General features: G+C 34.1%; 53 protein-coding genes and 2 tRNA genes (2 of these 55 running past the window's edge). 24 read left to right on the top strand and 31 right to left on the bottom strand.

Annotated features, from left to right (window positions below; translation table 11 throughout):
• Positions 1-933, bottom strand: the beginning of a protein-coding gene (locus IEV10_RS02890; RefSeq protein ID WP_188373189.1) for a DUF4175 family protein. 2,619 nt of this gene lie to the left of the window's left edge; only the first 933 of its 3,552 coding nucleotides appear in the window; the start codon lies at positions 931-933; the stop codon falls past the left edge of the window.
• A gap of 151 nt (positions 934-1,084) precedes the next feature.
• Here IEV10_RS02890 and IEV10_RS02885 point away from each other — a divergent pair, with 151 nt between their 5' ends.
• The 3 genes from IEV10_RS02885 to gltX all read left to right on the top strand — a co-directional run bounded on the left by IEV10_RS02885 (position 1,085) and on the right by gltX (position 6,443).
• A complete protein-coding gene (locus IEV10_RS02885; protein WP_188373188.1) occupies positions 1,085-2,131 on the top strand; it encodes an alkane 1-monooxygenase in 1,047 nt (348 codons plus the stop codon).
• Positions 2,132-2,242: 111 nt separating this feature from the next.
• On the top strand, positions 2,243-4,831 hold the full coding sequence (locus tag IEV10_RS02880; protein WP_188373187.1) for a carboxypeptidase-like regulatory domain-containing protein: 2,589 nt from the start codon (positions 2,243-2,245) through the stop codon (positions 4,829-4,831).
• 97 nt (positions 4,832-4,928) lie between these two features.
• Positions 4,929-6,443: a glutamate--tRNA ligase gene (gltX, locus tag IEV10_RS02875; RefSeq protein ID WP_188373186.1), complete on the top strand. Its 1,515-nt coding sequence runs from the start codon at positions 4,929-4,931 to the stop codon at positions 6,441-6,443.
• Here gltX and IEV10_RS02870 read toward each other — a convergent pair.
• Complete coding sequence (locus tag IEV10_RS02870) at positions 6,440-7,099, bottom strand: outer membrane beta-barrel protein (RefSeq protein ID WP_188373185.1); 660 nt, start codon at positions 7,097-7,099, stop codon at positions 6,440-6,442. The two genes, gltX and IEV10_RS02870, sit on opposite strands and share 4 nt — an antisense overlap.
• A gap of 146 nt (positions 7,100-7,245) precedes the next feature.
• On the opposite strand from IEV10_RS02870, the gene IEV10_RS02865 reads away from it, so the two are divergent.
• Positions 7,246-8,175 carry an SPFH domain-containing protein gene (locus tag IEV10_RS02865; protein ID WP_188373184.1) on the top strand — a complete coding sequence of 310 codons (930 nt, stop codon included), beginning with the start codon at positions 7,246-7,248 and terminating at the stop codon, positions 8,173-8,175.
• Positions 8,176-8,245: 70 nt separating this feature from the next.
• Here IEV10_RS02865 and IEV10_RS02860 read toward each other — a convergent pair whose 3' ends face one another.
• The gene (locus IEV10_RS02860; protein ID WP_188373183.1) at positions 8,246-8,734 is read right to left on the bottom strand and encodes a DUF1761 domain-containing protein; all 489 of its coding nucleotides are present in this window, start codon (positions 8,732-8,734) and stop codon (positions 8,246-8,248) included.
• Positions 8,735-8,827: 93 nt separating this feature from the next.
• Positions 8,828-10,828, bottom strand: a complete 2,001-nt coding sequence (locus tag IEV10_RS02855) for a glutamine--tRNA ligase/YqeY domain fusion protein (RefSeq protein WP_188373182.1) — start codon at positions 10,826-10,828, stop codon at positions 8,828-8,830.
• An 89-nt stretch (positions 10,829-10,917) separates the two neighbouring features.
• Between IEV10_RS02855 and IEV10_RS02850 the strand changes: the two genes are divergently transcribed.
• The 3 genes from IEV10_RS02850 to IEV10_RS02840 all read left to right on the top strand — a co-directional run bounded on the left by IEV10_RS02850 (position 10,918) and on the right by IEV10_RS02840 (position 11,646).
• Positions 10,918-11,118 (top strand): zinc ribbon domain-containing protein, encoded by a 201-nt coding sequence (locus IEV10_RS02850; protein WP_188373181.1) that lies wholly within the window; start codon positions 10,918-10,920, stop codon positions 11,116-11,118.
• 44 nt (positions 11,119-11,162) lie between these two features.
• Positions 11,163-11,534 carry a dihydroneopterin aldolase gene (folB, locus tag IEV10_RS02845; RefSeq protein WP_188373180.1) on the top strand — a complete coding sequence of 124 codons (372 nt, stop codon included), beginning with the start codon at positions 11,163-11,165 and terminating at the stop codon, positions 11,532-11,534.
• A 41-nt stretch (positions 11,535-11,575) separates the two neighbouring features.
• Positions 11,576-11,646 (top strand) — tRNA-Cys (locus tag IEV10_RS02840).
• A 317-nt stretch (positions 11,647-11,963) separates the two neighbouring features.
• Here the strand turns inward: IEV10_RS02840 and IEV10_RS02835 are convergent.
• From IEV10_RS02835 to IEV10_RS02800, 8 genes are all read right to left on the bottom strand, one after another.
• Positions 11,964-12,422, bottom strand: coding sequence for a VOC family protein (locus IEV10_RS02835; protein ID WP_188373179.1), 459 nt, complete (start codon positions 12,420-12,422; stop codon positions 11,964-11,966).
• A 7-nt stretch (positions 12,423-12,429) separates the two neighbouring features.
• Positions 12,430-14,037 carry a class I SAM-dependent methyltransferase gene (locus IEV10_RS02830; RefSeq protein WP_188373178.1) on the bottom strand — a complete coding sequence of 536 codons (1,608 nt, stop codon included), beginning with the start codon at positions 14,035-14,037 and terminating at the stop codon, positions 12,430-12,432.
• A gap of 118 nt (positions 14,038-14,155) precedes the next feature.
• Positions 14,156-14,839, bottom strand: a complete 684-nt coding sequence (locus IEV10_RS02825; protein WP_188373177.1) for a LysE family translocator — start codon at positions 14,837-14,839, stop codon at positions 14,156-14,158.
• 57 nt (positions 14,840-14,896) lie between these two features.
• Positions 14,897-15,568: a head GIN domain-containing protein gene (locus tag IEV10_RS02820; protein WP_188373176.1), complete on the bottom strand. Its 672-nt coding sequence runs from the start codon at positions 15,566-15,568 to the stop codon at positions 14,897-14,899.
• Between the two features lie 58 nt (positions 15,569-15,626).
• The gene (locus tag IEV10_RS02815; protein WP_188373175.1) at positions 15,627-15,863 is read right to left on the bottom strand and encodes a hypothetical protein; all 237 of its coding nucleotides are present in this window, start codon (positions 15,861-15,863) and stop codon (positions 15,627-15,629) included.
• A 2-nt stretch (positions 15,864-15,865) separates the two neighbouring features.
• Positions 15,866-16,165 (bottom strand): heavy metal-binding domain-containing protein, encoded by a 300-nt coding sequence (locus tag IEV10_RS02810; protein WP_188373174.1) that lies wholly within the window; start codon positions 16,163-16,165, stop codon positions 15,866-15,868.
• A 5-nt stretch (positions 16,166-16,170) separates the two neighbouring features.
• On the bottom strand, positions 16,171-16,422 hold the full coding sequence (locus tag IEV10_RS02805) for a hypothetical protein (protein WP_188373173.1): 252 nt from the start codon (positions 16,420-16,422) through the stop codon (positions 16,171-16,173).
• 64 nt (positions 16,423-16,486) lie between these two features.
• Positions 16,487-18,721, bottom strand: coding sequence for a ribonuclease R family protein (locus IEV10_RS02800; protein WP_188373172.1), 2,235 nt, complete (start codon positions 18,719-18,721; stop codon positions 16,487-16,489).
• A gap of 617 nt (positions 18,722-19,338) precedes the next feature.
• Here IEV10_RS02800 and rpiB point away from each other — a divergent pair.
• Together rpiB and IEV10_RS02790 are read left to right on the top strand one after the other, a co-directional pair.
• Entirely contained in the window at positions 19,339-19,773 is a 435-nt protein-coding gene (gene rpiB / locus IEV10_RS02795; RefSeq protein WP_188373171.1) for a ribose 5-phosphate isomerase B, read from the top strand.
• Between the two features lie 298 nt (positions 19,774-20,071).
• Positions 20,072-20,515 carry a GNAT family N-acetyltransferase gene (locus IEV10_RS02790; protein ID WP_188373170.1) on the top strand — a complete coding sequence of 148 codons (444 nt, stop codon included), beginning with the start codon at positions 20,072-20,074 and terminating at the stop codon, positions 20,513-20,515.
• 1 nt (position 20,516) lies between these two features.
• On the opposite strand, the gene IEV10_RS02785 is transcribed toward IEV10_RS02790, so the two are convergent.
• The 6 genes from IEV10_RS02785 to IEV10_RS02760 all read right to left on the bottom strand — a co-directional run bounded on the left by IEV10_RS02785 (position 20,517) and on the right by IEV10_RS02760 (position 27,836).
• Positions 20,517-21,341, bottom strand: a complete 825-nt coding sequence (locus IEV10_RS02785) for an OmpA family protein (RefSeq protein ID WP_188373169.1) — start codon at positions 21,339-21,341, stop codon at positions 20,517-20,519.
• Between the two features lie 84 nt (positions 21,342-21,425).
• The gene (locus IEV10_RS02780) at positions 21,426-23,060 is read right to left on the bottom strand and encodes a S41 family peptidase (protein WP_188373168.1); all 1,635 of its coding nucleotides are present in this window, start codon (positions 23,058-23,060) and stop codon (positions 21,426-21,428) included.
• Positions 23,041-23,433, bottom strand: a complete 393-nt coding sequence (gene rnpA, locus IEV10_RS02775; protein WP_188373167.1) for a ribonuclease P protein component — start codon at positions 23,431-23,433, stop codon at positions 23,041-23,043. The genes IEV10_RS02780 and rnpA overlap by 20 nt, the downstream gene beginning before the upstream one ends.
• 112 nt (positions 23,434-23,545) lie before the next feature.
• Positions 23,546-25,354, bottom strand: coding sequence for a M1 family metallopeptidase (locus tag IEV10_RS02770; protein ID WP_188373166.1), 1,809 nt, complete (start codon positions 25,352-25,354; stop codon positions 23,546-23,548).
• 7 nt (positions 25,355-25,361) lie between these two features.
• Positions 25,362-26,966 carry a S8 family peptidase gene (locus IEV10_RS02765; protein ID WP_188373165.1) on the bottom strand — a complete coding sequence of 535 codons (1,605 nt, stop codon included), beginning with the start codon at positions 26,964-26,966 and terminating at the stop codon, positions 25,362-25,364.
• 12 nt (positions 26,967-26,978) lie between these two features.
• Complete coding sequence (locus IEV10_RS02760; protein ID WP_188373164.1) at positions 26,979-27,836, bottom strand: MBL fold metallo-hydrolase; 858 nt, start codon at positions 27,834-27,836, stop codon at positions 26,979-26,981.
• Between the two features lie 143 nt (positions 27,837-27,979).
• Here IEV10_RS02760 and IEV10_RS02755 point away from each other — a divergent pair, with 143 nt between their 5' ends.
• Positions 27,980-29,821, top strand: coding sequence for a cation:proton antiporter (locus tag IEV10_RS02755; protein WP_188373163.1), 1,842 nt, complete (start codon positions 27,980-27,982; stop codon positions 29,819-29,821).
• A 26-nt stretch (positions 29,822-29,847) separates the two neighbouring features.
• On the opposite strand, the gene accC is transcribed toward IEV10_RS02755, so the two are convergent.
• The 6 genes from accC to pdxA all read right to left on the bottom strand — a co-directional run bounded on the left by accC (position 29,848) and on the right by pdxA (position 34,844).
• Positions 29,848-31,197 carry an acetyl-CoA carboxylase biotin carboxylase subunit gene (gene accC / locus IEV10_RS02750; RefSeq protein ID WP_188373162.1) on the bottom strand — a complete coding sequence of 450 codons (1,350 nt, stop codon included), beginning with the start codon at positions 31,195-31,197 and terminating at the stop codon, positions 29,848-29,850.
• Positions 31,198-31,279: 82 nt separating this feature from the next.
• Complete coding sequence (gene accB, locus IEV10_RS02745) at positions 31,280-31,765, bottom strand: acetyl-CoA carboxylase biotin carboxyl carrier protein (protein WP_188373161.1); 486 nt, start codon at positions 31,763-31,765, stop codon at positions 31,280-31,282.
• A 30-nt stretch (positions 31,766-31,795) separates the two neighbouring features.
• Positions 31,796-32,791 (bottom strand): beta-ketoacyl-ACP synthase III, encoded by a 996-nt coding sequence (locus IEV10_RS02740; RefSeq protein ID WP_188373160.1) that lies wholly within the window; start codon positions 32,789-32,791, stop codon positions 31,796-31,798.
• A gap of 178 nt (positions 32,792-32,969) precedes the next feature.
• Positions 32,970-33,173 (bottom strand): 50S ribosomal protein L32, encoded by a 204-nt coding sequence (rpmF, locus tag IEV10_RS02735; RefSeq protein WP_132704896.1) that lies wholly within the window; start codon positions 33,171-33,173, stop codon positions 32,970-32,972.
• Between the two features lie 8 nt (positions 33,174-33,181).
• The gene (locus IEV10_RS02730) at positions 33,182-33,724 is read right to left on the bottom strand and encodes a YceD family protein (protein WP_188373159.1); all 543 of its coding nucleotides are present in this window, start codon (positions 33,722-33,724) and stop codon (positions 33,182-33,184) included.
• A 79-nt stretch (positions 33,725-33,803) separates the two neighbouring features.
• Positions 33,804-34,844, bottom strand: coding sequence for a 4-hydroxythreonine-4-phosphate dehydrogenase PdxA (gene pdxA, locus IEV10_RS02725; RefSeq protein WP_188373158.1), 1,041 nt, complete (start codon positions 34,842-34,844; stop codon positions 33,804-33,806).
• A 91-nt stretch (positions 34,845-34,935) separates the two neighbouring features.
• On the opposite strand from pdxA, the gene IEV10_RS02720 reads away from it, so the two are divergent.
• A complete protein-coding gene (locus tag IEV10_RS02720) occupies positions 34,936-35,526 on the top strand; it encodes a riboflavin synthase (RefSeq protein WP_188373157.1) in 591 nt (196 codons plus the stop codon).
• Here the strand turns inward: IEV10_RS02720 and IEV10_RS14475 are convergent.
• The 3 genes from IEV10_RS14475 to mce all read right to left on the bottom strand — a co-directional run bounded on the left by IEV10_RS14475 (position 35,515) and on the right by mce (position 36,634).
• Entirely contained in the window at positions 35,515-35,751 is a 237-nt protein-coding gene (locus IEV10_RS14475; protein ID WP_503827305.1) for an Fjoh_0651 family PID-CTERM protein, read from the bottom strand. The two genes, IEV10_RS02720 and IEV10_RS14475, sit on opposite strands and share 12 nt — an antisense overlap.
• A gap of 319 nt (positions 35,752-36,070) precedes the next feature.
• A tRNA-Ile gene (locus IEV10_RS02715) sits at positions 36,071-36,144 on the bottom strand.
• 85 nt (positions 36,145-36,229) lie between these two features.
• The gene (mce, locus tag IEV10_RS02710; protein ID WP_188373156.1) at positions 36,230-36,634 is read right to left on the bottom strand and encodes a methylmalonyl-CoA epimerase; all 405 of its coding nucleotides are present in this window, start codon (positions 36,632-36,634) and stop codon (positions 36,230-36,232) included.
• Positions 36,635-36,696: 62 nt separating this feature from the next.
• On the opposite strand from mce, the gene rbfA reads away from it, so the two are divergent.
• Positions 36,697-37,089: a 30S ribosome-binding factor RbfA gene (gene rbfA, locus IEV10_RS02705; RefSeq protein ID WP_188373155.1), complete on the top strand. Its 393-nt coding sequence runs from the start codon at positions 36,697-36,699 to the stop codon at positions 37,087-37,089.
• A gap of 64 nt (positions 37,090-37,153) precedes the next feature.
• The gene (locus IEV10_RS02700; RefSeq protein ID WP_188373154.1) at positions 37,154-38,362 is read left to right on the top strand and encodes an ABC transporter permease; all 1,209 of its coding nucleotides are present in this window, start codon (positions 37,154-37,156) and stop codon (positions 38,360-38,362) included.
• Here IEV10_RS02700 and dusB read toward each other — a convergent pair.
• Genes dusB through IEV10_RS02685 form a run of 3 tightly spaced genes read right to left on the bottom strand, consistent with a single transcriptional unit; the run spans position 38,359 to position 41,018 of the window.
• The gene (gene dusB, locus IEV10_RS02695; RefSeq protein WP_188373153.1) at positions 38,359-39,351 is read right to left on the bottom strand and encodes a tRNA dihydrouridine synthase DusB; all 993 of its coding nucleotides are present in this window, start codon (positions 39,349-39,351) and stop codon (positions 38,359-38,361) included. The genes IEV10_RS02700 and dusB overlap by 4 nt on opposite strands.
• Before the next feature lie 22 nt (positions 39,352-39,373).
• Positions 39,374-39,766 (bottom strand): DUF4345 domain-containing protein, encoded by a 393-nt coding sequence (locus IEV10_RS02690; protein WP_188373152.1) that lies wholly within the window; start codon positions 39,764-39,766, stop codon positions 39,374-39,376.
• 7 nt (positions 39,767-39,773) lie between these two features.
• Positions 39,774-41,018, bottom strand: a complete 1,245-nt coding sequence (locus IEV10_RS02685; RefSeq protein WP_188373151.1) for a M28 family peptidase — start codon at positions 41,016-41,018, stop codon at positions 39,774-39,776.
• 47 nt (positions 41,019-41,065) lie between these two features.
• Between IEV10_RS02685 and IEV10_RS02680 the strand changes: the two genes are divergently transcribed.
• Positions 41,066-42,172, top strand: a complete 1,107-nt coding sequence (locus IEV10_RS02680; protein ID WP_188373150.1) for a TolB family protein — start codon at positions 41,066-41,068, stop codon at positions 42,170-42,172.
• A gap of 2 nt (positions 42,173-42,174) precedes the next feature.
• On the opposite strand, the gene IEV10_RS02675 is transcribed toward IEV10_RS02680, so the two are convergent.
• Positions 42,175-44,589 (bottom strand): TonB-dependent receptor domain-containing protein, encoded by a 2,415-nt coding sequence (locus IEV10_RS02675; RefSeq protein WP_229719575.1) that lies wholly within the window; start codon positions 44,587-44,589, stop codon positions 42,175-42,177.
• 165 nt (positions 44,590-44,754) lie between these two features.
• Between IEV10_RS02675 and lepA the strand changes: the two genes are divergently transcribed.
• From lepA to IEV10_RS02625, 10 genes are all read left to right on the top strand, one after another.
• Positions 44,755-46,551, top strand: a complete 1,797-nt coding sequence (gene lepA / locus IEV10_RS02670; RefSeq protein WP_188373148.1) for a translation elongation factor 4 — start codon at positions 44,755-44,757, stop codon at positions 46,549-46,551.
• Between the two features lie 143 nt (positions 46,552-46,694).
• The gene (locus tag IEV10_RS02665) at positions 46,695-49,310 is read left to right on the top strand and encodes a ligand-binding sensor domain-containing protein (RefSeq protein ID WP_229719573.1); all 2,616 of its coding nucleotides are present in this window, start codon (positions 46,695-46,697) and stop codon (positions 49,308-49,310) included.
• Between the two features lie 97 nt (positions 49,311-49,407).
• Complete coding sequence (locus tag IEV10_RS02660; RefSeq protein ID WP_188373146.1) at positions 49,408-51,843, top strand: T9SS type A sorting domain-containing protein; 2,436 nt, start codon at positions 49,408-49,410, stop codon at positions 51,841-51,843.
• Between the two features lie 144 nt (positions 51,844-51,987).
• A complete protein-coding gene (locus tag IEV10_RS02655; protein ID WP_188373145.1) occupies positions 51,988-53,100 on the top strand; it encodes an NAD(P)/FAD-dependent oxidoreductase in 1,113 nt (370 codons plus the stop codon).
• A 2-nt stretch (positions 53,101-53,102) separates the two neighbouring features.
• On the top strand, positions 53,103-53,552 hold the full coding sequence (locus tag IEV10_RS02650; protein ID WP_188373144.1) for a 3-oxoacyl-ACP synthase: 450 nt from the start codon (positions 53,103-53,105) through the stop codon (positions 53,550-53,552).
• Positions 53,553-53,650: 98 nt separating this feature from the next.
• Positions 53,651-54,169, top strand: a complete 519-nt coding sequence (locus tag IEV10_RS02645) for a YceI family protein (RefSeq protein WP_188373143.1) — start codon at positions 53,651-53,653, stop codon at positions 54,167-54,169.
• A 2-nt stretch (positions 54,170-54,171) separates the two neighbouring features.
• The gene (locus IEV10_RS02640; RefSeq protein WP_188373142.1) at positions 54,172-55,296 is read left to right on the top strand and encodes an NAD(P)/FAD-dependent oxidoreductase; all 1,125 of its coding nucleotides are present in this window, start codon (positions 54,172-54,174) and stop codon (positions 55,294-55,296) included.
• Positions 55,296-56,006 carry a methyltransferase domain-containing protein gene (locus IEV10_RS02635; protein WP_188373141.1) on the top strand — a complete coding sequence of 237 codons (711 nt, stop codon included), beginning with the start codon at positions 55,296-55,298 and terminating at the stop codon, positions 56,004-56,006. Before IEV10_RS02640 ends, IEV10_RS02635 begins: the two co-directional genes overlap by 1 nt.
• Positions 56,007-57,059 (top strand): type III polyketide synthase, encoded by a 1,053-nt coding sequence (locus IEV10_RS02630; protein WP_188373140.1) that lies wholly within the window; start codon positions 56,007-56,009, stop codon positions 57,057-57,059.
• Between the two features lie 2 nt (positions 57,060-57,061).
• Positions 57,062-57,671 carry the 5' portion of an enoyl-ACP reductase FabI gene (locus IEV10_RS02625; protein WP_229719571.1) on the top strand. Its footprint extends 185 nt past the window's final position, so 610 of the gene's 795 nt are visible here — the first part of the coding sequence; its start codon is at positions 57,062-57,064; the stop codon falls past the right edge of the window.

Genomic DNA, 57,671 nt, shown 5'->3' with positions numbered 1-57,671 from the left:
TTCAGGAATTGTCGCGCTACCCGTGCTTTTTAGTGTTTCATCTTTCTTTTTAGTGTGGCTTGGATAATCCAAAACCATATCAAAACCAACTAAAGTTGGTACATTTACTACACTTAAGTCATAGAGTTTAGACCTTACATCGTTAGCCGATAACGAGAAAGATATATCTTCCTTTAACTGATTAAAAACATATTGAAATTCTCCTGGCACATTCTGTTGCAAAAAATACGTTTGACCATTGTAATCTATTTGAACTTGATCAGGGATGACATTACCTACTGTCTTAACAATAAGCGTGTAATCTTTGTTTTCAATGGTTTGAAGCTCGTCATTAACAACAAAAAACTGAAACGGCGCTGGCGGCTCGTATGCGGTTTGGTAATTCACCACACGTTCATAACTGTCGCTAAACCAATTGATCTTACCAGTTACAAATGAAAGCAATAAGATAACGACAGGAATGGCAGCATACTTTAAATATTTTAAACTCGATCTAAAATTTATTGCCGTTTGAAACGGTATTGGTTTTAACTCAGCAGATTTCTGTTCTATACTTGCTAAGAGTAAGTCTGATTGTTGTTTGCTTTGATTTAACTGAAGTACATTGAGCAATTTGTCATCAACCTCAGGAAAATGACTACCTATTAATTTTGAAGCTGTTTGGAAATCTATGCCTTTTCTAAGGTTAAAAAGCTTTGCTATTGGAATAATAACAAACTTTGTAAAAAGTGTGACTTCTACCGCAATAAACACCCAAAACAATATTGTTCTAGCAGTTGGACTTAGCCACAGCACATACTCTATTAAAAGTGTAATCATAAAATAGAGCACACCTATAGCAAAAAACAGAATAGCGCCTTTAAGCAACTCGTTGGTATAAAATTTCTTTATAAACTGCTGTAATTTGGCTTGTATAGTCTTAAAATTGCTCATATTCACTTCAATAACTGACTAATCTACAATTTTATTTTAATTGTTGATTTCCTAAATTTGATAAGTTTCTGTTAATTTAGGTGCTTTTAGTGTTAAAACCGCTTCTTATTAGTCAGATTCACTCTTTTTTGGGGTTAAAAACAAGATGTTTATGAAAGATTTTAAATATTTAGCTGCATTTTCAATTCCTTTATTTGCATTTATTGGCATGTCCCTTAAAGGCTATTGGGTTTGGGCAACACCATTGTTTGCATTTGTTTGTATTCCAATATTAGAACTCATATTTCCTGTTGATACTGATAATTTTTCTGAAGAAGAAGTTGACAGTCGTTTAAAACGACAATTGTTTGATTGGTTATTGTACCTAAATCTACCAGTGGTTTTTAGTTTGTTGATATATGGATTATTTATAGTAACTCATTTAAGTATTGAAACTTATGAATTTGTAGGTCTTATTTTCTCTACAGGAATTGTTTTGGGTGTCAACGGTATAAATGTTGCGCATGAACTTGGTCATAGACAAGCTACAAATGAGCGTTTCATTGGCAAAGCACTACTTTTACCTTCTTTTTACATGCATTTTTTTATTGAGCATAATTATGGTCATCATTTACATGCTGCTACACCAGAAGACCCTGCAACCGCAAGATATAATCAGTCGGTATATTCATTTTGGATCACCTCAACTGTTAGACAATATTTTAGCGCTTGGCGTATTCAACAAAAGCTTTTAAAGAATAACAATGAACGATTTTTGTCCGTAAAAAACGATATGCTTTGGTATACCGTTTTACAAATTTCGTATTTAATTACAGTTTTTCTAATCTTTGGAAAAACGGGATTCGTTTTTGCATTAGTATCAGGCGTGGTAGGATTTATCTTGTTGGAAACTGTAAACTATATAGAGCATTATGGCTTATTGCGTTTACAGACAAAATCTGGCCGATACGAACGTGTTAGAGAAATGCATTCATGGAACTCTAATCATGTAATTGGGCGAATTGTTTTGTATGAATTAACTCGCCACAGTGATCATCATTACAAATCTTCAAAGAAGTATCAGATTTTAGATTGCCATGACGAAAGCCCACAAATGCCATATGGATATCCAACCTCAATGGTTTTGGCAATGTTGCCTCCGCTTTGGTTTAAGATTATGAACAAACGTGTGCCTAGCGAGATGATAATTCGGCAATAAGCCTTAAATAAACGCACAAAATCGTTTATCCTACTATATTTAAAAAACTTTTAGTTAGTTTGCTTATTCATAAGCTAATGAGCTTACTTAAAACAATCAACATCAATCTTTATGAAAAATTTAATTAAGTACTTTTCAATAGGCCTTTTAATCTTTATGTTTTCCTGTGAAGACGAAAGTTTTCCTTATGTGCCACCTGTAGCAGAAATTCCATCTGATGCGGATTTTGCAGAAAACTTTGGTTCTCAAGTATCTGCCAGCTTTCTAGGGCGTATAATCGATGAAAACAATAGTCCTGTTGAAGGTGTGACTATAGAAATAGGAAATAGTACAGCAACAACCGATGCTTTTGGGGTTTTTAGTATTCAAAACGCTAATGTTTTTGAAAGGTTTGCATATATCAAAGCTGAAAAAGATGGGTATATCAAAGGCTCGAGAGCTTTAGTGCCCTCAGAGTCTGAAATCAACCAAGTGCAAATTATGCTTCTTGAGAAGACCGTTACAGAAACTATAAGCTCAGGAGAATCATCTGTTGTAAGTCTTAGTAATGGTTCGGAAGTGACTTTTGATGGTAATTTTATTACCACTTCTGGCTCTTCATATAATGGCTCTGTTAATGTTACTGTAAAGCATTTAAGCCCTGATGATAATAATATGAATGTAATGATGCCTGGTATGTTATATGCTCAAAATATGTCTGGAAATGAAGTTGCTCTTGAGACCTATGGCATGCTTGCAGTTGAACTTACGACGTCGGGAGGTGAGAGCCTTCAGCTTGCCGAAAATAGCCGGTCTAGGATTACTGTTCCTTTAGCGGCTGATGTTACAAATCCGCCATCTACAATTCCTTTATGGTATTTTGATGACATAAACGGGTATTGGAAAGAAGATGGGCAGGCAATTCTTCAAGGCAATCAGTATATCGGTGAAGTTAGTCATTTTACATTTTGGAATTATGACTATCCATACCCTGCTGTAAATCTTTGCATTACACTGAGAGATACCAATGGAAATCCTTTGCCTTACACTGCTCTAGATTTATATTCTGAATTGCTAAATTCAACGGGTACTTATGGGTTCACTGATAGTTCTGGTACTGAATGTGGTTTGGTTCCTGCAGACGAAGAACTTACCGTAACAGTCTATAGCCCTTTATGTTTAGATAGTCCATTTACTACAACTATTGGGCCTTTCTCTTTTGACGTTAACACAACTGTAATTGTTGATTTAGAAGATAATATCACATTCGAGGGAAATTTTCTTACCTGTGACGGTCAAGATGTAACTAATGGATATGTGCAGCTTTTTATTAATGAGGTTTCGCAAGTGATTCCTGTAACAGATGGTAGTATAGATGTCGCATTCAATGCCTGCGGTGCAACAAGCTATACTTATAAAGGTATAGACCTTGAAAACAACCAGGAAACTGAGGTTTTTACTGGTGTAATTGATGACACTACAACAACTATAAACGTTGGGTCGTTCAGTGCTTGTACGGTTTTTGAAGATTCTGATAGTGATAGTGTCCCTGACACATTAGAAGATGTAGATGGAGACAACAATCTAGACAATGATGATACTGATGGTGACGGTATTCCTAACTATCTCGACCAAGATGATGACGGAGATGGAATAAATACCATAGATGAAGACTATGATGGAGATGAAGACCCAACAAATGACGATACAGATAGTGATGGTATTTCAAATTACTTAGATGATAATGATTTAAATCTATTTATTGGCGAAATTGGCGGTAATGGCTGTGAACCTGTTACTTACGATTTTGGCGCTTTGTTCGCAAACATATACAATATAGATAGTAATGAATATGTTTTTTATGTCACAGAAGCTGATGCTGATGCTGAGATTAATGCAATTACACTACCATATTCACTACCTTTTACTGAAGCCGTTCAAAATCCAGAAATCTATGTAAAAGCTACAAGTACAATCACAGGACAATCTGGAATTGCTAGCGTATTTTTATTCTTAAACGATTTTGATTCAGATAATGACGGTTTAACTGATTGCGAAGAGTTAACGGGTGTTGACAACCCTAATACTAATTTAATACCATCTGGCACTAGTGATCCTAACGATCCTAATGACCCTAATGACACATCTAATAATGGCTATGATGCTAGATGCGATAGCAACTTTGATGGGTCGGTACAGTTTAATTTAACTTCTTGGAATGCATTTTTCCTAAATGGTGGAAACTCTAATGATATAGAAATCTCTTACCACCCTTGTGAGATGTGTGCTTTAAATAATGGCGGGGCACTGAATGGGTTATATAACAACATCACCAACCCTGAAACTATTTACGTAAGGCGTTTTGACAATAGTACAGGGGATTTGCAAATTCTTTTATTAACATTAGAGGTTTTTGATCCACCAATTATCCCGGATAATTTATCAATAATAGAATGTGATGGTGATAATGATGGTTTTGCAACATTTAATTTAAATTCGATAAAAACAGAAATAAACAACGCAAATCAAAACCCAAATCTAATTAATATTACTTTTCACCTCGCCTTAGGGGATGCGATTGATGGTGTTAATCCTATAGGTGTCGACAGTTTTAATAATACTCAAAGCACACAACAAACCATCTATGTTAGGGCTGAATTTACTGATACTGGTTGTTCTTCAAGTGACCCCGTAGAATTAATCGTAGATTCTGGCTGTTAAAACCACAGAATACATTATATACAAAGCCTCTTTAATTAAGGAGGCTTTTTTTGTTGGCTTCAATTATCAAACTATCTTTGTCCTTTAATTTAAAACTATGTCTAAGAACGTTCGTGTGCGCTTTGCGCCAAGTCCAACAGGGCCTTTACATATTGGCGGTGTAAGAACTGCGCTTTTTAACTATTTGTTTGCCAAAAAACACGGTGGCACATTTGTGCTTCGTATTGAGGATACTGACCAAAATCGTTATGTCGAAGGTGCTGAAGATTATATAGTTGATGCGCTTAATTGGTGTAATATTCCTTTTGATGAAGGTCCTGGTAAAAATGAAAAGTTTGGGCCATACAGACAAAGTGAGCGTAAACACTTATATAAACAATATGCCGACCAACTCATTAATGAAGGGAAAGCTTATTATGCTTTTGACACAGCTGAACAATTAGACGCGCATCGTAAAGATCATGAAGCAAATGGCAAAACCTTTATTTACAATTGGCATAATCGCGAAAAAGGGCGTTTAGTAAACTCATTAGTTTTAACTGCAGAAGAAACACAAGCTAAAATTGATACCGGCGAAACCTATGTGGTGAGATTTAAGTCACCTCAAGACGAAACGCTTCATCTTAAAGATAGTATACGTGGAGACATTTCTATTGACACCAATGTTTTAGATGATAAAATTTTGTTTAAAAGTGATGGCATGCCAACTTATCATTTAGCAAATATTGTTGATGACCATTTAATGGAAATTACGCATGTTATTCGTGGTGAAGAGTGGCTACCTTCTTTAGCTCTACACCAATTATTATATAACGCTTTTGGTTGGGAAGCTCCAGAATTTGCACATTTACCGTTGATTTTAAAGCCTACAGGAAAAGGCAAATTAAGCAAACGAGATGGCGACAAATTAGGATTTCCTGTTTTTCCATTAGAATATACGGCGCCTGACGGAACGATTTCTAGCGGTTATAAAGAAGATGGTTATTTCTCTAAAGCGGTGGTTAACTTTTTAGCGTTTTTAGGATGGAACCCAGGCACAGAACAAGAACTATTTTCCCTTGACAATTTAATCTCTGAGTTTGATTTAACTAGAGTTAATAAAGCTGGCGCACGCTTTGATCCAGATAAAACCAAATGGTTTAACCATCAATACATGCAGCAACAGTTAGATTTAGATTTAGCTGAAATTTTTAAAACAGAACGCTCAGAGTTAGCAGAAATTGATATTAACTACATTGCTTTAGTTGTGGGCTTAATTAAAGAACGTGCTACGTTTGTCAATGAGTTTTGGGGTTTAAGTCACTTCTTCTTCTCTGCTCCAACAGCGTATGATGAAAAAGCATCAAAAAAAGCGTTAAAAGAAGGTACGGCAGAACTCATGCAAAAGGTGATTGAAATCGTTACTGCCACAAGAGAGTTTACAGTGCAAAATCTTCAGTCAAAACTAAAGGGTTGGATTACAGATAATGAGATTGGTTTTGGAAAAGTGATGATGCCTTTGCGTTTGGCTTTAGTTGGAGCTCTTCAAGGTCCAGATGTATTTGAAATAATGTTTATGATTGGTAAAAACGAAACGGTAAAACGTATCGACGCTTTAATTAAAACCATCTAAAACACAAACATCGCAGTAAGCACCAACATGCTTTGATTGCCTTTAAAATCAACATCTTCTGTAAAGTTTTCTTTATTGAGTTTGCTAAGTATGTTAGTAAACCCATAAATGTATTGAGCTCTAAGCTTAAATTCATCAAAGCCTAAAGATGCGCCTACAGCGCCATTGACATTAAATCTTGAAATTTCGGTAATCTCATTAGCTCTAATTGTATTGTAGTTACTTATAAGGTAGTTTTCTTTTGACTCGTCCTGCAATTCTAAATTACTGTTGTATTGTAGCATAGGACCGGCATCAATAGTGAGGTGGTTCTTTATGATTTTAATATGACCCAATAAAGCTATTTGTGCTGTAAAAATTTTGTAATCTATCGATTCAGTTTGTGTGCCTCCAAGAGGAATTGCAGCAATACCTAGTTTGTTTTCAGATAACTGTATGTTATAACTGAGGTTATACCAACGATTAGGTAAATCTACCGTTGCTGCTAAACCAGCCAACCAACCACTCTCACTTGTGGTAGCTAAATCATCAGTATCTATATTAAATTGTGTAACACCGCCATAAATACCGATTCCGTTTTGAATACGATAATTTTGAGACATACTTACTGTAACAAAAAGTACGCTTATGGCGACAAATAGGTTGAGTTTTTTCATTTTACGGTAGATAATTTGGGTTATTTAAAAGCAAACCTAAACAAAAACTTTTTTAACTCGCTTTTATTTTGAAATAAAATGGACTTCTCAAAAAATATAACTTAATTTTAGTTTCGCTTATTTTACTAACCATTAAAAAACTTGTTATGGAGCAATATCTATTTATTCCTTTTATCTTTTTCGGGCTTATTATTATTATTTCCGCATTCTTTATTGTAAAACAACAAACCGCAGCTGTTATAGAACGTTTCGGTAAATTTCAGAGTATTCGTCATTCTGGACTACAATTAAAAATACCTTTAGTGGATAGAATTGCAGGAAAATTGAGTTTAAAAATTCAGCAATTGGATGTAATTATAGAAACTAAAACTCTTGACGATGTATTTGTGCGGCTTAAAGTATCTGTGCAATATAAAGTGATTAGAGATAAGGTATATGAAGCCTTTTACAAATTAGATTATCCTCATGATCAAATCACATCTTATGTGTTTGATGTGGTGCGTGCCGAGGTGCCAAAAATGAAGTTAGATGATGTCTTTGTTCGTAAAGATGATATTGCTATTGCGGTTAAGGCAGAGCTTAATGACGCCATGATGGAATATGGTTACGACATTATTAAAACTTTGGTAACAGACATAGATCCTGATGCGCAGGTTAAAGAAGCAATGAACAGAATTAATGCGTCAGAACGTGAAAAAATTGCCGCACAATTTGAAGGTGATGCGGCTCGTATTTTAATCGTAGAGAAAGCAAAAGCAGAAGCAGAAAGTAAGCGTTTGCAAGGTCAAGGTATCGCCGATCAACGACGAGAAATTGCAAGAGGTCTTGAAGAGTCTGTAGAGGTGTTAAATAAAGTTGGGATAAACTCTCAAGAAGCATCTGCTTTGATTGTTGTAACACAGCATTACGACACCTTACAATCAATTGGGCAAGAAGTAAATAGTAATCTCATATTATTACCAAACTCACCTCAAGCGGGAAGCCAAATGCTTAATGATATGGTGGCGAGTTTTACGGCAAGTAACCAAATTGGCGAGGCCATGAAAAATGCTAAAAACAAAAGCAAAGAAGAGTAGTCTTATCTAGTAATTAGACATAAAAAAACCTCGAAGAGTTCCTTCGAGGTTTTGTTTTTATATACTTCTATTAAAGTCCACAAAGAATAGCACCCATAACAGCAAGTGTAACTATCCAATAGCCAGCGTTAACAAAAATATACTTTGCGCTTTTGCGTTCAAATAAAGCTATAGTGCCTATAATTGGTAAAGCTCCTAAAACTCCAAATATTGTTCCGTGTAATGCGCCATGTTTAAAGGATCGAAACTCTGTTCCATAATCAGCCATAAATGCTTCAAAAGAGGCTTTGGCGGTTTCTGGTTCTCCTCCAACCATGCCTAAAGCACCCCATTGGTGATTGGTGAATTGCATTAACAATAAAGACAATAGTGCTGCAAAAACGAGAGAAAGTCCAAAAATAACAGCCATTTTACCACTTTTCATTTTTTCTTCAGTCATTCCAGATTCACGCATCCAAAGGTTCCCAAAACCAATTTTTGGGTTGTACCATAATGCACCAACAACTAATGCTGCTACTGCTGCAATAGGAATAGCGATAGGGTTAATAGGTAATTCCATGATTATAAAGATTTTTTAGTTAGTATCATTTAAAAGTACAAAAAAACCTCGAAGGAACTCTTCGAGGTTTTTTTAGTTGTAACATCTACTATTCTAAATTTCGTTTGCCTCAGCAACTAATAATTCGTTTTTATCCTCTTTTGCCTTAGCGATAAAAGCATCAATCTGTTCGTTGCGTTTTAAGCCATTTTTAAGCTGTTCTTTTAAGGTAATCAAAACGGCAATGCGTGTACCTGCTTTTTTTACTGCCGTGCCAAATAAAGCCTCTAAATCTTCGTAAGGCACATCTTTGGCGAGAGACTGTATTTCAGCTTTAGCTTTTAGTTGCTTTTCTTCAGGTAAATTGGTGTATTTTTTACCTAATTGCTGAATGATGCTTATTGCTAGGCGTTTTTGTTGTGCCTGTTTCTGAGCTTGATGATGCTGTGGTTTAGGTTTTTGTTTGGCCCAACTGTCGCGTAAGCCTACTGTTTTATTAAACACCAAGGCATTTGGCTTTGAATCATTATCCACATTAAAGTAGCCTAAACGTTGAAACTGAAACTGCTCTCCTACTTTGGCTTCTGCCAAGCTTGGCTCTAAATACCCTGTTTTTACTTTTAAAGAATTTGGATTTACAAATTCCATGAAGTCTTTATCCTTATGACCATCTGGTGATTCATCCATAAACAAACGGTCGTATTCTCTTACTTCTGCTTCAACGGCATGTGGCACAGACACCCAATGCAATGTTCCCTTGACTCTTTTTTCTGTTTCAGTGGTATATGTACAATGCACCTCTATTATGTTGCCGTTATTGTCCTTAAGAACATTGTTTGCTTGAATAATATACGCGTTCTTTAAACGAACCTCTCCGCCAAGTTTAAGTCTAAAAAACTTGTTCCCAGCCTCTTCTTTAAAGTCGGCTTTTTCGATATAAATTTCTCTTGAAAATGGGACTTTTCTTGAACCGGCGTTATCATCTTCTGGATTGTTTTCAGCGTCAAGCCACTCTTCTTTTCCTTCAGGATAATTCGTAATCACAACTTTCAGTGGGTCTAAAACTGCCATTACACGATTAGCAGATTTGTTTAAATCTTCGCGCACACAAAACTCTAAAAGCGATACATCAATGACGTTTTCACGTTTAGCAACACCAACCTTATCTATAAATTGGCGTATAGCGTTTGGCGTATAACCTCGACGACGCAAGCCAGAAATGGTTGGCATCCGAGGATCATCCCATCCAGACACTTTTCCTTCTTCAACTAATCGAAGCAATTTGCGCTTACTCATTATGGTATAACTCAAGTTTAAACGAGCAAATTCACGCTGTTTTGGCGGCATAGGCAGCTGTTCTTTAGCGTAATCGTAGACCTGCTCTCTAAACCAATTGTATAGCTTTCTATGTGGCTTAAACTCTAGAGAGCATAGTGAATGCGAGATTTGTTCTATGTAATCACTCTCGCCATGTGTCCAATCGTACATTGGGTAAATACACCAATCTTCACCTGTTCTGTGATGATGCGCATACATAATACGATACATTAAAGGATCGCGCATCAGCATATTAGGGTCTTCCATGTCTATTTTAGCACGCAAAACATGTTCTCCGGCCTTGAATTCACCAGCTTTCATACGTTGGAATAAATCCAAGTTTTCTTCAACTGTTCGGCTTCTGTAAGGGCTATTTGTACCAACTTGTGTTGGCGTGCCCTTTTGCTCTGCCATTGTTTCTGAAGATTGAGAATCTACATAAGCTTTACCATCTTTAATCATTAAAACCGCCCAATCATAGAGCTTTTGAAAATAATTTGAAGAATACAATTCGTTTTCCCACTCATAACCCAACCAAGCGATGTCTCTTTTAATGGCATCTACATATTCTTGCTCTTCTTTTGCTGGGTTTGTGTCGTCAAATCGTAAGTTAACTGGCGCATTATATTTTTCACCTAAGCCAAAACTAATCCCAATAGCTTTGGTATGGCCTATGTGTAAATAGCCATTTGGTTCTGGTGGAAATCTAAAACGCAAGGCTTCTTTTGGCAAACCATTAGCTAAATCTTCTTCTATAATATGCTCAATAAAATTGAGTGATTTTGTTTCTTCTGACATTGCAAAAAATTAAAGTGTAAAATTACACAAAATTGTAACAAAACAGTCTTATTTATATACCTATACAAAGAATCTAAATCTTATAAAACATGAGTTATAAATGTCCAAAATGCGATAATACCACTTATGATGTTGACGAAATGAGAGCTACTGGCGGAACATTGTCAAAAATATTTGATGTACAAAACAAGAAATTTACGTCTGTAACATGTAAAAAGTGCTCTTATACCGAGTTTTTTAAAGCAAAGACAAGTGCATTGAGTAACATCTTTGATTTGTTTACCAATTAAGGCTTAGACAATCCCGATGTGACAGAAAGGTTTATTTTTGCTTTATGGGAATAATAAAAGTTGAAAACATACGTGTATTTGCACATCATGGATGCTTAGCTGAAGAAACCAAAATTGGTAGTGATTACCGCGTGGATTTAGAAGTAAAAGCCAATCTAAAAATCTCTGCAAACACAGACGAATTAAGTGATACCGTTGATTATGTGTTTTTAAATACAGTTGTTAGAGAAGAGATGGCGCAACCATCAAAGCTATTGGAAACAGTGGCTCAACGTATTCTAAATCGTATTTTCTCTGAAGATAAAATGGTGAACAAAGCTACGGTTAGTGTAAGCAAGATAAACCCGCCTATTGGGGGTGATGTTGAAATGGTAACCATCAAAATGACTCAGAAACGAAAAAACAAGAGTAAATAGTGTAAAACAGTAAATATTTTTATATTTGCCAACGCATATAAGGTGTCGTGGCCGAGTGGCTAGGCAGTGGTCTGCAACACCATCTACAGCGGTTCGAATCCGCTCGACACCTCAAGAAACCTTCAACAAACGTTGAGGGTTTTTATTTATACTTTTTTATAAACATTGATTAAAGTTATAAATCATCTACAACTGTTTTCCCGATAGTTATAGAACCGCTCAACACCTCTAGAAATCTTCAGTGTATACGGGGTTTTGCTTTTTAAAATTTAAAAAAGTGAAATAAGCTTGAGCGCTATTTAAACACCACTATAAACAAGACGTCTCTTAAAACCTTCAACAAGTGCTAAGGTTTTTACGTATCAAAATTTAAATTAAATGTTGGTGGTTTGAGTGTGAAATAAATGGCGCTTTTAGAAGTTATAGAAATTATTCTTTTATGGCTAACCATTCTTCGTAGGTGACGACTCGCCTTTCGCTATCAGGCTTAGTTTCTCCTTCTAAGATTCCAATAAATTCTAGTTCGTGTCCATCTGGGTCATTAAAATAAATGGATATCGCAGGCATCCAAACAAAAACCATAGGCACGTCTTTGTTATCATTCAAAAAATTCCATGATTTGATATTTCTAGCTTTGAGGTAATTGACTGATTCATTGAGAACCCAATCAGGTTCACATTCAAATGCAAAATGCCTAATATCAATCTCTTCTTTAGGCTTTTCCCATAACCCCAGCATAAACTGTTTATCTTCTCCTATCCAAAAGAAAGCAATTTTTCGCTCTTGACTAAAGCGGCATTGTTTTAATCCAAGTGTGTTTTTATAAAAATCTATTGAGCGTTCAAGGTTTTCAACAAACAAATGCGTTTCATAAAGTCCTTTTATCATGGTCTTCTTAATTTTTTAACAAGCTAATGGACACTGTAGCAAAGTCAGAATCAGGGAATTTTCTAAACTTACTCATATCAGGAGCTAAACCGGCGTCTTGAATTACGTTTAAATACTCATCCAACTCTAGTATATATTGATCAGAATATCCATGTGTTAGGTCATAAGCAGTGGCAGCCGTATTCCCTAAGTTTTGTGCAACCAATTCTGGATTGACGGTATGCAGCTCAATTAGTAATAAACCAAATTTTTTGACATAAGGTGTCCATTTACCAATATGCTCTTTTAATGATTCTGCAACTAAATTATTATTGATTCTTTCGCCCTCAAAAGCATATGCACCGGTTGACATGCTTACTCTTGAGGGTTTGTTTTTAGGGTGTTTCCAAATTCTATTATGATCTAAAAAGGTTCTTACGTTGAGTAATTCTCTTATATCAATATCATAATTTTTCTCTAGGTCTTCAGCTAAACGATTAGGGTCACCAATATCTCCCCAAATAATCTTCGCCCATATGTCTGCTTGAATAAGGTTTTTCTTAGTCACTTTGAGTGCTGCTTCGTTATAATCTACTCCTATTATTTTTAAAGGATATTCATCTAAAATAGAGCCTCGATAGGTTTGATTCTCTATAACTGAAAATAAATGCTTTAAAAAAGCACCATTACCACATCCCATATCAAGAACGCCTTGAGGTTGTTGGTCTATTGGTTTGTTAAAAAGGTCGATTATAATTTGGTCTACAACCTTGAAATAGGCGCTATGAGCACCACCGCTTCCCCAAATATTCATTTCACGATCGACATGTTTTTCTTCAGATGCTGTAGATTGCTTTTTAAGTATTAATGGATCACCAAATATTAGGTTGTCTAATTTGCAAAGTGTGGGTTTATAAGATACTGTAACACCATATGCACTGGCTCTTTTTGCAAAAAACAATCCAAAATCAGTAAATGAATAAGAGCCATTTTTTTGATCAAACCAACCTAATTCCGTGAGGATTATAAGTAGTTTATTAAACTCTTGATGGTTTTGGTAGAACTCTTCAGCTTTAAATCTCGATTCCATAAAATACTTATGAAACATGCCTGTAATACCTAAATAGACAATAGTTGGCCCAACGATAACACCTTCGATATGTGCTAGGATTTGTTCCTCTATTTGTCTTTGAAGCTCATTTTTAGATAACTGAATACCATAGTTGGTTTTGTACTTATTGTAAATGCGTTCCAGTTTCAGAAATGGTTCAATTTCAAATTTTCTTGGATGGTAATTCTCAGACATTTTTAATAAGTCTGTAACATCCTTATACAAGTGAAAATAATTGAACGCTATTTCAGATGCTTCATTGGTTTGATAACTAATAGCATCATTTTTATTATCAACATTTTGAACAAGCCAGCCTTGAGAACAAAGCCCTCTTAATGCAATATTTAAATAGCCTTCGTTTGCCTTGAATTTTGTTGTAAGCTCCTTAAGGGTTGCTGCTTTGTTTTGTAGTAAATAATCTGTTACACCGTGTTCTTTTAAGGTATAAGCAGTGGGCGAAATAACAATACCATCAAGGTGACGGAACAGTTTGCTTCTTAAACTTGCTTTTTGAGTTGAGTTCATGCTAGGTCTTTGGATAATTTTCTAGTACGTGACCTAAGATAGCAAATATGTCGAAACAAAGTTCCTGATAGGAATTTCGGTTGCAAAAAAATATATGTGGTGTAGAAATGTTGTTTTATTAATGCCTTACAGGATTAATTTTTTCTATTTGCTCCTTGCTTTTCTCATACATTTCTGGGAAAAGACCTTGAGTTAATAGTAAAATTCCAAAGCCTAGGATTGCTAATGCTACAATTTTTTTGGTTTTAAAAATACGTCTTGGCGTTAATTTTGTTCGTAGTCGTTTTGCAGCAGCAATCTTAAATAAGTCTACAACAAAATACGTGGTTAGCATTGTTGTAATAAAAATAAATGTGCCGTTTTCTGAGGTGGTTAAAGACGTACCTATAACAATAAAACCCAACCAACCTAAAAGCACACCGATATTTATAAAATTGAGTAAAAAGCCTTTGATAAATAGTTTTCCGTAGTCTTTCTGGATTTCGACTTTATGGTATTCTCTAACAATGGCTCGAAAAGACTTGGACGTTTTGATAAAAGAAATAATGCCATAAACTATAAGTAGTACCCCACCAAAAATTAGAAAACTAGGGTCGTCTTTTACTTTTTCTACAATTTTATTTGTACTGTAAAATGCTAAAAGAATAAAAACAACATCGGCTAATATAACACCTAAATCAAATATTAACGCGCTTTTAAATCCTTTTGTAGCGCTCGTCTCTAAGAGCACAAAAAAGACTGGTCCAATGGTAAAGGCAAGTATGATTCCAAAGGGAATGGCTGTTAATATATCGTCAAACATGTAAACACTGATGGTTTACACAAATGTAGTAAAGATATTACGAACAAGAAAGGTTGTTTACATGCGTTTTATACGGCCACCAAGGACACGTTTTTCGTCAATTTCTTTTGGGTTTCCGTAGATATAAACATCTCCACCTGCTCTGACTCTAACCTCAACAAATTCTGAAGCATTAATCTCAGCTTCACCTGCAGCATTAATCGATACTTCGGTGTTTTCTGTTTTAAATTCTTTACCATTAAATACACCGCCGGTATAAATAGTGACATCTTGATTTTTGGATTGCCCTGTAAGATTGACAACACCTCCAGTAACTGCTCTAACATCTGTGTATGATGCTTTGACATCCGCTGTAATTTCTCCACCTTCTTGGGCCTTAAATTTAATATCAAATTGCTCTATCGTGCCTTTAACTTTGATGTTTGCGCCTTCATTAGCATCTATAATATCTACTGATGTGTAATGTAGCATCACTTGTGTGTCGTTACCATCATAAGATTCTTCTAATTCCATGCGGATTTTAAGTTTTCCGTTTTTATTAATGACTTGTACATTTCTTCTATTTGCGCCTTCTATAACTATTTTGTTTTCATCTGATTTAATCATGGTGACATTAATTAAATCAAAGGCTTTAAGCTCTTTAAATTCGCCAACATCTTTTACAATTGGACTTTGTGCACATACTAGTGTGCTTATTACAAATGCTATAATGGTTATTGCTTTTTTCATTTTGCTTTAATTTTATAAGTATACAGATAATACTAAAAACGAACTGTTACATATTTAATTATTTAATGATATAAATTCGGTCACTAAAAAACCATTTTAACTGTACTTCTTTTCCAGATTGTTTATTAATAATTGTCCGTCTTGGTGAAAAAAGAGCGGCTATTACCGCTGAAATCATTCCAGCAACTGGACCTTCAGTTAAACCTAATATACCTTTAAAAAATAGTAATACCAGAATAAAGATTCCTAGAAAAATAAGTAACGAAATAAGAATGGCTTTTGTGCTAGGATTCATAATCAGACCATTACTTTAACTGCAGTTCCGGTGACTGAGACCATTGGGTAATTTGTAGTAGTTAATTCTATTTCTATTTTAATACCTACTATGGCATTAGCGCCTAGAGCTTTAGCATTTTCTGTTAAAGATTGAAACGCTTTTTCTTTTACAACATCCACACTATCTTGAAGTTTTTTATAATATTTTGAAGTGCTAAATCCTGAAGCTAATGTTTGGTCGTTAATAGCAACACCAGTTACAATACCTAAATAATCTGCAATTTTAAAACCTTCAATCGTATTTGTCGTTGTTAATATCATAGTTTTTATAATGTTTTTGTTTTAAGATAAGCTTGCCACAACTCTTGTGGGTCATTTATAGACAAATCTACTTTACCGCAAGAACCACATATTTGTGCTTTTAAGGCGCCTTTTTCAAATTTATTAAAAAGAACTCTATCTGTTGTTTTAATCTCAACAGACAAATCTTTTTTAACATTACCATGACCAAAATCTATAATTCTCATGTCATGCATTATTCTTGTAGAACCACAAGCGGAACAGGTATCTGTTTTCATAATTTATAGAAATTTATCGTTTCTATATCTGTCTGAGATATTATGGTTTTGTTACAGATAGCGTTTATTCTTGTGGTTTACCAACCATAAAGAAATCTAGATGTTTTTTCACTAAGTCTGTGTTCTTAACTTTAACAATGACCTCATCACCAAGTTGATATATCATATTTGTGTTTTTACCAATCATTGCATAATGGTCTTGGTCAAAATAATAGTGATCGTCATTCATATCTCGAACACTAACCATACCTTCGCATTTATTAGAAATGATTTCCACATAAATACCCCAATCAGTAACACCAGAAATAACACCTGTAAATTCTTCGTCTTGGTGGTCTTGCATAAAACGAATTTGCATGTATTTGATAGAATCTCGCTCTGCTTTTGTTGCTAAGTTTTCCATATCGCTACTATGACGACATTTTTCTTCATAAATCTCTTCATTAGCGGATTTGTTTCCATCGAGATAGTGTTGTAATAAACGATGCGCCATTACATCAGGATAACGACGAATTGGTGATGTAAAATGACTGTAATATTCAAAAGACAATCCATAATGTCCGATATTATGCGTCGTATATTCTGCTTTAGACATCGTACGGATTGTTAGTGTATCTACAAGATTTTGCTCTTTTTTACCAACCACATCTTTTAATAAATTATTTAATGAAGAAGACACACTAGCCTTATCTTTAAAATTAAGTTTATGACCAAAACGACTAACTACATTTTGAAGTTGTGCAAGTTTTGCTTCATCTGGCTCATCATGAACACGATAAACAAAGGTCTTTTTTGGTTTTTGCTTTCCTATAAATTCTGATACTTTTCGATTAGCTAATAACATAAACTCCTCAATGAGTTTATTTGCATCTTTACTTGTCTTAAAAAATACACCAACAGGATTTGCGTCGCTATCTAAATTGAACTTTACTTCAACTTTATCAAAAGAAATAGCACCTTCTCGCATACGTTGCGAGCGCATTTTTTTAGCCAATCTATCTAAAACCAATACCGCTTCAGCAATTTCAGGTTGTGTTTTATATTCTTTTTCTGTTAAAGACACTTCTTTAGGAATAGTTGTATCTATTTTAGAATTATTGATAGAATCTAAAGTAATATTTGGATTATTTTCTATAATCGCTTGTGCTTCTTCATAAGCAAAACGTGCATCAGAATACGTAACTGTTCGTCCGTACCATTCGTCTTTAATTTCGCATTTTGCATTCATTTTAAATACTGCAGAAAACGTATACTTTTCTTCATGAGGACGTAAAGAGCACGCGCCATTAGATAGACGTTCTGGAAGCATTGGTACTACACGATCTACTAGATAGATTGAAGTGGCGCGCTCATAAGCTTCATCATCTAAGATTGTATCTGGTTTTACGTAGTGTGATACATCTGCAATATGGATGCCTATTTCATAATCTCCATTTTCTAAAACCTTAAACGATAAAGCATCATCAAAATCTTTTGCATCTTTTGGATCAATGGTAAAAGTTAAATCTTTACGCATGTCACGACGCTTTTTTATCTCTTCTTCCTTAATAGAAATATCAATATTGTTAGCATAGTCCTCTACTTCATAAGGAAACTCTGCTGGCAAACCATACTCAGCTAAAATAGAATGTATCTCAGTACTATGTTCTCCAGGTTTACCTAAAACTTTAAGGACTTTACCATAAGGAGAATCTGCTTTTTCTGGCCAATCGGCAAGAGCAACAAGTACCTTATCACCGTCATCTGCTTTATTAATTTTATTAATGGGTACAAAAATGTCTTTGTACATTTTACTACTATCCGTAACTACAAAAGCAAAATTCTTTTTGTCTTGAATTTGAATAGTACCTACATACTCTGTTTTAGCTCGTTTAAGAATATTGGTTATTTCTCCTTCTAGTTTTCCTAGTCTTCTTCGTTTGTAAGCATAAAATTCTACTTCATCACCATCTAAAGCTTTGTTAATATTGTTTGATGCAATAAACACATCGTCTTCAAAATCATCTGATATAACATAACCATTTCCTTTAGCGGAAAGATCTAAGATACCAGTGTAATATTCTGCAGTAACAATAGCTCTATACTTTCCACGGTCTACTTGTTCTATCTCTTGTCTCGCAGTAAGTTTAGCTAAGGTTTTTATAATTTGATTACGACTACTAGCATCATTAACACCAAGTATGGCTGCAATCTGTTTGTAGTTAAAGGATTTATTTCGTTCTTTTTTTAGAATACTTAGAATTGTATTAGTAAGGTTTGAAATCCCCTTCTTGGATTTCTTTTTTCTTTTTTTTGTCATTTAATTATTTGTCATTTTCATTTTCCTGAAAGTGTCAGGAATTCTATCTATAATACACTTAATATCAGGCGAAGTAAATTATATTAAGTTGGTACAAAGCTAAGGTATTAATTTTTAACCATGTTTAATTAAAGTTAAATCAATTAAAAATTACAGTTTTCCACAATTATACTATTATACATTTTTTCTTTTTAAAAATTTAAAATAAAAATGATGGTTATTATAGACTGTTAATAGCGGTATAACTTTTTATAGTGTTAGTTGTAAAAATGACTTACTATTTTCTATTAACATGTTATAAGATAATTAAAGACTTATAATTCAGTGTTTTTTGATTTACTATTCACAGTTGTTAATAACCTAAATTAACGTATTATTTTTAATAAGTCTTTTAAAATTCTATGTTAGTAGATTCTTTTTTTTATCTGATAACTTATCTAAAATTTAAGTCTAACTTTTTTGGTTTTGTAAAACTAATTCTGGTTTGTAATTTTTATTGAATAAATAAAATTTTACTTCTAAATACTTGTCAACACTTATTAACAAGTAATGAATAACCCTATTAACCAATTTGAAATAATCGTAACTTTACACTAATAAAAAAACAAAAACAAAAAATGACAATTTCTATAGGTAATGATCATGCTGGTCCTGATTATAAACAAGCTATTATAAAACATCTTGAATCAAAAGGGATTACTGTAAAGAATTACGGAACAAATACGTTTGATAGTGTAGATTATCCAGATTTTGTACATCCTGTAGCAAAAGATGTTAATGACAATAAAGTAGATTTTGGGATTCTTATTTGTGGTTCTGCTAATGGTGTAGCTATGACAGCAAATAAATATCCTAATGTAAGAGCTGGGATTTGTTGGATGAATGAAATAACAGAACTCACAAGGCAGCATAATAATGCTAATATTATTTGTATTCCTGCACGTTATACAGCGATACCACAAGCATTAAAAATGGTAGATACATTTTTAGACACAGACTTTGAAGGCGGTCGACACCAAAATAGAGTTAATAAAATACCTATGAGTTGCTAGATATATAAGATTGAAAATAAACATGTAATCAAAAAAAATAGTATTTAATAGCTTTTATTTTATAATTGCTATTCCATTGGTTAATTTAGCATCGTATTACTTTAATCTAATAATATAAATAGTGAATAATTGAAGTTTTTTTAGATACCATTTTAAACACTTTATAGTTAGATTAATAAGTATAATTTAATGGGGATTAATTATACTTGACAGATTAAACCTTGAGTAGATATACTCAAGGTTTTTTTATCCTAATTTCTTTTTAGCTTAAGTTTGTCACAACTTAATAAATAACTTAATGTTAGAGACTTCTATAAAACAATTTTCAGAACTTAATACACAAGAATTATATGATTTGCTTCAACTTAGAAGTGAGGTTTTTGTTGTTGAGCAGGATTGTGTTTATCAAGATATTGATGGTAAAGATCAAAGAGCATTGCATGTTTTGGGTTATAAGAACAAAAACCTTGTAGCTTATACACGTATTTTTAAACCTGGAGATTATTTTAATGAGGCTAGTATTGGTAGGGTAGTGGTTGCCGAAAATCAACGACAGCATAAATATGGTTACGATATAATGAAAGCCTCCATGAAAGCTATAGAAAACCATTATAATACAGAGGTTATATTAATTTCTGCACAAGTTTACTTAAAACGCTTTTATAATAATTTAGGTTTTTTTGAAACAGGAAAGACATACTTAGAAGACGGAATTCCACATATAAAAATGAAGAAAAGTTAGGTTAATGCCCAACTTTTGTAACTAAAAATTCCACACGACGGTCAAGTCTTTGAGGGCCACCTAAAGGAAACTTACGCTTCATACCTATATATTTCATTCTATGTCTACTAACCCCTTTACTTGCTAAGTAATCATAAATATATTTTGCACGCGCATAAGACAAGTTTCTTTTTTTTGTCTTACCATCAATAGCATCTCTTTCTCCACTTGTGCAACAGACATGGCCTTCAATTGTAAAATAAACATCACTACGTTTTACTAAAATGGACGCAATTTTACTTAATATCACTTTAGATTCAGGAATTAAGTAGCTGTAACCACGCTCAAACAATAAGTTTTCTAACAATATTTTATCGCCAACTTTTAAGTCTCCACTTAAAATTGTTTCCAATTTTTTAGAATCGAAATTGTTCTTTCTAGCAGGAAAAACTGGAGATACTATAATTTCTACTTTTCTATTAAGACCTCTAATTCTTTTTACCTCGTTTTCTTTTATGATACGAAGTAATAATTCGCCCTTACCATCTGTATTGGTAATTAGAGATTCGTCAAATTCGTTATTAGTTAAAACCTCTTTAATAACATTGGCGCGATTTTGAGAGAGTACCATATTATAGGAATGACTACCTCTATCATCACAAAAACCGTAAATAGAAATCTTATGTATATCCACAGACTCTATATCATCTAGGAAGAGAAGAAGTCTATGCATTTCTGTTTCAGGAATAGAGTATTTATCTGTTTCAAAATAAACAATGTGTTTTATCTCGGTTTGAGATATTACCACTTGAAAACCAAAAAAAGCAAGAAAAAATAACTTTTTCATTATAAAGGGTTTAGACCACAAGTCTTAACTTTTAAGCTAAGATTTACAGCTTATCCGCTTTATAAATATATAAAATTTAGATATTTAGTTTAAAATCTTATTGTATTTAGATAGGTTTGAAAGAATATCTAATGCTTTCTTTATTTCGGTGTTATTGGCTTTATAATACTCGTAAAGCCCCTCAGAATAGAAGTAGCGTTTAATAATTTCATCTCTTAAAAGCAATGATAATTTTTCCTTATCCTTATTAACAGCAGACGTTTTGTAGTTTTCTAATGCAGAAACCAATTGGTTGTACTCTGAAGTAATAGTATTGTTTAATTCTTCTTCTTTAGCAACCTCTATAGCTTCACTAAGCGCTTTTTCTGTCTTTGTCTCAAAATTAAAGTTGTTCTTCTTCAAATAATTTTTAAAAGCTTCAAAATCAGAACTAGAAAATGTATATCCATTTAAGTCTGAAATTTTATTTTTATAAAAATACTCAGTGGCAAAATCAAAAATCAAATTTTCATTTTCAATAGCCTTGGTAATAGGGGTTTGTTTAGATTCAGCAATTTCTATATCCGGTTGCACACCACCACCATCAAAAACTGCACGACCTTTTTTAGTTTTAAAAGCCTTATAGTTTTCTTTTTTAGTGCGTGTAGCATTTCCTTTTTCATCTCTATTCCAATAATCCAAAGCCTGAATACAACGACCAGATGGCGTGTAATATCTTGAGATGGTAATCTTCATTTGCGTACCATAAGTTAATGGTTTTGGACGTTGAACAAGACCCTTTCCAAAACTCCGCGCACCAATAACAACAGCACGGTCTAAATCTTGTAAAGCACCAGAAACAATCTCACTTGCTGAAGCAGATCTACCATTAATTAAAACCGCTACAGGAATATTTAAATCAACCGGATCTCGTTTAGTATAATACGTTTTATTGTACTTTTTTACTTTAGATTTAGTGGTAACAACTAATTGTCCTTTTGGCACAAAAATATTTACAATGTTTACCGCTTCATTAAGTAAGCCACCAGGGTTTCCTCTTAAATCTAAAATAATTTTTTTAGCACCAACATTCTTAAGAGAATTAAGTGCTTTTATGGTTTGAGAAGACGCTTTTTTATTAAACTTTCTTAAAACTATATATCCAGTATCTTCATTAATCATAGAGTAATGTGGTACCGCATTAATTTCAAGGGATTCTCTGATAACTTTAATGGTATTGATTTTACCTTGCCTTCTATAAGTTAACGTTACTTCAGTTCCTGCAGCACCCTGAAGTAGATTGCCAGCGTCATCTTTAAAGTCTGTAATATCTACATTGTCGATTTTAATAATTTCATCTCCAGCTTTTAATCCAGCTTTATCCGCAGCATAATCTTTATAAGGCTCGACAATTACTAACTTATCCTTTAAGGTTCTTACTTTTGCACCTATACCGGTATAGTCCCCAGCATTATTAATTCTTGAAGACTGTACATCTTGCTCGTTATAAAATTTTGTGTAGGGGTCCAGCTCATTAAGCATACTCTTAATAGCAGTATCCATTAAATCACCAGGATTAGTATCATCGACATAATTCATGTTTAATTCCTTAAACATGGTTGTGAAAATCTCTATTTGCTTTGCTATCTCAAAAAAATTAGAGTTGAAAGCTGTGGAACTTACAAATACCACTACAAGGGCTATTGGAAGAATTATTTTTTTATTTAGAAACCGTTTCATCTTTAGATGTATGTTTTAAAAATTTCTGAAAAAGAAGATTTGTTGTTGTATCTAGTTCTTCAAAAGTTGTTTTGTCTTTACTAATGTACAAAATCATAAAAGCGTACGATGTTGAACTTTTGTTAAAGTATTTTGACTTATTCAACCTATAAGCTTCTCGCATTAGGCGTTTTATTCTGTTTCTGTCAACCGCGTTTTTATGCATACGTTTACTCACAGAGACACCAGTTTTTAGAATTGAGGTATCGTCAAATGTTGTTTGTAGATAAACCAAGCGCAAGGGGAAAACCGTTATTGCTTTTCCTTCTGAGAAAAGCAACTCTATAAGCTTTTTGCTTTTAAGTTTATCTTTTTTTGAATAGCTAAAATTCATTCAATAGGTTTAGTAAAGTAAATATAATACAAACCACTTGTATGAAAAGTATTGATATAAAAAAGACGCCCATAAGACGCCTCTTTATATTAAGTATATGATTAATTTTTAATTATAAACTTGAAACATTATTAGCTCTATCTATATCAGCCATCATTTGTGATGGGTCAATTTCGATAGATTTTACATTTTTAGATGTTTTTAAATCGTAAGTTGGATAGGCCCAAGCCCAATCTGTAGTTACAGTAGCTTTGGTTGGTTTTTCGCCACGCATCATTTGTAATGGAATATAAAAATCTTCTTTTGAACCATCAGCATATGTTATACTTACATCTAAAGGCATTGGCATTTGACCTATGCGTTCTAAAGTCACTGTAGAACCGTTTATAGATTTAACACCATAATCAATTGTATTAGTTGTTTGTGCAAAATCAATGAGATACCAATCCAATTCAAAATCTGTGATTTTTTCTGCTGTTCTTACAATATCCATTGGTTTAGGATGCTTAAACGCAAAATCTTTGTAATACTTTTTTAATGTTTTTTTCAAATTATCTTCACCAATAACATAACCTAATTGCGCAATAAAAACAGCACCTTTGCTATAAGCAGAAGCGCCATAAGCCCCATTTAGATTATATCTATCAGCATGAGTTGTTAAAGGTTGCTCAACACCAGATTTAGCAAGACCTAAATAACCGCGGTAAGAACCAGAAGTAGGATTTTCTCTTGGTTTATCACGTAATTCGTTCATGGCTAAAGCAGAAATATAACTTGTAAAACCCTCATCCATCCACTCGTGTTTAGCTTCGTTGGTGGCTAATAAAAACTGAAACCAAGTATGTGCCAATTCATGGGCTGTTACACCAAGTAAGCTGCCATAACGTCTCTTTCCAGTGATTAGGGTGGACATGGCATATTCCATACCACCATCACCACCTTGAATAACGGAATATTGCTCATAAGGATATTCTCCAATGTTTTCTGAGAAAAACGTCATCAATTTTGCTGTATCGGCTTGCAAATTTTTCCAATTTTGAAGATTTTCTGAAGGTAAGTCTTTTTTGTAATAGAAGTTTAAAACTGGCCCATTAGCCATTTTATAAGTATCATGAATATAATCCTTGTCAGCAGCCCAAGTAAAATCATGAACATTAGGTGCTATAAAACGCATGGTTTTTTTAGAACCACTGATGGTTGGTTCCCCTTGAAGATATCCAGTTCCACCAACCACATAATCTTTGTCAATTGTCAAAGAAACATCAAAATTCCCCCAAACCCCATGAAACTCTCTTCCTATGTATGGATCTGCATGCCAGCCCTCGTCATCGTATTCCGCTAATTTAGGATACCATTGTGTCATAGATAGCGCCACACCTTCAGCATTGTTTCTACCAGAACGACGAATTTGAACAGGCACTTGTGCATCAAAATCCATTTTAAAAGTCACTTTTTCTCCAGGCTGTATCGGCTTGTTAAGTTTTACCTCTAAAACAGTTCCGACAGTCTCATAACTTAATACTGTTCCGTTTTGAGATAACGAATTTACTTTTATATAACCTATTTCATTAGGCTTCAGTTTACTTATTCTATCTCCGACACGAGGATCTGGATCAGAAATTGATCGAGACCTCACATCCATTTCACTACCAGGCTGAAAAGCATTAAAATACAAATGATAATACACGCGATTTAACACATCTGGTGAATTATTTGTATACACCAATGTTTGATTGCCTTTGTATTGGTAATTATTTGTGTTCATGTCGATATACATTTTATAATCGACATGTTGTTGCCAGTAACTGTTAGAATTACTGGTTGTTACTGATTGAGAAGTGTTATTTTGAACCGCTTCTTTTGAGCTATCACAAGACATTAAAACACAAGCAATAGCTAGGGTTGAAATAAAATTTTTCATAAACAAACTATAATTTTGAAGCCATAATTAATGCGTTAAAAGCATTTACTATACGCCCACTTTTAGACAAATTTGAAAACGGTTGTACATTTTCCGCATCTCCACCAACAACCACCTTTGTGGTTAGTGGTAACCCACTATCAAGAATAACATTTTTAACTTGCACAGCTGATAGTTTTGGGTAGTAAGAACGTATTAAAGCAGCAACACCGGCTACAGCGGGAGCGGCCATTGAAGTTCCACCTTTTGTATCGTATTCATTTTCAGGAGTTGTAGAGTAAACCTGTGCACCTGGAGCAAAAACGTCTACATTTTTATCACCATAATTAGAAAAACCAGCAACCATTCCGCTTCCGTATTTTGGAGCTAAGGCTCCTACAGATATGTAGTTGTCGGCCACTTCTTTTCCATTGATATTATCCGCAGGAAAATTAGGCTCCACATCGATATCTTTACTATCATTACCAGCAGCGTGTACAATTAATACATCTTTGTCTGCAGCATATTTTATAGCCTCTCTTACCCAATCACTATGCGGAGAAAAAGACTTACCAAAACTACCATTAATAATAGTTGCGCCATTATCTACTGCATAACGTATTGCTTTTGCTACATCTTTATCATACTCATCTCCATTAGGCACGGCTCTAATAGACATAATCTCCACATTATTAGCAACACCGTTTGCGCCTTTTCCATTATTGCGTTCGGCTGCAATAATACCAGCTACATGCGTACCATGACTCTCTGATTTTTTAACCGGCTTTACGTTACCGTCACCATAACCAGGATTATCATTAAAATCATCAGGATTATCTCCCGTTTTACGACCTTTAAAATCTTTATTAAGATTATAATTTAATTGATCGTTAATACTTTCAAGAGCATCAGCTAGTTCTTTTTTAGCATCAGCCATCGAATCTATTCCATTAGAATAAATAAATTTAGCAAACTGCACCGCACCCTGTACTTTTTGGTCCGTAGAATTAATGCCATTAACATCTTCTTTTGTGTAATCTTTTTTACCAAGATGGTTAGATAATATTTCGTCATTACTTAAAAGCTGTTGATAAATCTGATCATATTGAGTTTTTCTACCCAACCAGGTATTATATTCTTCTGTATGAAGCTTTTCTGCCTCAGCATATCTTGGACTATTAGTGTTGCCAGAAGCAATAAGGCGCACATATTCTAATTGTTCATTATAAGCTTTCCCTAAGAAATTCCAGCCGTGGATATCATCAACATATCCATTATTATCATCATCTTTTCCATTATTTGGGATTTCGTCTTCATTAGTCCAAATAACACCATTTAAATCTTCGTGATCGATATCAATCCCAGAATCTATAACAGCTACAATAACTTTTTTACCTTTTTTACCATTGATAACTTCTGCATAAGCACGGTCAACACCCATTCCAGGAATTGTATCTTTTTCAAGATCGAGATGTCCCCAATTTTCTTTTTCAGCTTTAGTTAATTCAGCAACTTTTAAAGGAGAAGTGTCTATATTTTCTATTGGAGTAGAAATAAGAGGCGCTCCACCGCAGCCAACCAAAATAGAAGCTAAAAATGTATGAGCAATTAAGAGTTTTTTATTGTATTTCATAATATATTTAGTTTAGAAAATGTCTTTACAAGTGTATGTTTCGTTTAGTCTAACACCTTTTTCAGTGTGTTTTACGGTTATAATAGGATTATGAGCATCATGCTCTAAAAATAAATAATAATTATTGTTTGCGGCTAGATTTAAAAACTGTTCTTTTTCATCTAGAGTTAATAAAGGTCTAGTGTCGTAACCCATAACAAACGGAATTGGTAAATGACCGACTGTTGGCAGAAGATCTGCCATAAAACATATGGTTTTACCATTATAGTTTATCATAGGTATCATTTGTTTGTCAGTATGCCCATTGGCAAAGAAAATATCAAAACCCAATTCAGAATTTTTTAAAATAGAATTGTTTGGAAGTGAGGTAAACTTAAGCTGTCCACTTTCTTCCATAGGCAATATGTTTTCTTTTAGAAAAGATGCTTTTTCTCGTCTATTAGGGGAGGTTGCCCATACCCAATGGTCTTTGTTGCTCCAGAAATGAGCATTTTTAAAAGCCGGTTCTAAAACAGTTCTATCTTTATTATATTGGATGCTTCCCCCACAATGGTCAAAGTGCAAATGTGTCATGAATACATCAGTAATATCATCTCTATGAAACCCAAAAGACGCTAGTGATTTATCTATAGAGTGATTACCCCAAAGATGATAGTAACCATAAAATTTTTCGCTCTGCTTATTGCCCATTCCGGTATCGATTAAGATAAGGCGACCACCATCCTCGATTAACAAACAACGAGCTGAGATATCTATCATGTTATTACCATCAGCTGGATTTGTGCGCTGCCAAAGTGATTTTGGAACCACGCCAAACATGGCGCCACCATCAAGTTTAAAATTTCCAGCTTCAATAGGGTATAAATTCATAGGAAACGAAAATAAGAAATATGCCCCAGATGAACCATAAACTTAAGAGTTTATTACCATTTTCTATGGTGTGGGTTAGTTCTCTATTTCCGATGTTTTTAATGTATATTTATAATTTTATGATTTAACCTTACCAAAATAAAATGATTGAACTAGCAGGTATTATAATTTTAGGAATTTTAGCACAGTGGGTAGCTTGGCGACTTAAAATTCCAGCCATCTTACCATTAATTTTAGTAGGATTATTGGTTGGGCCAATTGCCGCGGAGTTTTTATCTGATGATAAGCAAAAATGGATAGAGCCTATATGGAACGGCAAAAAAGGTTTATTTCCTGGGGAAAGCCTATACTACTTTGTGTCCTTAGCTATCAGCATAATTTTATTTGAAGGAGGCTTAACACTCAAGAGGAATGAAGTGAAAAATGTTGGGCCCGTTATAACTAAGCTAATTACCGTGGGCGCAGTTATAACTTTTTTTGGAGCTGGTTTAGCAGCACACTTTTTATTTGGTTTAAGTTGGGAACTTTCTTTTTTGTTTTCAGGATTAATTATAGTTACTGGACCAACAGTAATAACACCCATCTTAAGAAATATTCCCCTAAAGAAAGATATATCTGCTGTATTGAAGTGGGAAGGTATTTTAATTGACCCCATAGGCGCATTAGTAGCCGTTTTAGTTTTTGAATTTATAAGTGTTGAAGGCGATAGTGGTTTTACTAAAACTGCTTTTATGGAGTTTGGAAAAATCGTTTTATTTGGAACAACCTTTGGATTTACATTTGCTCACGGATTAGCTTTTGCGATTAATAAAAAATTAATTCCTCACTACTTATTGAATGTTGTTTCGCTTTCAGTCGTGCTTCTTGTTTTTGTAGAATCTGAAATTTTTGCTCATGAATCAGGACTTTTAGCAGTTGTAGTTATGGGAATGGTACTAGGAAACAGTAAATTAGAAAACCTCAAAGAATTACTGTATTTTAAAGAATCGCTTAGTGTGTTACTGATTTCAATTTTATTCATTCTTTTAGCTGCTAATATCAATATTGAAGATTTATACCTGTTATACAATTGGAAAACCGCTGTTCTATTCTTGGTAGTGGTTTTAATAATAAGACCGCTAGCGGTTTTTGCAAGCACACATAAATCTAGTTTAAATATAAATGAACGTCTTTTTGTGAGTTGGGTTGGACCAAGAGGAATTGTGGCAGCTGGAATAGCTTCTTTATTTGGTAGCAAACTTATAAAACAAGGCGTTGAAGGTGCAGAATATATTACGCCGTTGGTATTTATGATTGTTTTAGGAACTGTTTTACTTAACGCCACAACTGCTAGACTTTTTGCTAAAGCAGTAGGTGTATTTTTAACTAAATCTGATGGAATTTTAATTGTTGGCGCCTCTAAAGTATCTCGTTTATTGGCTCATTATTTAGATGCGAATAATAGAAATGTGGTGCTAATTGACAGTAATCAAACTAATATTGAAAAAGCTAAGGAAATGGGGTTAGATGCTATTTCTACAGATATTTACTCTAACACTTTGTCGGATAATATTGAACTAAATGACGTGGGTTATTTAATGGCCTTAACGGGCAGTCCAGATATTAACAGATATGCTATAACAAAGTTCAGCAAACAGTTTGGAGAAAATGGTGCATTTCGCCTAGTTTCTAAAGATGAAATGCGAGATGAAAACAACAACCCGAAAGAAGGTTTATTTTCTCATACAGACGACTATGAATCTTTAATGAATGTGAGTAAAAACTATCCTAGCATTCAAGAAATTCTATTAGACAACAAGGAGCATTATAATAGCATAATTGAATTAACTAAGTCTGATAAAGATATCATTCCAATATTTTTAAAAGACAGTAATGACGAATTAATTATTATATCCTCGGATAACAATCTGGCTAAAGACATTGGTGAAAACTGGAAACTAGTTTATCTAGGAAAGCCTATTGATATAGAAAAAGTAAACGCATAAAAAAGCCCTCAATTTGAGGGCTTTTTTTAATTATCTTCTTCAGGCATTTCAAAATCTTCCATAAATTTAGTAGTATAATTACCCGCTAAATAATCAGGGTGATCCATCAACTCTCTATGAAAAGGAATTGTGGTTTTAATACCTTCGATAACGAACTCGTCTAGAGCTCTTTTCATTTTATTAATAGCCTCTTCACGTGTTTGCGCTGTAGTAATCAACTTCGCAATCATTGAGTCGTAATTTGGCGGAATACTATAACCAGCGTATACATGTGTGTCTAAACGCACACCATGTCCGCCTGGCGCATGTAAAACAGTAATCTTACCAGGAGAAGGCCTAAAGTCGTTATAAGGATCTTCAGCATTAATCCTACACTCAATAGAGTGTAAATTTGGCGTATAGTGTTTTCCAGAAATAGGAATACCTGCAGCCACTTTAATTTGCTCTCTAATCAAGTCAAAATCAATAACTTGTTCTGTAATTGGATGCTCTACTTGGATACGTGTATTCATTTCCATAAAGTAGAAATTACGGTGTTTATCCACTAGAAATTCAACAGTTCCTGCGCCTTCATATTTAATGTATTCTGCAGCTTTTACAGCAGCTTCTCCCATTTTTTTTCGTAATGCGTCTGTCATGAAAGGAGAGGGCACTTCTTCTGTTAATTTCTGATGACGTCTTTGTACAGAACAATCACGCTCAGACAAATGACAAGCCTTACCCGTAGAGTCTCCTACGATTTGGATTTCTATATGGCGCGGCTCTTCTATAAGCTTTTCCATGTACATATCATCATTTCCAAAAGCGGCCTTTGATTCTTGTCTTGCAGAATCCCAAGCGTCCTTTAAGTCTTCCTGCTTCCAAACCGCACGCATACCCTTTCCACCACCACCAGCAGAGGCCTTAAGCATTACCGGATAACCTGTTTCTTTAGCAAGCTTTTCACACTCTTTATAATCTTCAATAACACCATCACTACCGGGCACACATGGCACACCAGCAGCTTTCATAGTGGCTTTGGCATTTGCCTTGTCTCCCATGCGGTCAATCATTTCTGGAGAAGCCCCAATAAATTTGATATCGTGCTCTTCACAAATTTTAGAAAATTTTGCATTTTCTGACAGAAAACCATAGCCAGGATGTATAGCGTCAGCGTTAGTAATTTCTGCAGCAGCAATTACATTTGCCATTTTTAAATAAGACTCGTTACTTGGTGCTGGACCAATACAAACGGCTTCATCGGCAAATTTCACCGGCAAACTATCTGCATCTGCTGTAGAATAGATAGCTACAGTTTTGATGCCCATTTCTTTACAGGTTCTAATAACACGAAGTGCTATTTCTCCTCTATTGGCAACTAATATTTTTTTAAACATAACTTTTAATTTAAAAATTCAATTTCCAAGCACCAAATTCCAAGAATTGGGTTTGGGATTTGTGGATTGGAATTTTCAATTGTTATGATGGGTCAACCAAGAACAAAGGTTGATCAAATTCTACAGGAGATGAATCATCTACTAGCACTTTTACAATTTTACCTGAGATTTCAGATTCAATTTCATTAAAAAGCTTCATAGCCTCGATGACACACAACACATCACCTTCTTTAATATCGGAACCAACTTCAACAAAAACAGGTTTGTCTGGAGATGGCTTACGGTAAAAAGTACCAATTATTGGTGATTTTATTGTAATATATTTAGAATCGTCTGATGCTGCAGGGGCTGCAGGGGCAGGAGTTTCAGCTGCTGGTGTAGAAGCTGCAATCGGAGCTGCTTGTGGCATCATAGGAGCTGCAGCAACAGGCATTTGTTGAACGATAGTTGTCTCATTTTCTGAGCCAGTTTTAATAGTAATTTTAACATCGTCCATTTCTAACTTAACCTCACTTGCGCCAGATTTAGCAACAAACTTAATTAAGTTTTGAATTTCCTTTAAATCCATAGTTATTCAGTTGTTATAATTAGTTAGTTTTTATGAGTTATAGGCCCATTTAAAATAAATAGACCCCCAAGTAAATCCGCCGCCAAAAGCAGCGAATATTATTGTATCACCCTTTTTAAGCTGTGATTCGTAATCGTTTAATAAAAGTGGTAGGGTAGCAGAAGTTGTGTTTCCGTACCTCTGTATATTCATCATTACCTTATCTTCCTTAAGGTTAATTCTGTTAGCTGTAGCATCTATAATACGCTTATTTGCTTGGTGAGCAGCTAACCAATTAACATCAGCGTTAGTGAGGTTATTCTTTTTTAAGATTCGCTCCGCTACATCTGCCATATTAAAAACGGCATTTTTAAAAACGGTTTTACCATCTTGAAAAACGTAGTGTGAACCGTCATTAAATGTATCTGCAGTAATTGGGTAGGAGGATCCGCCATATTGAGCCCTCAAAAACTCTCTTCCTTCACCATTGCTTCTGAGTAATTCATCCTGAAGCCCTAAACCTTCCTCGTTGGGCTCGAAAAGAACAGCGCCACCACCATCTCCAAAAATGATACATGTAGCGCGATCTTTATAATTGATAAATGATGAATTTTTATCTGCGCCTATGAGTAACACTTTTTTATATCGGCCAGATTCTATATAGGCAGCCGCAGTTGACATACCAAATAAAAAGCTTGAACAAGCTGCTTCTAAGTCATAAGAAAAAGCGTTTACAGCACCAATTTTGGTGGCTGTATATGCAGCAGTAGAAGCTGCTTTCATATCAGGTGTTGCTGTAGAAACGATAACTAAATCAATCTCTTTTGGGTCGACACCTCTTTTTTCTATAAGATTTTCTGCTGCTTTTATTGCTAAAAAAGAAGTGCCTTTGCCTTCTTCTTTAAGAATACGTCTTTCTTTAATTCCTGTACGTGTAGTAATCCATTCGTCATTAGTATCAACCATTGTTTCCAAAATCTGGTTAGATAAAACGAAATCAGGCACATAGCCTCCTACAGCTGTTATAGCCGCTGTGATTTTACTCATTATTAGCGTTTAGATTAATTAAAACTATCGAAAAATCAGCTAAAAATCGTTCATTTTTGTCATTTTTCGACATTTTAAGCAAATAATTATGCAAATTAAGTGGTTTTTGAACGATTAGAAGCAATAAAACAAAAAAAACGCCCAAAAGTGGGCGTTTTATTATATGCGTGCATAATAGTTATGCTAAATTTTCTTCTTCAGCAGAATTGTCTATAAGAACTTGACCTCTGTAATAAAGTTTACCTTCATGCCAGTGTGCTCTATGGTAAAGGTGAGGCTCACCAGTTGTAGGGCAAGTTGCAATTTGAGGAACAGTTGCTTTATAGTGTGTTCTTCTTTTGTCTCTTCTTGTTCTAGATATTTTACGTTTTGGATGTGCCATTTTAAATGTTATTTATCCGTTAATAGTTTTTTTAATGTATCCCAACGAGGATCTGTACCCTCGGTATTGTTTTCTTCTGTTTTGCCTTCTTCGGGACTTAATTCTTCTAATTTATTTAATATATCAGATTTTAATGTACCATCCTCTATTCCGGGATGAACTTTTTTTGCTGGCACAGCTAAAACAATAAGTTCATAGATGTACTGAGCAACATTAATTTGATATTCTCCATGAGGGATAATTAATATCTCTTCATTGTCATTGTTATACTCTTCACCAAATTTAACCACTAGCTTAAATGTATCTTTAATACTTTGATTAAAAGGTTCATTAGAAACATCGCAGTTAACATTAACGGTGCCTTTGACACTGAAGTTTAACTCTAAAAGTGTTGTTTTCTTTTCAAAAAGAAGATCCACTTTAAGGTCGGCCTCATTAAATTCATCAAAATCAAATTCTAAAAAGAACGTATTATCAATTTGATAATCAAAATGGTGCTCTCCTACTTTTAGCCCTACAAATTGTATTGTATACGCTTTCATTGCTTTCATTATCACATTCATTTTGAGCGTGCAAATATAATACTTTTTTCTATATAGGAGCCTAGATATCAACAAAAAATGTTAATATCTAACGAGACATTTTCTTTAGAGGGTTTTTAGAGTAAAAATTATAATCTCGTCGCTTTCTGTATATCTCAATAGCTGTGAACATAGCACGTTTAAAAGAGCTTTCATCAGCCTCACCTTTTCCCGCAATTTCATATGCAGTTCCGTGATCTGGAGAGGTTCGTACTTTATTTAAGCCGGCAGTAAAATTAACACCATTACCAAAGGTGATGGTCTTAAAAGGAATAAGTCCTTGGTCGTGATATGATGCTATAACTGCATCAAATTTTTGATAACTGTTAGAGCCAAAAAAACTATCCGCAGAATACGGCCCATAAACCAACCCGCCTTCTTTTCTTAATTTCTCTAAAGCAGGTCTTAATACGTTGTCATCTTCATTACCAATAACACCATTATCACCAGCATGAGGATTAACAGCAAGAACAGCAATTTTTGGCTTACTAATCGCGAAGTCCTGTCTAAGTGATGTAGAAACAGTTGTTATTTTTTGGCGTATTAACTCTTCAGTAATGTAGCTAGGTACATCTTTTACAGGGACATGGTCCGTTAATAGACCTACTCTTAGGTTTTCTGAAATCATAAACATAAGACTGTCGCCTTGTAATTGCTGATTGAGATAGTCGGTATGTCCAGGGAATTTAAAAGTATCCGATTGTATATTGTGTTTATTAATAGGTGCAGTAACCAAAACATCTATTTGCCCATCTTTTAATGCAGTCACAGAGGCTTGAAGCGATTTAATAGCGTATTCACCTATTTTTTTGTCTTCTTTTCCAAACTGAACATTGACCCCTTCCTTCCAAACGTTTAAGACATTGACTTTTCCATGAACGATTTGATTGATTGAGTTTATTTCATAAAAGTTTATTTTACTTGAAAAATGTTTTTTAAAGAAATTCATCACTTTTGATGAGGCAAATATTACTGGAGTACACAAGTCTAACGATCGCGAATCTTCAAATGTTTTTAATATAATTTCTGACCCGATGCCGTTGAGGTCACCTATAGAGATACCTACTTTTATAATGTCTTCTTTTTTCACAAAAGGAATTTTAATATTATTACGGATATAAGCTTAGTGCTTTTTTGTCCTTAACTTTACATCGCAAATTTAACCATTATAAAATAGAATTATGTTTACTGGTATTATTGAGGAATTAGGTATTGTAATAGCACTTCAAAAAGATAAAGACAACTTACATCTTACAATTAAAAGTAGTATTACGAGTGAACTAAAGATAGATCAAAGTGTTGCTCATAATGGTGTTTGCCTAACTGTCGTCTCAATTCATAATGACGAATATGTTGTAACAGCTATAAAAGAAACCCTGGATAAAACCACTATTGGTGAACTTAAGGTAGGAGACATTGTAAATTTAGAGCGCGCCATGAAACTAGGAGACCGATTAGATGGTCATATAGTACAAGGGCATGTAGACCAAATCGCAACATGTATAAAAGTTGATGAAGAAAACGGTAGCTGGTCTTACACGTTTAAATACGATACAGTTTTAAACAATATAACCATTGAAAAAGGATCTATTACCGTTAATGGGGTTAGTCTTACCGTGGTTAATTCGAAGGTAAATGAGTTTTCTGTAGCTATAATACCATATACTTATGAGCATACTACTTTTAAAGATTTGAAAGCAGGAGGTCATGTAAACTTAGAGTTTGATGTTATCGGAAAGTATGTAAAACGCTTAAAAGATTTAAGACAATAAGCTGTTTTGTCTTTTTTTAATGGTATATATACCAAAAGCTAAAGCCGCAAAAAACAAGAAAAATATATAATTGTCTATAGGGAAACCAGGAGGTGGAGGTGGACCACCACCACAAGGCATAGGGTCAAAACAACATGGAGCACACGGTGTACCACTTGGGCAACCAGCACAAGGACCAGTTTGAACTAGCAAGATTAAGTTATAAATTATTGAGGCAATCTTCATATTTATTATAAAAGACTAACGCAAATGTATAAAAAAAAGTATGTCAACAAAATTTTAAGCCCTAAAAAACACCTTTTAAACGTAAAAAAATCCGATAAAAAACACTTTTTTTGTTTAAATTTTTATTTTTGTATTTATTTTCTTACAATTGAATTTTGATTAATAGCTACAGCTAAAATATTATAATTGTTAGATAATATGTTTAAGAAAATAAAAAGCTATCAACATTAATAATTATCAAATTGTTAATAGTTAACATTTAAGTGTTTTTATAAAACAAAAAAGACCTTAGCTTAATGCTAAGGTCTTTTAAAATTTGTGGTCCCACATGGACTCGAACCATGGACCACCTGATTATGAGTCAGGTGCTCTAACCAACTGAGCTATAGGACCTGATGGCTTTGCCAACGCTCTTTACTTGTAAAGAGTGTGCAATATTACTATATATTTTAATACTCTACAAGAAAATTAAACCAATTTAATCATCAATATCTTGGCACAACTCAATAAGTACGCCGTTTGTAGATTTTGGATGTAAAAAAGCAATCAACTTATTATCAGCACCCTTTTTTGGTTTATCGTGTATCATTTTAAAACCTTCTCTCTGCAACCTTTCTATTTCGTCTTCAATATCATCAACAGCAAAAGCGATATGATGAATACCTTCTCCCTTTTTTTCAATAAACTTTGCTATTGGACTATCTTTTGATGTGGCTTGTAATAATTCAATTTTATTAGGACCACACTTAAAAAATGACGTCATCACGCTTTCACTTTCAACGGCTTCAATTTTATAATGTTCTTTTCCAAAAAGAGCGGCAAATAAGCTGTTAGAATCTTTTAAGTTTTTGACAGCAATACCAATATGTTCTATTTTATTCATTATGGCTTTAATTTTGTAGTGTAAAAATACTATAATACTTAAATAACATATACTTTTGCAAAATGGAAAGTAATAGACAAAAAAAGATAGCAGGAATTCTTCAACAAGATTTAGTTGATGTTTTGCAACGCGCTGCTTCTGAAGGTGGATTAAAAGGCGTTATCATATCAGTAACTAAGGTTAGTGTTACAGTAGATTTGTCTATTGCTAAAGTGTATCTTAGTATATTTCCAAATAAAGAAGGCCAAGAATTACTAAAAGGCATTCGTTCTAATACACCGTTAATTCGTCATGAATTGGCTCAGCGCACACGCCATCAATTAAGACGTATGCCAACCTTAGAGTTTTTTATTGACGATTCTTTAGAGTATATAGATAATATTGAACGCTCTTTAAAAGGAGAAGAAAATCCTATTAAAGATGAAGATTTATTAGATCGAAGAAAAAAATCTTAATTCTTCTTAAATTCATAACTATTACAGTTGTTTTATGTCTAATTTTATGCCGAGACTGTAATTAATGAATACCTCATTTTACATCGCTAAGCGATATCTGTTTTCTAAAAGCAGTAATAATGCTATTAATATCATGAGCCTTATTGCTTCTGGTGGTGTTATAGTAGCATCGGCAGCATTATTAATTGTACTATCCGTTTTTGCAGGATTAAAAGACTATAGTTTAGATTTTTCAAATTTCACAGACCCAGATTTAAAAATTTTACCTATAGAAGGTAAATCATTTCAACTTTCCGAAAATGAATGGCATACACTTAGAGGTATTGACGGTGTTCAGGCCATATCAAAAATAATAGAAGAACGTATTGTTATAAAATCTGAAAACAAAAACCTTTTGGCGACACTTAAAGGTGTGGATGAAAATTATTTAAAAGTAACGCAAATAGATAGCATGGTATCTAAGGGGCAATGGCTTAGTCCAGAAAGCAATGATGTCGTTTCTGGCTGGGGAATATCTAACAATTTGTCTTTTGGAGTGTTTAATTTTTTAAAACCATTGACCATTTATGTGCCAAAACCAGGCAAAGGTCAAGGCAGTAATCGTACAAGTTATTTTAATTCTGAAGTAGTGACAAATGTTGGACTTTTTAATGTGAATGAAAATTTAGATAACGAATATGTGTTCTCAAACATTGAGTTAGCACGTTCTTTATTAAACTATAAGCCCACTCAAATCAGTGCTATGGAATTTAAATTAAATCCTGAAGCTGATGAGAATGCAATTAGAAACTCAATAGAATTGGCTTTTCCAAATCGGTTTCTTATTAAGAATAGAGCACAACTTAACGATGCATTGTTTAAAATGTTGAATACCGAAAACCTAGCGGTTTATCTCATATTTACCCTAGTCATTATCATTTCTCTATTTAATGTTATCGGTGCGATAATCATGATGATTTTAGATAAAAAGAAATCCTTAAACACCTTATTTAATATGGGTGCTGAGCCAAAACTCATTAAATCAATTTTCTTTTTACAAGGAAGCTTAATGACTATTTTAAGCGGAATAATAGGCATAGTCATTGGCCTAATAGTTATATACTCTCAAGTAAAACTAGAATGGGTAATGCTAACTCCAGAGTTTCCTTATCCAGTAAAATTAGAGATAATGAATATTGTAGTGGTGATAGTTACTATTTTTGGATTAGGAATAATTGCTTCAAAATTAGCTTCTCAGAGAATTACTAAGAACTTGATTAAAACAGTTGCCTAGACAAACTGGTGATGTCCAAATTTCTCTAAGGCCTCATCAAAAGCAGCAAAAACGTCTTTAGCATCATCACTGGTAACCATTTTCATGCGATATGGTTTAAAATCAGGAATACCTTTAAAGTAATTTGTATAATGGCGTCTTGTTTCAAAGACACCAAGAGTTTCGCCCTTCCAATCAATTGACATTTGTAGATGTCTTCGCGCAGCTTCTACACGTTCTTGCATTGTAATTGGTCTGAAATGTTCTCCTGTTTTAAAAAAGTGTTTTACTTGTTTAAAAAACCAAGGATTACCTATGGTGGCACGACCAATCATAGCGCCATCTAAACCGTATTCGTCTCTCATTTTTACAGCACTTTCGGGAGTATTTACATCACCGTTTCCAAACACCGGTATGTGCATACGAGGGTTGTTTTTTACAGAGGCAATGGGTTTCCAATCTGCATTACCTTTATACATCTGTGCTCTAGTACGTCCATGAATAGCAATAGATTTTATACCTACATCTTGTAATCGTTCGGCAACTTCTACTATCTTAATGGAATCATGGTCCCAGCCTAAACGTGTTTTTACCGTAACAGGCAGGTTTGTACGTTTTACCATTTCGGCAGTGAGCTTCTCCATTAAGCAGATATCTTTTAAAATACCTGCGCCCGCACCTTTGCTGACTACCTTTTTTACAGGGCAACCAAAGTTAATATCTATGATGTCTGGTTTAGATTTCTCGACAATATCAATGGTTTGCAACATGCTTTCCATATTGGCACCAAAAATCTGAATACCAACCGGCCGCTCTTTCTCGTAGATATCGAGTTTCATAACGCTTTTCGCAGCATTACGTATTAAACCTTCGCTAGAGACAAACTCCGTATAAACCACATCAGCTCCCTGTTCTTTGCACAAGGCACGAAACGGCGGGTCACTTACGTCCTCCATCGGGGCCAAGAGCAACGGAAATTCGCCTAATTCTATGTCGCCAATTTTCACCAAAATCAATTAATTTGCTGCAAAATTAGTGTTTTTTGTAGTATTTACTGTTTATTATTCCAATGCCGTAAAACCCAAGAAGCAATTCGGCAAAAGTACCAAATAGATATCCTGAAGTTGGTGTGCCATCAATAAACAGACTTATGAGCCTTCCAAAGCCTAAACCAAGCATAAAAGCAATGTTACTAATTAAGGCAATTTTTAAATAAGAGCTCTTAATAATACCCAGAAGCCAAACGATTGAAGACGCTAAATACAAACCCATTATGGCTTTGTAAAAATTATGCTCATCTAAAGTTTTAGGAAATAATTCAAATTCTAAATCCGGGAAAAATCCATAAATGATTGCAACAGGAACTACAGTTGTTACTGAAATAATAAGATGAATTTTTAGTATGACTTGCGATTTGGTTTTCATAAGATGTTTAAAACTTCACCTTAGTATTAATAATACTATCGCCACGTTTTACCGTAATCGCAGCTTCATCGCCTTTATCGAATGTAGAAAGTGCTGCCATGTAACTCATCATGTCAGTTACTTCAGCATTCCCAAGCTTAATGACAATATCTCCTTTTTGCAGACCTGCATTTGTAGCAGGCGTATCTTCGCGAGTACCGTCGATGCGCATGCCTTTTCCGTCAAACAAATAATCAGGCACAACGCCTAAACCAACTTTGAAACGCGGGACTTCTTCGCTTTCATTTTTCGTTTTTCTAAAGGCAAGTTTTCCGTTGTCATCCAAGTCGTTAATGATGGTGAAAATGTAATCTGAAATTAAATTCATGCCTTCATAATTAAGCTTCTCAGAATCATCACCAGGTTTGTGATAATCTTCATGCTGACCTGTAAAAAAGTGAAGCACAGGAACATCAATTAAATAAAAAGAGGTATGGTCGCTGGGGCCAACACCACTTTCGTTTTCAACCAATTTAAAATTTTCGTTATTAGACTTTAAAGTTTGCTTAAACATTGGAGATGTTCCTAAACCATAAACAGCAAGTGTACTATCGGGTTTCATACGACCTATCATATCCATATTAATCATATAATTAATGGATTTGGTATCAATTGTAGGGTTTTTTGAAAAGTAATTAGATCCTAAAAGCCCCATTTCTTCACCAGAAAAAGCCATAAACAAATAGTTGTTTTGGTCTTTAGTTTCTGCTTGGTTGTTTTTGATATTTAATCGACTTGCCAAGTTCAACATAACCGCTACACCACTAGCATTGTCATCCGCACCATTGTGTACTGCTTTATCTTTTTCGCGATACAAAGAACCTTCGCCACCAAAGCCTAAATGGTCGTAATGCGCACCTATAACTATTGTTGATTTTGCACCATTATCAATATAACCGATAACGTTTCGACCTGTAATTGTACTGTCTGCATTGGTTGTAAATTCTACTTCTTTATGTGGGTCAGTTTTTGGTTTAAAACTGAACGATTGTATATAGCCGTCAGTACCTTTTTGTAATAAGCCTATAGCTTTAAACCGCTTAGAAATATAATCTGAAGCTGCTTTTTCTCCAGGAGTTCCTGTTTGCCGACCTTCGAGTTTATCATCAGCTAAAAATGTAACATCTTCTTTTATATTGTTTTCGGCTAGTTTCGCTTGGTTTTTGCATGCAAATGCAAATAATACTATACTAAATAAGGCAATTTTTTTCATTGGTTTATCTTACTTTTACACAAAATTAGGCATTAAAAATTATAGTTATGAAGCGATTAGGCGTTATTCTTTTGATTTGTTTTTCGGTTTTTTCTTGTAAAAACGAAGTGAATAAAACTGAAACTAAGCCAACAGAGAAAAAGTTAGAGGCGGGAAATGATTCTTTAATTTATCCTGAAGAAGTGCACTTCAAGTCCATAAGACAAGTCACTTTTGGTGGTGATAATGCTGAGGCCTATTGGAGTTTTGATGACAAGCAATTGGTGTTTCAATCGAACAACCCTGCTTGGAATGTAGGCTGTGATCAAATGTTTTTGATGGATGCTGGTGAAATATTTAAAGACAAAGTGCCACCAATGATTAGTACAGGTAAAGGCCGTACAACTTGCGCTTATTTTTTACCTGACAACAAGCATATTATTTATGCCTCAACACATTTAAAACAGGATGAATGTCCAGACACACCATTGCGTAAAAATGGAAAATACATTTGGCCAATTTATGATAGCTATGACATTTTTGTTGCGGATTTAGAAGGTAATATTGTTAAGCAATTAACTAATGAAATTGGTTACGATGCAGAACCAACCGTGTCTCCAAAAGGTGATAAAATTGTGTTTACCTCTACTAGAAGTGGCGATTTGGAATTATATACAATGAATATCGACGGAAGTGATGTAAAACAAATCACCAATGAATTAGGTTATGATGGCGGCGCATTCTTTTCACCGGATGGAAGCCAATTAATTTTCCGTTCTTCACGTCCAAAAACAGAACAAGAAATAAAAGATTACAAAGAGCTTTTAGCCGACGGTTTAGTAGAGCCAACAGAGATGGAACTTTACATTTGCAATGCTGATGGTAGTAACTTGCGTCAGTTAACCGATTTAGGAAATGCCAACTGGAGTCCATTCTTTTTACCAAGTGGCGATAAGGTATTGTTCTCTTCTAACTTTGAGGCCGAGCGTGGTTTTCCTTTTAATCTATACATGATTGATACTGATGGAAAGAATCTTAAGCGTATTACTCATGGCGAGACTTTTGATGCGTTCCCAGTATTTTCTAACGATGGTAAATATTTAGCATTTTCATCTAATCGAAACAATGGTGGTGGCAGAGACACCAATTTGTTTATTGCTGAGTGGCAAGATTAAGCTTATTGTAAATCTTTAATTCTATCACGTTCTTCAGCGCTAGTGGTACGCTCATTCGTATTTAACTTTGTGTTACCAAATTTGTAACGAAAACCTAATTTAACAAAACGATTATCTATATTTATGTTTTGTCTACCAGACTGGTTGAGGTATTGAACTGTTCTTTTTTCGTCTTGAAAATTAAATAAGTCTTCAAAAGATAATGAAATTAAACCATTTTTATTTAAGACACTTTTCGTTATGCTTAACCCAGTAACTAATCTATCTTCAATAATTTGTAATGCATAAAGGTTCTTTCCAACCCAAGCTAGAGAGAAATTTAGACTTAAACTATTATCTTCTAAAAGTGTCATGTTATTAGTCATTTCAGTATAGTTAGACCAACGACTTAAATCTATAGAATCATTACCAAAGCTTGTTTCTTCTTTAATATTATAGAAAGAAGTCGCAAAGTAAATATTCCAATTATTAGTGATATCTATGTCAAATAAGAAATCAAACCCAAAATCCACAGTTTTATCAAGGTTAATAGGTGTGTAAGCTAAAATATTTGTAGTGTTATCTTGACGAGGAATTTCATTAATAGCTCCATCGTAATTTATGTAATAGGCTTCAATTGTAAAATGCTCTAAAAAGTTTGTCCCCACAACAAAATGATCCTGAAAAGTGGGTTGTAAAGCAGGGTTTCCTTCAACCGTGGTGTTTTCATTTATAAAGAAGGTGAATGGGTTTAAGTTGGTATAACTTGGTCGTGTAATGCTACGTTTGTAATTGCCGTATAAACTAAAATTATCTGAAAAATTATGAGAAATACTTGCGTTTGGAAACCACTCAAAATAATCTTGAGTATTGGTTTGATTTAGAGTTGGTGAAAAACCATCAACATCTGTTTGCTCTGCTCTTAAACCTAAAGCGATATCCCATTTATCCCACGACTTACTGTAATTGACATAAGCAGCAAAGATATTCTCATCATAATCAAAGGCATTACTATTAGCTGTATTTATGACTTCAGAACCATTAATAATATCTAATCGTGTAATATCACTTTCAGTCTTAATGTTTGATAATTTCACACCAGTATCAAAAGAGGAGTTTTCACTTATAGGTAAGCTATAGTCAGCTTTTGCCGTGTATATTTCTGTATCCTGATTTGCTATTGTTTTAAACTCTGAGTCTGGATTATTTTGATTGTCTTGAAACACATTCTGGTCGCGATTGTATGCGTAAGTCGTATAATGCCCATTAAAAGTCAAGCTACTACCACTATTAAACTCAGTTCTTAAATTTAAGTCAGTGCCCAAATTAAATTTATCATCTCGGGATAAGTTATTAGCTGTAAAATTTTCTAAAAAGACAGAATTAGCGTTGTTAATGTCAGTATTATTTGAAATCCTATATTTAAAATACGGCGTAAATAATGCAGTTGACGTTAGACTTAATGTTGTTTTTTCGCTTAAATAATAATCAAAGTTTAGATTGGCATTGTGTGTTTCGGATTTTGTGTTTCGGTCAATGTCAGAATTCCAAATTTGGTCAATATTTCCTGTGGTATCAAAATAATCTATGCTATTTTCTTCTTCTCTATTAATTTTCTGTTTGGTGTAACTATAGTTAACATTAAGGTTTATTTTATTATTCTTAAAATAATGACTCGTAGCCCCATTATATCTAGGAAATACACCCTGAGTATAATTGGCAGCTACACTGCCGCGATAGCCAGTCACCAGGTTTTTACTCATAATGATATTTATTACAGAACCACTATCCGCATCATAGCTTGCAGGAGGATTTGTAATAACTTCAACGGATTTTATACTGTTAGCAGGCGCACTTTCTAAAAGCTGAATCAACTCATCCGAAGTCAGCTGTACACGACGATTATTAATAAAAACTGTAGCGGGCGAGCTCTTAATATTAATACTTCCTTCAGAAACAATTATACCCGGTGTACTTTTTAATACCTGCAGTGTTGAGCCTTCAGTAAGTGCAGTATTTTCTATATTAAAAGTTAAGCGATCAGGTTTTCTTGTTATTGTTGGACGTTTCGCAGTAATGGTTACAGTGTCTAAAGCTTCAGAATCTTCTATCAGAACTAAGGTTTCGATAGCAGTATCTTTTTTAAGTTCAATAATCTTTTCAATGGTTTTATAACCTATAAAACTTGCTGATATTTTATACGTTCCAGGCTCTAGGTTAGCAAAAGAAAAAGTACCATCATCATTAGTTGCAGTACCTTTTGGTTGTCTAAAACCACTACTAATTTCAATAGGCTCGACTACTGATTTTGCTATTAGGATATTCACATATGACAATGGTTGCTGTTGCTCATCAACGACTTTACCAATCAGGGTAAACTCTTGAGAGAATGCAAAAAAGCTGAACATTAAAAGGACAGCAGAAATTAGGGGCTTCAATCTGATTGACATTTTAGTTAGTTGAGGTTCACAATATATAAATAGTTTTTTACTTTAAAACGAAGAAAACAGGCACTTAACAGTGATTTTCTTATAACTTTTGATAGGTTAGAGGATTATAAAAGAATTATATTTGCAAATTAAAATTGCTTAAGAAAGAATTACATGAAGCATATCCGAAATTTTTGCATCATTGCGCACATTGACCACGGGAAGAGTACTTTAGCAGATCGTCTGTTAGATTATACAGGCGCCGTTACAGCGCGCGAGAAGCAAGATCAGTTGCTGGACAGTATGGATTTGGAGCGAGAACGTGGTATCACAATTAAGTCGCACGCCATACAAATGGAGTATATATTTGAAGGTCAAGAATACATATTAAATCTTATTGATACACCTGGTCACGTAGATTTTTCATACGAAGTGTCACGTTCTATTGCCGCCTGTGAAGGAGCACTGCTAATTGTTGATGCAGCCCAAAGTATACAAGCGCAAACCATTTCTAATTTATATTTAGCCCTAGAGAATGATTTGGAGATTATTCCTGTTTTAAATAAAGTCGATTTACCAAGCGCAAACCCAGAAGAAGTCACAGATGATATTGTAGATTTATTAGGCTGCGACCCAGAAGAAGTGATTCATGCTAGTGGAAAAACAGGTTTTGGGGTTGATGATATTTTACAAGCTATTATTGAGCGTATTCCAGCACCAAAGGGCGATCCTAAAGCGCCTTTACAAGCCTTAATTTTTGATTCGGTTTACAATACCTTTAGAGGTATTGAAACCTATTTTAGGGTTTTTAATGGCGAAATAAAAAAGGGTCAGAAAATTAAGTTTGTTGCTACCGATAAAGAATATTTTGCCGATGAGGTAGGAACATTAAAACTAAATCAAATTCCTAAGCAAAGTGTAAAAGCGGGAGATGTTGGGTATTTAATCACAGGAATAAAAACAGCAAAAGAAGTAAAAGTAGGAGATACAATCACAGATTTTGCAAACCCAACAACCAATATCGTCGAAGGTTTTGAGGATGTAAAACCTATGGTTTTCGCTGGAATTTATCCAGTAGATACAGAAGACTACGAAGAGCTTCGTAATTCTATGGAAAAATTACAACTTAATGATGCCTCATTGGTCTTTCAGCCAGAAAGTTCTGCAGCATTAGGTTTTGGTTTCCGTTGTGGATTCTTAGGCATGTTACACATGGAAATTATCCAAGAACGTTTAGAGCGTGAATTTGATATGACGGTAATTACAACAGTACCTAACGTATCATATCACGCGTACACAAATAAAGAACCAGAAGTCCCTTTTACAGTTAATAACCCAAGTGATTTACCAGAAACTACAACCGTAAATCGCGTAGAAGAACCCTATATAAAGGCAACGATTATTACAAAAGCTGATTTTGTGGGTAACGTTATGAGTTTATGTATCGAAAAACGTGGTATGATAATGAATCAGACTTATTTAACCACAGAACGTGTAGAGCTGATTTTTGAAATGCCATTAGCCGAAATTGTTTTCGACTTTTATGATAGATTAAAAACGGTTTCTAAAGGATATGCCTCATTTGACTATTCGCCTATTGGCATGAAGGTATCTAAATTAGTGCGCTTAGATGTACTATTAAATGCTCAGCCGGTAGATGCACTTTCTGCATTAATTCATGCAGATAACGCACATAGTATTGGTAAGAAAATGTGCGAAAAACTAAAAGAATTAATCCCAAGACAACAGTTCGATATTCCTATACAAGCCGCTATTGGTGCAAAAATTATAGCGCGTGAAACAGTAAAAGCCCTACGTAAAGATGTAACCGCTAAATGTTATGGAGGTGATATTTCTCGTAAGCGTAAACTCTTAGAAAAGCAGAAAAAAGGAAAGAAGCGTATGCGCCAAGTTGGAAATGTTGAAATACCTCAACAAGCATTTATGGCAGTATTAAAGCTTAATGACTAAGCTTAAAGATTAGACATTTACTTTTATCGTTTTTAGTTTTCTTTTAATTTAGGGCTTAATAATTTAAGACCCTCTCACATAATTTATAATTGAAGTTTAAAAGAAAACATATTCTTCTTCTTGTTTTTTTTAATTACCTAACAGTGTATGCTCAGGTAAATGAAAAAACACTTTTGTTTAACACCATAACAACAGAAGATGGTTTATCTAACAATGTGATTTACGACATTTTACAAGATAAAGAAGGCTATATATGGTTTTGTACTGATAACGGATTAAACAAGTTTGATGGATATACAATAAATAAGTTCTTTAATAGGCCTAATTCAAACGAAGGATTATCCTCAAGTGTCGTAAGATCAATTATTGAGGACAATAATGAAAATCTTTGGGTAGGCACAAAAAACGGATTAAATCTTTACAATCGTGCTGAAAATAAATTCAGTCAAATCACTGTCTTTAATAGGTCAAAAGTCATGAACCTCGAAATCATGGATATGAGCCTTGATAAACAGGGCAATATTTGGATTAATACACTAAATGATATTATATGCTTCAATCCAAAAACACATGAATATAAAGTTGTTTATAGTTCAGCCTTAACGCCTTTTATGGTAATTACTAACGGAAAGGTGTTTTATAAAAATGATAATGGAGATTTTTACTCATACGATATTAAGAGTAATAAAAGTGCCCAAATATTTAATGATACTAATTTAATCCGAAAGTACTTAAGCTACGGAAAAAGGTCTAAAAGCTTATGGCTACCAAGACATGTAAATAAAAGCATAGGTTCAATACAGGTTAATCACTTGCCTAGTTTACCAAATAACCTTGAGCCAAATAGTTTAATTGAGTTGAATAAACAGAGCATGTGGTTAGGTACAAACCAAGGGCTTTTTGAATATAATTATAAGAACAAATCGCTCCAGAAAATAAAACTAGGGACATCAGCATTGTCCAATCAAATACGAAGTCTCTACAAAGATAACTATGGCGGAATTTGGATTGGTACACTTTCTGGAGTTATGCATTACGACATCAATAGAAAACACTTTTTACATAAACAGCTTGAAGCTGAAGAAGCTGAGAATATAATAATGGGCTTATATAATTCTAAATCTGGGGTTTTCGCCAATACATTTGGTAATGGTATTCATTTCATTCCAAATGATTCTGAAGTATCAAAAAAGTTAGAGTTCCCAGAAGCAATGCAAAATCATGTTAAATATGTTTGGGATATTGAAGAAATCCCAGAAAGCAAATTTCCGATTTGGTTGGCGACAAATAATGGAGTGGTATGTTTTAATCCTCTAGACTTAAAGTTTGATAAAATTGAATTACCAATCCTAACGCTAGATAAAAATATAAGCTTTTCTATCCTTAATACTAAAGATGATTTTCTTTGGGTGTCATCTTACAGAGCTATTCACCAAGTAAATAAAAAAAGCAGAGAAGTTCGTAAGTCTTTTCCTCTTAACGAATTTATGGAACACTCTGGAATTCAGAAAATGGAAGCTTTTGGTAATTCTATTTTCATTGCTACAGAAGGCGAAGGTTTATTAGTGTTTAATAAGATTACAGAGAAAATCGTTAAAGTAAAAGTTGCTTCTAAAAATGGTTTTCAGCAACAATTCAAAGCTCCAATTTGGGATATACTTGCTGATGATGATACTCTTTGGATAGGTTCTAATCAAGGGCTTCACAAACTTACACTGGACGATTTCATGATGACACCTGTATTAGAAGACAATCAAGTTATTTTTAGTATAATTAAGGACGATGATGGTCAATTTTGGATGGGTTCAGACACAGGAATAAAATGGTATAACCCAACAAATAACACATCACGCTATTTTACTAATAAAAACGGATTAAAAAACTTAGAGTTTAACAGAAAGTCGACCATTAAAACTCAAGATGGTGATTTATGGTTTGGTGGTACAAATGGGATTACAAGATTCAAACCAAAAAGCATAAAAAAGGAGAATCCAAATACACCTTTTGTACATATAACTAAACTCAAAGCTGTTGCATCAGATAGTTCTATTACATATACAAATTTTGAAAAACCCTTAATACTACCATGGAAATACAACACCATTGAAATATCTTATGTTGGGTTAAACTTTACAAACTCTACACAGAATACTTATAAATACAAAATGGTAGGTTATGATCCAGAATGGGTTGTTAATAATCAGCCAATAGCAGCGAGATATGTTAAGTTACCTTTTGGGACGTATAAGTTTAAGGTGACCTCAGCAAATAATGATGGTTTTTATAACAGTAAAGGAAAGACAATATCTATTAAAATAGAACCTCCTTTTTGGAGAACAAACACAGCATATGTAATATACATATTAAGTATTATTGGTTTGTTTAAATTGTTTCAGAGCCTTAAAAGATACAGCGCTAGAATAAAGGAAGTAGAAAAAGAAAAATATCAAATTGCTAAAAAGGTAGAGCGAGTTTCAATAATGCTCAACAACAAATCAAAGATATATTTAGACCAACTTGTTTATATTAAATCTGATGGTAATTATCTAGAATTTATTACAGAAGTAAAAACAACAATTGATAGAAATAAACTTAAGGATGTATTAGAAGAATTACCCCCAAATTTTGTTCGTGTTCATCGTTCTTATGTGGTCAATAAAAACCATATTAAATCTCAGAATAGCACATCAGTATTTTTACATCCTAATTTTGAAATCCCAGTCTCTAGAACTTTTAAATCGAGCCTTGAAGAACGTTGATTGTTAGTTATGTTGTTTTTTACGTCAGTTATCACATTTTAAACTCAGTGACGCCTTTAAGCCCATAGCTTTAGGGAGAATTTTAAATTTCTCCACTATGAAAACAAAATTACTTTTCTCAATTCTCTTATGTGTTTCTATACATTCGAACTCTCAAAATGTTTGGACTGGAAATATAGACGACCTATGGTCTAATGCGGATAACTGGTCAGGAAATGTGCCAGACTCATCCGAAGATGTGTTAATACCGCCTGGATTTACAGTTACTATAGATACACCAGCCGACATCAGGTCAATAGAAGTTCAAGGAAACTCAATCCTTAATGTTACCGAGTCTCTAATAATAGCTGTCGATTCTGAATTTGAAGACAATGTTGTGGTCAACTGGTCCTCGGGCGATTTATCAGGGCCAGGTATACTACTAAATAGTGGAACTATCAACATGTCTTTTAATTCTTTTGATATTAGTGGTTCAGCTGTTTTAAATAATCCCGGTACTATCAACTTAATTGGAAGTGGACGGATTGGAATTGTAAATAATAGTGTATTAAACAATTCTGGAACAGGCATCATTGATTTTCAAGGTTCAGCAACTCAAATTGTTGGTGTTGGTTCTCCACCAAATGTCTTAAATAATTTTGGCACTATTAAAACAACGCTTCCAAATCCAACCGATGAGGTTGAAATTAGCGGTCAATTAATTAATCATGATGGAATTTTTCAGATAGATACAGGAACATTAGAATTAAACACCAGCGCTCTAAATTTAAACGGAGGAACTTTTAATATTGCAGCTGGTGCTGCTTTAGAATGGAATGGAGTAACTACCATTCTCGGAACAGTCTCTGGTAGTGTTCTGGGCGACTTAACATGGAATAATGATGTAGTAGTTGCTCCAGCAACCACGGCTGTTTTTGCTTTTACAGGAAACCAAATCATAGTTTGGGATTCTGGTGATTTAGAAGGTGGAGGGACATTAACAAATCAGTCCATAATACAAAAAACTACAAATGGCTTCATTTTTGACGCTACGACCTTAGACAATTTTGGTACAATAGAACTTGTCGCTACTGGCGATATTTTTATCGGAACTAACTCAACATTAAATAATAGTATTTCAGGCGTTATTGATTTTCAAGGCAATGATTCTGCAATTGCCACAAGCGGAAGCGCTCCACACTTTTTCAACAACTTAGGAGTTCTAAGTAGCAGCCAGTCTTCTCAAAGTGATGTGGGTACAATTAATGCGCCGTTAAATAATAACAATGGAACGATTCAAGTTAATTCTGGCACTTTGAATTTTAGCAACACAAATATTGTCTTAAATGATGGCACATACAATGTTCTTGCTGGCGGAATTTTCAATTGGGTATCTCCATTTTCTATTGACGGACAATTAGAAGGAACATTATCTGGTGACTTGAATTGGAATAATGAGATAACCGTTTCAAATAATGTAACATTTAATTTTTCTTTAGGATCAGTGGTTAAATGGAATCAAGGAAACCTCGTTGGCGGAGGAACATTAAACAACAACGTAACGATTAAACGAGAAACCGTTACTAATGTTTTTATTTTTGGTTCAACAGTACTTAATAATAACGGTTTAATAGAATTTTCTAGTGGTGGCGATATTTTTATAGGAACTGACTCTGTTCTAAACAATAACCCTTCAGGAACGATTGATTTGCTTAATAATTTTGGTGGAATTTCAACTAGTGGCATAGCACCGAATATCTTGAATAACTTGGGAACATTAAATGCAAATGTAGCTAGCGGTACAGTAGTGGTTAGTGCTCAGGTCAATAATTCCGGAGTTATTGATGTGGTCCAAAACGGCATAAGCTTTAGTGGTGTTCTAACAAATGAAAATTCTGGGATTATAAAAGGAAATGGCACTTTAACTGTTTCGTCAAACGTTTCTAATTTTATCAATAACGGAACATTTTCACCGGGAGCATCACCTGGAACCTTAAGTTTTGTGAATGAATATAATTCTAATTCATCTTCAGTTTTGGAAATAGAAATAAATGGTGTGACGCAAGGCGTAGATTATGATTTATTGACAATTGACGGAGATGCAAATTTAAACGGAAGCGTAACTATTACATTAGGTTTTTCGCCATCAGTTAATGACGAATTTGTTGTTTTAAATACTCCAGGATTTGGCGATACAATAGACCTTTGTAATTTGCCAGCCACAACAAGCGCTACCTTCAATGGGTTTATATATGATTTTGATATCACATGTCGTAACTCTGAAGAGCTGGTTCTTACTGTTACAGGCGAAGCCTTATCAACATCTGAAGACGAATTTTTGTCGGTAAATATTTATCCAAATCCGACAAAAGGAAATTTAAGCATTACTAATAACACAATAACAAATGTCTTAGTGTATGATATAAATGGGCGTTTAATAATGGAAACCCAAAACAGGCAGTTCTCTATAGAAAATTTTGTTAAAGGCGTGTATTTTATTAAAGCTGAAAACAATCAAGGGCAAAGTAGTGTCAGAAGGGTTATAAAATATTAATTGTAGTTTATTGGTTAGGAAATTTTCTAACCAATCTAGTGGAGAAGGCTCGGTTTTTAATAGCCGAGCTTTTTGCGTTTAAAACTCAATCTTTAAGTTTATTTTTATAATTTGAAACTTCTATTTAAGAGGCTTTTTTACTTCATGAAACTATCCTATTGGGAAATAAAATCTTGGTTAACTAACGTCGACTTCACGATAGTTGGCAGTGGTATCGTTGGCCTCAATTGCGCGCTTCAGTTGCAACAAAAATATCCAAAAGCTAAAATCTTAATTCTCGAAAAAGGGGTTTTACCTCAAGGCGCAAGCACCAAAAATGCTGGTTTTGCCTGTTTTGGCAGTTTAAGCGAATTGATAGAGGATTTAAAAACACATTCAGAAGTCGAGGTCGTAGATTTGGTAAGACAGCGCGTTGACGGCTTACAATTATTGAGACAAACACTTGGGGATTCAAATATTGACTATCAAGAACTTGGCGGTTATGAATTATTTACTAAAGACGATAAATCACTTTATGAAGAATGCTTAGGCCGAAAAGATGAAATTAATGATTTACTGAAACCGATTTTCAAAACAGATGTTTTTAGTTTTATTAATAATGAGTTTGGCTTTCAAAATATTCAAGATAAATATGGATTTAACCAGTTCGAGGGACAAATCGATACTGGTAAAATGATGGAGGCATTGCTCCAGAAAGTTCATCAAAACGGCATTAAAATAGTAAATGCAATTGAAGTTTTGTCGTTTTCAGACGATGATAATTCTGTCAAAGTAAGAACTAATCATTTCGAGTTTTCAACTAAGAAATTACTCATTGCTACAAATGGATTTGCTTCAAAACTATTAGATGAAAGTGTTAAACCTGCTCGCGCTCAAGTATTAATCACTGAACCCATTGAAAACTTAAATATTAAGGGGACTTTTCATTTAGATAAAGGCTATTACTATTTTAGAAATATAGATAACCGTATTCTTTTTGGCGGTGGACGAAATCTCGGTTTTAAAACTGAAGAAACCTATCAGTTTGGACAAACAGAATTGGTAAAAAACAAGCTTGAAGAACTATTAAAAACAACTATTTTACCTAATAAAGAAGTGAAAATCAATCACTATTGGTCTGGCATTATGGGTGTAGGTCAGCAAAAAAAGCCAATCGTAAAACAACTAAGTAATAATGTGTTTTGTGGTGTAAGACTTGGCGGAATGGGTGTCGCTATTGGAAGCATAATTGGTAAAGATTTGGCAGATTTGTTATAAACATGAAATTAAAACAAAACCTATACAATCAATGCCAAACGCAACTCGACGAGCGTTTAGAAGTGATTAAAGCTAAAATTGCAGACATTCAAAACGCATTGCAATCCGAAACTAAAAGTACTGCTGGTGACAAGCACGAAACTGGGAGAGCAATGTTACAATTAGAACGCGAGAAAGCTGGACTGCAATTAGCAGAACTTCAAAAACAACAAGAACTACTTCATAAAATTAATCCAGAACAAGAACACCAAGTTGTGGCTTTAGGCAGCATTGTAAAAACATCGGTAGCTAATTATTTTATTAGTGTAAGTGGTGGTGAACTTAAATGTAATAATGAATTGTTTTATGCCATTTCTCCTGCAACACCTATTGGACAATTACTAGTCTCTAAACAGGTAGGTGATCGTATTAAATTTAGAGCACAACAATTTAGGATTACAGAGGTTTTTTAAAGTAAAAGCAGATTATTTTCTGAAATACACATTGATTTGTCGTTTTTCTCTTATGAGTCTATAGAATATTGTCATAACTTCACACTAAAAAAAAAGTTATGAGAATACGTTTAATATTTACACTTCTTCTGTGTTTGGTTATTAGTGCCTCTGCCCAGAATGCGTCTTCAATAGATTTTACTATCCGAAATTTAGGTGTTAACGTAGATGGGCATTTCGATACATTTACGATAACGACAAAGTTCGATGCGTCTGGACAGCTCGAAAAACTTGAAGGCGAAATAAAAGTGAAGTCGATTAAAACAGGAATCGAAAGCAGAGACGAACATCTTCTAGAGGAGGAATACTTTCACAATTCAAAATTTCCTTTTATCAAGCTAAAAAGTACATCAATACGTAAAATTTCAACCTCAGAATATAAGATTAAAGCCAATCTTACGATTAAGGGAAAAACCAAACAAATTACAATCCCTATAAAGTACGAAAACCTAGAGAGTCAAAGAAAACTAAGCTCTAATTTCGAAATCAATCGACGTGATTTTAATGTAGGAGGTGGAAGTTTTATTATGAGCAAAACGGTGAAATTAGAAGTTGTACATATAGAGAAAAAGCAATGAATATGCCTGAGATTGATGTTATTGTTATTGGTGGCGGTTTAGCTGGTTTAACGAGCGCAATTCATCTATCAAAAGAAGGCGTTAGGGTTTTATTGATAGAGAAAAACGACTATCCAAAACATAAAGTTTGTGGTGAATATGTTTCTAACGAAGTGTTGCCATATTTAAATTATTTAGGATTTAACCCATTTGATTTTGGAGCAAAACACATTTCAGAGTTTGAGTTAACAACACACAACAATAAAAGCATTAGTGCCAAACTACCACTAGGTGGATTTGGGATGAGTCGTTACGAAATGGATTTTCAATTGTATCAATTAGCGCTTAAAAACAATGTAGAAGTACTTTGTGACACGGTTACAAATGTTTCTATTAAGAATGACATGTTCCGTATCGCAACCAAATCAAACAAAGATATACAAGCAAAGCTAGTCCTAGGAGCATTTGGAAAACGATCTAATCTAGACGCTAAATTCCAACGAAAATTCATGACTAAAAAATCACCGTATTTGGGTGTAAAAATTCATGTTTCTGGTCAATTCTCTGAAGAGAAGGTAGCGCTTCACAATTTTAAAGGTGGTTATTGCGGCATGTCTAAAGTGGAGAATGGAAATATAAACTTGTGTTACATTACTAATTACGAAGCCTTCAAAAAGTATAAGGACATTGAGACTTTTCAGGAAGAGGTTTTATTTAAGAATATGGCCTTAAAAGAGGTGTTCAAAAATTCAAAACCCAAGTTTGAAAAACCATTAGCCATAAGTCAAATCTCATTCGAAACTAAAAAACCTGTAGAAAACCACATGATTATGTGTGGGGATTCAGCAGGGATGATTCATCCTTTATGCGGCAATGGAATGGGAATGGCTATCCGAAGTTCTCAATTAGCATCCCAACTCATAATTGACTACCTTAAAGAAAAAATTAAAACACGAGAAGAATTAGAAAAAGCGTATACCATACACTGGAAGAAAGCATTCAATTTTAGGCTTAAAGCAGGTCACACGATAGCTTATTTATTTCGTCAAGATTGGTTAGCGCCAAAACTTTTAGTGTTTTTAAGGTGGTTTTCGTTTTTGGTGCCACAAATCATTAAGATGACACACGGTAAACCCATGAAAGTATAATGTCAATATTCATTGATACCACATATCGCAGTAATAAAACAGAAATCATGGACGACTTTTCCATGAAAGGTGAATTGCTTCGTGATACTCTAGACAAGTTGGGAAATATCAATAAATGGCTAGGCGGAAACCGTGTAACGCTTAATGGTGTAAAAAAAATACTTCACGGTCTACCTAAGGATTTAACCTATAGAATTGTTGATTTAGGTTGTGGGCATGGTGATATTTTAAGATTAATTGCAGATTATGGGCGGCGAGAAGGTTATAAATTCGAATTAATAGGGATTGATGCAAACCAAGATGCTATAGATTATGCTACTGAATTATCTGTAGATTATTCAGAATTATCATTCGAGACTAAAGACATTTTTTCCAAAGAATTTAAAGAATTAGATTACGATATTGCTCTAGCGACCTTGTTTTTGCATCATTTTAAGACAGAAGAATTAGAAGTGCTATTAAAACAACTGCTAAGCAAAGCGAAATTAGGATTGGTTATTAACGACTTACACAGAAGTGAAATGGCTTATGGACTTTTTAGATTATTAAGTTTAGCAATTTCTAACCAAATGATAGTTGAAGATGGGTTAACATCCATATTGCGGGCTTTTAAAAGAAAAGATTTAGAGCACCTAACGCAAAAGCTAAACCTCAAATCAGAAATCCGTTGGAAATGGGCATTCCGTTACCAGTGGTTAATTAAGAATTAGATGGCTGTAAGAATTACATCGGTAGCTAAACAGTTGCCTCAATATACTAGAGAAACAAAAGATATTTTACCTTTTGTTGAAGCATGGCTTGATGGTCAAGAAGACCGCTTTAAGCGAAAAGTGCTTAAGATTTTTGAGAATGCAGCTGTAGATAAACGCTATTCCATAATGGATGCCGAAGAGGTTTTTCTTAAGACCTCTTTTGAAGAAAAAAATGATATTTATGTTAGGGAAAGTGTAAAACTAGCTGAAAAAAGTTTGGTCAAAGCTTTAGACAAAGCAAGTCTAACACCAACAGATATCGACTATATTATAACCGTAAGTTGTACTGGAATTATGATTCCATCTTTGGATGCGTATTTGATTAATAGTTTAAAGATGAAACAAGATATCGTTAGACTTCCAGTGACAGAAATGGGTTGTGCCGCAGGAGTTTCTGGGATTATTTATGCGAAAAATTTTTTGAAGGCCAATCCAAATAAGCGTGCGGCTGTGATTGCTATAGAGTCGCCAACTGCAACCTTTCAGCTAGAAGATTATTCTATGGTAAATATTGTCAGTGCTGCTATTTTTGGAGACGGTTGTGCCAGTGTAATATTGTCATCGTATCAAGATGAGGTTGGACCAGAAATTAAAGACGAAGCCATGTATCATTTTTATGATGCTGACCACATGATGGGCTTTAAGCTCAGAAATTCAGGCTTACAAATGGTTTTAGACCAAAGCGTACCCCAAACAATTGCAGACCACTTCCCTGAAATCATTCATCCATTTTTAGAAAAGAATAATTTGACTATTAAAGAGATAGACCACTTGGTGTTTCATCCCGGAGGAAAGAAAATAGTACAAACTGTTGAAGCGTTGTTTGGCGAGTTAGGTAAAAACATTGATGATACTAAAGCAGTATTGCGATTGTATGGAAACATGAGTAGCGCTACTGTTTTATATGTTTTAGAGCGTTTTATGGATAGAGATTTGCCTAAAGGAGACAAAGGTGTTATGTTGAGTTTTGGCCCAGGGTTTTCGGCACAACGTATTTTATTAGAATGGTAAACATGAAAGAATTTCAAAATAAAAACTATTGGGCATTAATACTTGGCGGTAGTTCTGGCTTAGGCTTAGCCACAGCAAAAAAACTAGCTAAACATGGGATGAATATTTGTATTGTTCATCGCAATTCTCGCATGCAGGAAGATGAAATTCAAGCTCAATTTGAAACTATTAAACAAGAAGGCATACAATTTAAATCCTTTAACACAAATGCTTTTAAGCCTGAGAAGATTGAAGCTGTTATTGATACGCTAAAAACTGAATTTGGAACAAAACACAAAATAAGAACTCTAGTACATAGTGTTGCCAAGGGTAATTTAAAACCCATGATTTCAACTGAAACATCCGTTTTAAAACATGACGATTTTGCTTTAACCATTAATGCGATGGGTATAAGTCTATACGATTGGACAAAAGCCCTTTTTGAGTCTAACTTGTTTTCTGAAGATTCAAGAATCATAAGTTTTACAAGTGAAGGAAATAGTAAAGCATGGCATAGTTATGCCGCAGTTTCGGCGGCTAAAGTCACACTCGAAGCGATTACTCGAAATATAGCTTTAGAGTTTGCACCTTATGGTATAAAAGCCAATTGCATACAAGCTGGCGTTACAGACA

It is taken from the genome of Winogradskyella haliclonae (genome assembly GCF_014635865.1).
GTDB lineage: Bacteria > Bacteroidota > Bacteroidia > Flavobacteriales > Flavobacteriaceae > Winogradskyella > Winogradskyella haliclonae.
The sequence above is the reverse complement of the archived record's forward strand: the minus strand, read 5'-3'. Positions and strand labels throughout refer to the sequence as shown.

Coding starts and splice junctions, on each gene's coding strand:
- IEV10_RS02885 (WP_188373188.1), top strand. CDS start 1,085: ATGAAAGATTTTAAATATTTAGCTGCATTTTCAATTCCTTTATTTGCA.
- IEV10_RS02880 (WP_188373187.1), top strand. CDS start 2,243: ATGAAAAATTTAATTAAGTACTTTTCAATAGGCCTTTTAATCTTTATG.
- gltX (WP_188373186.1), top strand. CDS start 4,929: ATGTCTAAGAACGTTCGTGTGCGCTTTGCGCCAAGTCCAACAGGGCCT.
- IEV10_RS02870 (WP_188373185.1), bottom strand. CDS start 7,099: ATGAAAAAACTCAACCTATTTGTCGCCATAAGCGTACTTTTTGTTACA.
- IEV10_RS02865 (WP_188373184.1), top strand. CDS start 7,246: ATGGAGCAATATCTATTTATTCCTTTTATCTTTTTCGGGCTTATTATT.
- IEV10_RS02860 (WP_188373183.1), bottom strand. CDS start 8,734: ATGGAATTACCTATTAACCCTATCGCTATTCCTATTGCAGCAGTAGCA.
- IEV10_RS02855 (WP_188373182.1), bottom strand. CDS start 10,828: ATGTCAGAAGAAACAAAATCACTCAATTTTATTGAGCATATTATAGAA.
- IEV10_RS02850 (WP_188373181.1), top strand. CDS start 10,918: ATGAGTTATAAATGTCCAAAATGCGATAATACCACTTATGATGTTGAC.
- folB (WP_188373180.1), top strand. CDS start 11,163: ATGGGAATAATAAAAGTTGAAAACATACGTGTATTTGCACATCATGGA.
- IEV10_RS02835 (WP_188373179.1), bottom strand. CDS start 12,422: ATGATAAAAGGACTTTATGAAACGCATTTGTTTGTTGAAAACCTTGAA.
- IEV10_RS02830 (WP_188373178.1), bottom strand. CDS start 14,037: ATGAACTCAACTCAAAAAGCAAGTTTAAGAAGCAAACTGTTCCGTCAC.
- IEV10_RS02825 (WP_188373177.1), bottom strand. CDS start 14,839: ATGTTTGACGATATATTAACAGCCATTCCCTTTGGAATCATACTTGCC.
- IEV10_RS02820 (WP_188373176.1), bottom strand. CDS start 15,568: ATGAAAAAAGCAATAACCATTATAGCATTTGTAATAAGCACACTAGTA.
- IEV10_RS02815 (WP_188373175.1), bottom strand. CDS start 15,863: ATGAATCCTAGCACAAAAGCCATTCTTATTTCGTTACTTATTTTTCTA.
- IEV10_RS02810 (WP_188373174.1), bottom strand. CDS start 16,165: ATGATATTAACAACGACAAATACGATTGAAGGTTTTAAAATTGCAGAT.
- IEV10_RS02805 (WP_188373173.1), bottom strand. CDS start 16,422: ATGAAAACAGATACCTGTTCCGCTTGTGGTTCTACAAGAATAATGCAT.
- IEV10_RS02800 (WP_188373172.1), bottom strand. CDS start 18,721: ATGACAAAAAAAAGAAAAAAGAAATCCAAGAAGGGGATTTCAAACCTT.
- rpiB (WP_188373171.1), top strand. CDS start 19,339: ATGACAATTTCTATAGGTAATGATCATGCTGGTCCTGATTATAAACAA.
- IEV10_RS02790 (WP_188373170.1), top strand. CDS start 20,072: ATGTTAGAGACTTCTATAAAACAATTTTCAGAACTTAATACACAAGAA.
- IEV10_RS02785 (WP_188373169.1), bottom strand. CDS start 21,341: ATGAAAAAGTTATTTTTTCTTGCTTTTTTTGGTTTTCAAGTGGTAATA.
- IEV10_RS02780 (WP_188373168.1), bottom strand. CDS start 23,060: ATGAAACGGTTTCTAAATAAAAAAATAATTCTTCCAATAGCCCTTGTA.
- rnpA (WP_188373167.1), bottom strand. CDS start 23,433: ATGAATTTTAGCTATTCAAAAAAAGATAAACTTAAAAGCAAAAAGCTT.
- IEV10_RS02770 (WP_188373166.1), bottom strand. CDS start 25,354: ATGAAAAATTTTATTTCAACCCTAGCTATTGCTTGTGTTTTAATGTCT.
- IEV10_RS02765 (WP_188373165.1), bottom strand. CDS start 26,966: ATGAAATACAATAAAAAACTCTTAATTGCTCATACATTTTTAGCTTCT.
- IEV10_RS02760 (WP_188373164.1), bottom strand. CDS start 27,836: ATGAATTTATACCCTATTGAAGCTGGAAATTTTAAACTTGATGGTGGC.
- IEV10_RS02755 (WP_188373163.1), top strand. CDS start 27,980: ATGATTGAACTAGCAGGTATTATAATTTTAGGAATTTTAGCACAGTGG.
- accC (WP_188373162.1), bottom strand. CDS start 31,197: ATGTTTAAAAAAATATTAGTTGCCAATAGAGGAGAAATAGCACTTCGT.
- accB (WP_188373161.1), bottom strand. CDS start 31,765: ATGGATTTAAAGGAAATTCAAAACTTAATTAAGTTTGTTGCTAAATCT.
- IEV10_RS02740 (WP_188373160.1), bottom strand. CDS start 32,791: ATGAGTAAAATCACAGCGGCTATAACAGCTGTAGGAGGCTATGTGCCT.
- rpmF (WP_132704896.1), bottom strand. CDS start 33,173: ATGGCACATCCAAAACGTAAAATATCTAGAACAAGAAGAGACAAAAGA.
- IEV10_RS02730 (WP_188373159.1), bottom strand. CDS start 33,724: ATGAAAGCAATGAAAGCGTATACAATACAATTTGTAGGGCTAAAAGTA.
- IEV10_RS02720 (WP_188373157.1), top strand. CDS start 34,936: ATGTTTACTGGTATTATTGAGGAATTAGGTATTGTAATAGCACTTCAA.
- IEV10_RS14475 (WP_503827305.1), bottom strand. CDS start 35,751: ATGAAGATTGCCTCAATAATTTATAACTTAATCTTGCTAGTTCAAACT.
- mce (WP_188373156.1), bottom strand. CDS start 36,634: ATGAATAAAATAGAACATATTGGTATTGCTGTCAAAAACTTAAAAGAT.
- rbfA (WP_188373155.1), top strand. CDS start 36,697: ATGGAAAGTAATAGACAAAAAAAGATAGCAGGAATTCTTCAACAAGAT.
- IEV10_RS02700 (WP_188373154.1), top strand. CDS start 37,154: ATGAATACCTCATTTTACATCGCTAAGCGATATCTGTTTTCTAAAAGC.
- IEV10_RS02690 (WP_188373152.1), bottom strand. CDS start 39,766: ATGAAAACCAAATCGCAAGTCATACTAAAAATTCATCTTATTATTTCA.
- IEV10_RS02685 (WP_188373151.1), bottom strand. CDS start 41,018: ATGAAAAAAATTGCCTTATTTAGTATAGTATTATTTGCATTTGCATGC.
- IEV10_RS02680 (WP_188373150.1), top strand. CDS start 41,066: ATGAAGCGATTAGGCGTTATTCTTTTGATTTGTTTTTCGGTTTTTTCT.
- lepA (WP_188373148.1), top strand. CDS start 44,755: ATGAAGCATATCCGAAATTTTTGCATCATTGCGCACATTGACCACGGG.
- IEV10_RS02660 (WP_188373146.1), top strand. CDS start 49,408: ATGAAAACAAAATTACTTTTCTCAATTCTCTTATGTGTTTCTATACAT.
- IEV10_RS02655 (WP_188373145.1), top strand. CDS start 51,988: ATGAAACTATCCTATTGGGAAATAAAATCTTGGTTAACTAACGTCGAC.
- IEV10_RS02650 (WP_188373144.1), top strand. CDS start 53,103: ATGAAATTAAAACAAAACCTATACAATCAATGCCAAACGCAACTCGAC.
- IEV10_RS02645 (WP_188373143.1), top strand. CDS start 53,651: ATGAGAATACGTTTAATATTTACACTTCTTCTGTGTTTGGTTATTAGT.
- IEV10_RS02640 (WP_188373142.1), top strand. CDS start 54,172: ATGCCTGAGATTGATGTTATTGTTATTGGTGGCGGTTTAGCTGGTTTA.
- IEV10_RS02635 (WP_188373141.1), top strand. CDS start 55,296: ATGTCAATATTCATTGATACCACATATCGCAGTAATAAAACAGAAATC.
- IEV10_RS02630 (WP_188373140.1), top strand. CDS start 56,007: ATGGCTGTAAGAATTACATCGGTAGCTAAACAGTTGCCTCAATATACT.